The 57,539-nt window shown below is 42.1% G+C and carries 58 protein-coding genes and 1 other RNA gene (2 of these 59 only partly in view); 38 read left to right on the forward strand and 21 right to left on the reverse strand.

Going from position 1 to position 57,539, the window contains the following annotated elements; all coding sequences use genetic code 11:
* Both WG905_RS14290 and WG905_RS14295 read left to right on the forward strand, forming a co-directional pair.
* Positions 1-598 carry the 3' portion of a response regulator transcription factor gene (locus WG905_RS14290; RefSeq protein WP_339592411.1) on the forward strand. It extends 92 nt beyond the left edge of the window, so the window shows 598 of its 690 coding nt (coding positions 93-690); its start codon lies beyond the left edge, outside the window; its stop codon occupies positions 596-598.
* A gap of 28 nt (positions 599-626) precedes the next feature.
* Entirely contained in the window at positions 627-1,349 is a 723-nt protein-coding gene (locus tag WG905_RS14295; RefSeq protein WP_339592412.1) for an RluA family pseudouridine synthase, read from the forward strand.
* Between the two features lie 54 nt (positions 1,350-1,403).
* Here WG905_RS14295 and WG905_RS14300 read toward each other — a convergent pair whose 3' ends face one another.
* The 4 genes from WG905_RS14300 to WG905_RS14315 all read right to left on the reverse strand — a co-directional run bounded on the left by WG905_RS14300 (position 1,404) and on the right by WG905_RS14315 (position 4,336).
* On the reverse strand, positions 1,404-2,807 hold the full coding sequence (locus tag WG905_RS14300) for a sigma-54-dependent transcriptional regulator (RefSeq protein ID WP_339592413.1): 1,404 nt from the start codon (positions 2,805-2,807) through the stop codon (positions 1,404-1,406).
* Between the two features lie 67 nt (positions 2,808-2,874).
* An RNA gene (gene rnpB / locus WG905_RS14305) (RNase P RNA component class A) lies at positions 2,875-3,283 on the reverse strand.
* 25 nt (positions 3,284-3,308) lie between these two features.
* On the reverse strand, positions 3,309-3,731 hold the full coding sequence (locus WG905_RS14310) for a c-type cytochrome (protein ID WP_339592414.1): 423 nt from the start codon (positions 3,729-3,731) through the stop codon (positions 3,309-3,311).
* A gap of 5 nt (positions 3,732-3,736) precedes the next feature.
* Positions 3,737-4,336 (reverse strand): SCO family protein, encoded by a 600-nt coding sequence (locus WG905_RS14315; protein ID WP_339592415.1) that lies wholly within the window; start codon positions 4,334-4,336, stop codon positions 3,737-3,739.
* 148 nt (positions 4,337-4,484) lie between these two features.
* On the opposite strand from WG905_RS14315, the gene WG905_RS14320 reads away from it, so the two are divergent.
* The 4 genes from WG905_RS14320 to WG905_RS14335 all read left to right on the forward strand — a co-directional run bounded on the left by WG905_RS14320 (position 4,485) and on the right by WG905_RS14335 (position 7,003).
* Positions 4,485-5,492: a beta-ketoacyl-ACP synthase III gene (locus WG905_RS14320; RefSeq protein WP_339592416.1), complete on the forward strand. Its 1,008-nt coding sequence runs from the start codon at positions 4,485-4,487 to the stop codon at positions 5,490-5,492.
* 110 nt (positions 5,493-5,602) lie between these two features.
* Positions 5,603-6,166 carry a DUF4142 domain-containing protein gene (locus tag WG905_RS14325; RefSeq protein WP_339592417.1) on the forward strand — a complete coding sequence of 188 codons (564 nt, stop codon included), beginning with the start codon at positions 5,603-5,605 and terminating at the stop codon, positions 6,164-6,166.
* Between the two features lie 23 nt (positions 6,167-6,189).
* Positions 6,190-6,771 (forward strand): DUF4142 domain-containing protein, encoded by a 582-nt coding sequence (locus WG905_RS14330; RefSeq protein WP_339592418.1) that lies wholly within the window; start codon positions 6,190-6,192, stop codon positions 6,769-6,771.
* A 7-nt stretch (positions 6,772-6,778) separates the two neighbouring features.
* On the forward strand, positions 6,779-7,003 hold the full coding sequence (locus WG905_RS14335) for a hypothetical protein (RefSeq protein ID WP_339592419.1): 225 nt from the start codon (positions 6,779-6,781) through the stop codon (positions 7,001-7,003).
* On the opposite strand, the gene WG905_RS14340 is transcribed toward WG905_RS14335, so the two are convergent.
* A complete protein-coding gene (locus tag WG905_RS14340) occupies positions 6,996-7,457 on the reverse strand; it encodes a DUF4268 domain-containing protein (protein WP_339592420.1) in 462 nt (153 codons plus the stop codon). The two genes, WG905_RS14335 and WG905_RS14340, sit on opposite strands and share 8 nt — an antisense overlap.
* A gap of 118 nt (positions 7,458-7,575) precedes the next feature.
* Here WG905_RS14340 and WG905_RS14345 point away from each other — a divergent pair, with 118 nt between their 5' ends.
* The 9 genes from WG905_RS14345 to WG905_RS14380 all read left to right on the forward strand — a co-directional run bounded on the left by WG905_RS14345 (position 7,576) and on the right by WG905_RS14380 (position 15,599).
* The gene (locus WG905_RS14345) at positions 7,576-7,941 is read left to right on the forward strand and encodes a hypothetical protein (RefSeq protein ID WP_339592421.1); all 366 of its coding nucleotides are present in this window, start codon (positions 7,576-7,578) and stop codon (positions 7,939-7,941) included.
* Positions 7,942-8,039: 98 nt separating this feature from the next.
* Positions 8,040-8,570 carry a ferritin gene (locus WG905_RS14350; protein WP_339592422.1) on the forward strand — a complete coding sequence of 177 codons (531 nt, stop codon included), beginning with the start codon at positions 8,040-8,042 and terminating at the stop codon, positions 8,568-8,570.
* Between the two features lie 474 nt (positions 8,571-9,044).
* The gene (locus tag WG905_RS19545; RefSeq protein WP_431844523.1) at positions 9,045-9,107 is read left to right on the forward strand and encodes a lipoprotein; all 63 of its coding nucleotides are present in this window, start codon (positions 9,045-9,047) and stop codon (positions 9,105-9,107) included.
* An 86-nt stretch (positions 9,108-9,193) separates the two neighbouring features.
* Positions 9,194-9,475 (forward strand): hypothetical protein, encoded by a 282-nt coding sequence (locus tag WG905_RS14355; protein WP_339592423.1) that lies wholly within the window; start codon positions 9,194-9,196, stop codon positions 9,473-9,475.
* A 10-nt stretch (positions 9,476-9,485) separates the two neighbouring features.
* Complete coding sequence (locus WG905_RS14360) at positions 9,486-10,478, forward strand: glycosyltransferase (protein WP_339592424.1); 993 nt, start codon at positions 9,486-9,488, stop codon at positions 10,476-10,478.
* 24 nt (positions 10,479-10,502) lie between these two features.
* Entirely contained in the window at positions 10,503-12,437 is a 1,935-nt protein-coding gene (locus tag WG905_RS14365) for a glycosyltransferase (RefSeq protein WP_339592425.1), read from the forward strand.
* A complete protein-coding gene (locus WG905_RS14370) occupies positions 12,427-13,035 on the forward strand; it encodes a D-glycero-alpha-D-manno-heptose-1,7-bisphosphate 7-phosphatase (protein WP_339592426.1) in 609 nt (202 codons plus the stop codon). The genes WG905_RS14365 and WG905_RS14370 overlap by 11 nt, the downstream gene beginning before the upstream one ends.
* Positions 13,004-14,494, forward strand: a complete 1,491-nt coding sequence (gene rfaE2 / locus WG905_RS14375; protein ID WP_339592427.1) for a D-glycero-beta-D-manno-heptose 1-phosphate adenylyltransferase — start codon at positions 13,004-13,006, stop codon at positions 14,492-14,494. Before WG905_RS14370 ends, rfaE2 begins: the two co-directional genes overlap by 32 nt.
* A 34-nt stretch (positions 14,495-14,528) precedes the next feature.
* Complete coding sequence (locus tag WG905_RS14380) at positions 14,529-15,599, forward strand: glycosyltransferase family 9 protein (protein WP_339592428.1); 1,071 nt, start codon at positions 14,529-14,531, stop codon at positions 15,597-15,599.
* Here the strand turns inward: WG905_RS14380 and WG905_RS14385 are convergent.
* From WG905_RS14385 to WG905_RS14395, 3 genes are read right to left on the reverse strand one after another with little or no spacing between them, the layout of a single operon-like run.
* On the reverse strand, positions 15,589-16,572 hold the full coding sequence (locus WG905_RS14385) for a glycosyltransferase family 9 protein (protein WP_339592429.1): 984 nt from the start codon (positions 16,570-16,572) through the stop codon (positions 15,589-15,591). The genes WG905_RS14380 and WG905_RS14385 overlap by 11 nt on opposite strands.
* Before the next feature lies 1 nt (position 16,573).
* On the reverse strand, positions 16,574-17,542 hold the full coding sequence (locus tag WG905_RS14390) for a glycosyltransferase family 2 protein (RefSeq protein WP_339592430.1): 969 nt from the start codon (positions 17,540-17,542) through the stop codon (positions 16,574-16,576).
* The gene (locus WG905_RS14395) at positions 17,484-19,256 is read right to left on the reverse strand and encodes a carbamoyltransferase family protein (RefSeq protein ID WP_339592431.1); all 1,773 of its coding nucleotides are present in this window, start codon (positions 19,254-19,256) and stop codon (positions 17,484-17,486) included. The genes WG905_RS14390 and WG905_RS14395 overlap by 59 nt, the downstream gene beginning before the upstream one ends.
* A gap of 239 nt (positions 19,257-19,495) precedes the next feature.
* Here WG905_RS14395 and WG905_RS14400 point away from each other — a divergent pair, with 239 nt between their 5' ends.
* The 8 genes from WG905_RS14400 (at position 19,496) to WG905_RS14435 (ending at position 28,124) form a co-directional block, all read left to right on the forward strand.
* Positions 19,496-20,644, forward strand: a complete 1,149-nt coding sequence (locus WG905_RS14400; RefSeq protein WP_339592432.1) for a glycosyltransferase family 1 protein — start codon at positions 19,496-19,498, stop codon at positions 20,642-20,644.
* An 11-nt stretch (positions 20,645-20,655) separates the two neighbouring features.
* Positions 20,656-21,762, forward strand: a complete 1,107-nt coding sequence (glf, locus tag WG905_RS14405) for a UDP-galactopyranose mutase (protein WP_339592433.1) — start codon at positions 20,656-20,658, stop codon at positions 21,760-21,762.
* 27 nt (positions 21,763-21,789) lie between these two features.
* Positions 21,790-23,940 carry a family 1 glycosylhydrolase gene (locus WG905_RS14410; protein WP_339592434.1) on the forward strand — a complete coding sequence of 717 codons (2,151 nt, stop codon included), beginning with the start codon at positions 21,790-21,792 and terminating at the stop codon, positions 23,938-23,940.
* A 175-nt stretch (positions 23,941-24,115) separates the two neighbouring features.
* Positions 24,116-24,364, forward strand: coding sequence for a hypothetical protein (locus WG905_RS14415; RefSeq protein WP_339592435.1), 249 nt, complete (start codon positions 24,116-24,118; stop codon positions 24,362-24,364).
* A 262-nt stretch (positions 24,365-24,626) separates the two neighbouring features.
* Positions 24,627-26,210: a PAS domain-containing sensor histidine kinase gene (locus tag WG905_RS14420; protein WP_339592436.1), complete on the forward strand. Its 1,584-nt coding sequence runs from the start codon at positions 24,627-24,629 to the stop codon at positions 26,208-26,210.
* 17 nt (positions 26,211-26,227) lie between these two features.
* Positions 26,228-26,878 carry a response regulator gene (locus WG905_RS14425; protein WP_339592437.1) on the forward strand — a complete coding sequence of 217 codons (651 nt, stop codon included), beginning with the start codon at positions 26,228-26,230 and terminating at the stop codon, positions 26,876-26,878.
* Positions 26,879-27,037: 159 nt separating this feature from the next.
* The gene (locus WG905_RS14430) at positions 27,038-27,454 is read left to right on the forward strand and encodes a response regulator (protein WP_339592438.1); all 417 of its coding nucleotides are present in this window, start codon (positions 27,038-27,040) and stop codon (positions 27,452-27,454) included.
* A 214-nt stretch (positions 27,455-27,668) separates the two neighbouring features.
* Positions 27,669-28,124: a low affinity iron permease family protein gene (locus WG905_RS14435; RefSeq protein ID WP_339592439.1), complete on the forward strand. Its 456-nt coding sequence runs from the start codon at positions 27,669-27,671 to the stop codon at positions 28,122-28,124.
* 15 nt (positions 28,125-28,139) lie between these two features.
* Here the strand turns inward: WG905_RS14435 and WG905_RS14440 are convergent, their stop codons facing one another.
* Positions 28,140-28,748 (reverse strand): hypothetical protein, encoded by a 609-nt coding sequence (locus tag WG905_RS14440; RefSeq protein ID WP_339592440.1) that lies wholly within the window; start codon positions 28,746-28,748, stop codon positions 28,140-28,142.
* Positions 28,749-28,883: 135 nt separating this feature from the next.
* Here WG905_RS14440 and tal point away from each other — a divergent pair, with 135 nt between their 5' ends.
* Positions 28,884-29,981 (forward strand): transaldolase, encoded by a 1,098-nt coding sequence (gene tal, locus WG905_RS14445; protein WP_339592441.1) that lies wholly within the window; start codon positions 28,884-28,886, stop codon positions 29,979-29,981.
* Between the two features lie 11 nt (positions 29,982-29,992).
* Complete coding sequence (locus tag WG905_RS14450; protein WP_339592442.1) at positions 29,993-30,880, forward strand: SDR family oxidoreductase; 888 nt, start codon at positions 29,993-29,995, stop codon at positions 30,878-30,880.
* On the opposite strand, the gene WG905_RS14455 is transcribed toward WG905_RS14450, so the two are convergent.
* The 3 genes from WG905_RS14455 to WG905_RS14465 all read right to left on the reverse strand — a co-directional run bounded on the left by WG905_RS14455 (position 30,870) and on the right by WG905_RS14465 (position 34,152).
* A complete protein-coding gene (locus WG905_RS14455; protein ID WP_339592443.1) occupies positions 30,870-31,784 on the reverse strand; it encodes a DnaJ C-terminal domain-containing protein in 915 nt (304 codons plus the stop codon). The genes WG905_RS14450 and WG905_RS14455 overlap by 11 nt on opposite strands.
* Before the next feature lie 76 nt (positions 31,785-31,860).
* The gene (locus tag WG905_RS14460) at positions 31,861-32,349 is read right to left on the reverse strand and encodes a hypothetical protein (protein WP_339592444.1); all 489 of its coding nucleotides are present in this window, start codon (positions 32,347-32,349) and stop codon (positions 31,861-31,863) included.
* Between the two features lie 69 nt (positions 32,350-32,418).
* On the reverse strand, positions 32,419-34,152 hold the full coding sequence (locus WG905_RS14465; RefSeq protein ID WP_339592445.1) for a phospho-sugar mutase: 1,734 nt from the start codon (positions 34,150-34,152) through the stop codon (positions 32,419-32,421).
* Between the two features lie 302 nt (positions 34,153-34,454).
* Here WG905_RS14465 and WG905_RS14470 point away from each other — a divergent pair, with 302 nt between their 5' ends.
* Positions 34,455-35,768 (forward strand): aspartate kinase, encoded by a 1,314-nt coding sequence (locus tag WG905_RS14470; RefSeq protein ID WP_339592446.1) that lies wholly within the window; start codon positions 34,455-34,457, stop codon positions 35,766-35,768.
* Between the two features lie 48 nt (positions 35,769-35,816).
* Here the strand turns inward: WG905_RS14470 and WG905_RS14475 are convergent, their stop codons facing one another.
* Complete coding sequence (locus WG905_RS14475) at positions 35,817-35,993, reverse strand: hypothetical protein (protein WP_339592447.1); 177 nt, start codon at positions 35,991-35,993, stop codon at positions 35,817-35,819.
* Position 35,994: 1 nt separating this feature from the next.
* On the opposite strand from WG905_RS14475, the gene lysA reads away from it, so the two are divergent.
* Positions 35,995-37,146, forward strand: coding sequence for a diaminopimelate decarboxylase (gene lysA / locus WG905_RS14480; RefSeq protein WP_339592480.1), 1,152 nt, complete (start codon positions 35,995-35,997; stop codon positions 37,144-37,146).
* Between the two features lie 824 nt (positions 37,147-37,970).
* Here lysA and WG905_RS14485 read toward each other — a convergent pair.
* The 5 genes from WG905_RS14485 to WG905_RS14505 all read right to left on the reverse strand — a co-directional run bounded on the left by WG905_RS14485 (position 37,971) and on the right by WG905_RS14505 (position 41,585).
* Positions 37,971-38,654: a hypothetical protein gene (locus tag WG905_RS14485; protein WP_339592448.1), complete on the reverse strand. Its 684-nt coding sequence runs from the start codon at positions 38,652-38,654 to the stop codon at positions 37,971-37,973.
* Between the two features lie 525 nt (positions 38,655-39,179).
* Positions 39,180-39,440: a hypothetical protein gene (locus tag WG905_RS14490; protein WP_339592449.1), complete on the reverse strand. Its 261-nt coding sequence runs from the start codon at positions 39,438-39,440 to the stop codon at positions 39,180-39,182.
* A gap of 161 nt (positions 39,441-39,601) precedes the next feature.
* Positions 39,602-39,817: a hypothetical protein gene (locus tag WG905_RS14495; protein ID WP_339592450.1), complete on the reverse strand. Its 216-nt coding sequence runs from the start codon at positions 39,815-39,817 to the stop codon at positions 39,602-39,604.
* 118 nt (positions 39,818-39,935) lie between these two features.
* A complete protein-coding gene (locus WG905_RS14500) occupies positions 39,936-40,319 on the reverse strand; it encodes an SRPBCC domain-containing protein (protein ID WP_339592451.1) in 384 nt (127 codons plus the stop codon).
* Positions 40,320-40,394: 75 nt separating this feature from the next.
* Complete coding sequence (locus tag WG905_RS14505; RefSeq protein WP_339592452.1) at positions 40,395-41,585, reverse strand: acyl-CoA dehydrogenase family protein; 1,191 nt, start codon at positions 41,583-41,585, stop codon at positions 40,395-40,397.
* Between the two features lie 252 nt (positions 41,586-41,837).
* Between WG905_RS14505 and WG905_RS14510 the strand changes: the two genes are divergently transcribed.
* Both WG905_RS14510 and WG905_RS14515 read left to right on the forward strand, forming a co-directional pair.
* Positions 41,838-42,227 (forward strand): dihydroneopterin aldolase, encoded by a 390-nt coding sequence (locus WG905_RS14510; protein WP_339592453.1) that lies wholly within the window; start codon positions 41,838-41,840, stop codon positions 42,225-42,227.
* A 51-nt stretch (positions 42,228-42,278) separates the two neighbouring features.
* A complete protein-coding gene (locus WG905_RS14515; RefSeq protein ID WP_339592454.1) occupies positions 42,279-43,676 on the forward strand; it encodes an FAD-binding oxidoreductase in 1,398 nt (465 codons plus the stop codon).
* Positions 43,677-43,895: 219 nt separating this feature from the next.
* On the opposite strand, the gene WG905_RS14520 is transcribed toward WG905_RS14515, so the two are convergent.
* Complete coding sequence (locus WG905_RS14520; protein ID WP_339592455.1) at positions 43,896-44,390, reverse strand: acyl-CoA thioesterase; 495 nt, start codon at positions 44,388-44,390, stop codon at positions 43,896-43,898.
* 86 nt (positions 44,391-44,476) lie between these two features.
* On the opposite strand from WG905_RS14520, the gene WG905_RS14525 reads away from it, so the two are divergent.
* Together WG905_RS14525 and WG905_RS14530 are read left to right on the forward strand one after the other, a co-directional pair.
* Positions 44,477-44,908, forward strand: a complete 432-nt coding sequence (locus WG905_RS14525) for an Hsp20/alpha crystallin family protein (RefSeq protein WP_339592456.1) — start codon at positions 44,477-44,479, stop codon at positions 44,906-44,908.
* Positions 44,909-45,371: 463 nt separating this feature from the next.
* A complete protein-coding gene (locus tag WG905_RS14530; protein ID WP_339592457.1) occupies positions 45,372-46,304 on the forward strand; it encodes a hypothetical protein in 933 nt (310 codons plus the stop codon).
* Positions 46,305-46,410: 106 nt separating this feature from the next.
* Here WG905_RS14530 and WG905_RS14535 read toward each other — a convergent pair whose 3' ends face one another.
* A complete protein-coding gene (locus tag WG905_RS14535) occupies positions 46,411-47,799 on the reverse strand; it encodes an arginine decarboxylase (protein ID WP_339592458.1) in 1,389 nt (462 codons plus the stop codon).
* Positions 47,800-47,900: 101 nt separating this feature from the next.
* On the opposite strand from WG905_RS14535, the gene WG905_RS14540 reads away from it, so the two are divergent.
* The 5 genes from WG905_RS14540 to WG905_RS14560 are packed head-to-tail and all read left to right on the forward strand — an operon-like array spanning position 47,901 to position 54,620.
* Positions 47,901-48,851: an arginase gene (locus WG905_RS14540; protein WP_339592459.1), complete on the forward strand. Its 951-nt coding sequence runs from the start codon at positions 47,901-47,903 to the stop codon at positions 48,849-48,851.
* Between the two features lie 3 nt (positions 48,852-48,854).
* A complete protein-coding gene (gene argS / locus WG905_RS14545) occupies positions 48,855-50,636 on the forward strand; it encodes an arginine--tRNA ligase (RefSeq protein ID WP_339592460.1) in 1,782 nt (593 codons plus the stop codon).
* A gap of 8 nt (positions 50,637-50,644) precedes the next feature.
* Positions 50,645-51,919: a sensor histidine kinase gene (locus WG905_RS14550; protein WP_339592461.1), complete on the forward strand. Its 1,275-nt coding sequence runs from the start codon at positions 50,645-50,647 to the stop codon at positions 51,917-51,919.
* Positions 51,920-51,959: 40 nt separating this feature from the next.
* Entirely contained in the window at positions 51,960-53,267 is a 1,308-nt protein-coding gene (locus tag WG905_RS14555; protein ID WP_339592462.1) for a sensor histidine kinase, read from the forward strand.
* A gap of 21 nt (positions 53,268-53,288) precedes the next feature.
* Positions 53,289-54,620 (forward strand): sensor histidine kinase, encoded by a 1,332-nt coding sequence (locus WG905_RS14560; RefSeq protein WP_339592463.1) that lies wholly within the window; start codon positions 53,289-53,291, stop codon positions 54,618-54,620.
* Between the two features lie 66 nt (positions 54,621-54,686).
* Here the strand turns inward: WG905_RS14560 and WG905_RS14565 are convergent, their stop codons facing one another.
* On the reverse strand, positions 54,687-55,805 hold the full coding sequence (locus tag WG905_RS14565) for an AI-2E family transporter (protein ID WP_339592464.1): 1,119 nt from the start codon (positions 55,803-55,805) through the stop codon (positions 54,687-54,689).
* An 89-nt stretch (positions 55,806-55,894) separates the two neighbouring features.
* On the opposite strand from WG905_RS14565, the gene mnmE reads away from it, so the two are divergent.
* Entirely contained in the window at positions 55,895-57,265 is a 1,371-nt protein-coding gene (mnmE, locus tag WG905_RS14570) for a tRNA uridine-5-carboxymethylaminomethyl(34) synthesis GTPase MnmE (protein WP_339592465.1), read from the forward strand.
* Positions 57,255-57,539, forward strand: the 5' portion of a protein-coding gene (locus WG905_RS14575) for a low molecular weight protein tyrosine phosphatase family protein (RefSeq protein WP_339592466.1). 54 nt of this gene lie beyond the right edge of the window; only the first 285 of its 339 coding nucleotides appear in the window; its start codon is at positions 57,255-57,257; the stop codon falls past the right edge of the window. The genes mnmE and WG905_RS14575 overlap by 11 nt, the downstream gene beginning before the upstream one ends.

A 57,539-nucleotide genomic window follows, 5' to 3' on the forward strand; every position in this document is an offset into this window, starting at 1 on the left:
GGTTTATGTAGCCAGTAATGGACAAGATGGAATTTCAGTTGCCCGTAAGGTACACCCGGATTTGATCATCCTCGATATTATGATGCCTAAAATGGACGGAATAGAAGCTTGTCGTTTAATGCGTTCTATACCTGAGTTTAAAAACACCTTCATGGTGTTCCTGACAGCAAGGAGTGAAGAGTATAGTGAAATCGCTGGTTTCAATGTTGGAGCCGATGATTATATCGCTAAACCGATTAAACCCAGAGCGTTGGTGAGCCGGATCAATGCGATCCTGAGAAGAAATGTGAGCAGTGATGATATTTCTGAGAACAAGGTAGAAATAGGAGATCTTGTGATTGACCGGGAAGCTTATCTTGTTTTTCAAAACGGAAATAAAGTGGTATTGGCAAAGAAGGAGTTCGAATTGCTATATCTTCTGGCTTCGAAACCAGGAAAAGTTTATACCAGGGAATCCATACTTAAAAATATTTGGGAAGATTCCGTTGTGGTCACCAACCGTACCATTGATGTGCATATTCGCAAGTTAAGGGAGAAGTTGGGAGAGAATTATGTATCTACGGTAAAGGGTGTGGGCTATAAATTCGAACTTTCTTAGTACTTTTGTATTTTAGAAATCTACATCATTGAAATATCCAATATTTAAAGACCTTATTATTTTCGAAAACGATGATTACATCGTTGTAAATAAACCTCCGTTCGTGGCTTCACTTGATGAGCGTGGCGGTTCCGGAGAAGTGAATATCCTTCGAATGGCCCGGCAGTATAGCGACGATGCCCAGGTATGTCACCGCTTAGACAAGGAAACCAGTGGCGCCATCGTTATTGCCAAACATCCCGAAGCTTACCGGTCTGTATCCATGCAATTCGAAAGACGCAAGGTGACAAAAATTTACCACGCCGTGGTTGACGGTCAGTTTACCTTTAATGACCTGTTTGTTGATCTTCCGATTTTGAATGACGGCAATAAAAATGTAACCATTGACAGGGTGGAGGGGAAGCGTGCAGAAACGTATTTTAACTCCATTAAATACTACAAACATTATACCCTGGTAGAGTGTAAACCTGTAACCGGTAGAATGCATCAGATCAGGATACATTTAGCTACACAACGTGCATCTATTTGTGGAGACATTATGTATCGTGGCAAACCGGTGTTCTTGTCTAACCTTAAAAAAGGTTACCGCATAGCTAAAGATGAAGAGGAGCAGCCTATTATGAAACGTTTTGCTTTACATGCAAGGCATTTGATATTCAAAGGCATGGATGACCAGGATATCGTCATTGATGCACCTTATCCAAAAGACTTTGCCACCCTGATTAAATTGCTGGATAAGTTTGACAGCTAAGTTATAAATTAGTTCTTGCATGAACTATTAAGCCATGCAAGAACTGATCTTCTATTACTCGACGGTTCTCTTTAAACCGAATTTCTCTATTTTACTGTACAGGTGACTGCGCTGAATGTCGATATCATCTGCAGTTTTGGACACATTCCAATTGTGTTTCTCCAATTTAAATTTGATGAACTCCCGCTCTGCATAATCTTTGTAATCCTGGAAGTTGTTGAACTTTTCATAATCCAGACCTGCTGTCGCATTTGGAATTGCAATATGGGCTGAATTAGCTGCACCGATATTAGTGCCGCCTCCCGGATTAGCAAAAGCAGCAACATCATGCTCATTGATCACCTTATCGCTTAAAATAATTAAGCGCTCAATCATGTTATGCAGTTCACGTACGTTCCCTGTCCATGGTAAACGTTGTAGGGCCACAATTCCTGCTTCACTGATCTTCTTCACCGGCATTCCGTAATCTTTGCAAATCTCTTCTAAAAAGCTTTGCGCAATCACAGGGATATCTTCGATACGTTCATTTAACTGCGGCACATGAATATTGATCACATTCAACCTGTGGTATAAATCCATTCTGAAATTTCCATCTTCAATTTCCTTTAACAGGTCCTTATTGGTTGCGGCAATGACACGAACATTTACTTCAAATTCTTTTTCGCCACCTACGCGGGTAATTTTATGTTCCTGCAGTGCACGAAGTACTTTCGCCTGAGCAGAAAGACTCATGTCGCCGATTTCATCCAAAAATAAAGTACCGCCATTTGCCAGTTCAAATTTCCCTATCCGTTGCTTAACAGCAGAAGTAAAGGATCCTTTCTCGTGGCCAAATAATTCACTTTCAATAAGTTCTGATGGTATGGCTGCACAGTTCACTTCAATAAGAGGGCTGTCTGCACGGTGAGATTTTTCATGCAACCAACGGGCAACCAGTTCTTTACCACTACCATTGGCACCAGTAACCAACACACGGGCTTCCGTAGGGGCAACGCGTTCAATGGTTTCCTTAATTTTATTAATTACCTCCGAATCACCAAGGATATGCCTGGTTTTGCTGGCCTTTCTTTTTAAAACCTTAGTTTCTGTAACTAAGTTACCGCGGTCTAACGCGTTCCTTACTGTAATTAATAAGCGGTTTAAATCTGGCGGTTTAGAGATGAAATCAAATGCACCTTTCTTGCTTGCTTCAATGGCAGTTTCTACAGTGCCATGACCAGAGATCATGATAAAAGGAAGATCAGGGCTAAAAGCAAGGGCTTGCTCCAACACTTCCATGCCGTCCATTCTATTCATCTTGATATCGCAAAGTACGAGATCAAATTTCTTTTTTTTAATAAGTTCTAAACCTTCAACGCCATTATCAATATCATCAACCTCATAATTTTCATATTCTAAGATCTCACGCAAGGTGCTTCTTATCGCCCGCTCATCATCAATTATTAATAATTTTGCCATAGGTTATGCTAAATGTTTGTTTTTGGACACTAATATATTATTATTTACCAATATTTGGATTAATTATAAAAAATGTAAGCCTATAAGCCGGGTTCTGTATTCCATTGCTGAAACTTCTATCATTAATCTAGGATAAACGTTGCCGTTTACCTCCAACGACCCACCCACTAACATCGGACGGGCAGCCCTACGTGCGTTAGCCTATTTGGTCTTTCAACTCCCGGGGTTTGCCAATGTGCCGGTCGCCCGGCACAGTCGTGAGCTCTTACCTCACAATTTCAACCTTACCTGTACTTAAAAGCCATCGGCGGTGTATTTTCTGTGGCACTTTCCATAATTTGGGTATTCATTCCCAAACCTCTTCCCGTTAGGAAGCGAGATGCCCTGTGTTGCCCGGACTTTCCTCTTGAATCTGTATTTGACCGTTGAGCTAATCATCAGTCAGTCAGGGATCAAGCGATAGAACGGCTTACATTTTTTTCAAAGATAAGAAAAACGATCCTATTTGTAGTTTTTAAGGTCTGTATCCACCTGTTCAGTGGTGTACATGCCCTGCTGGTTGCCAAAAGAATTGGTGATGTAAACAATAAGTTGTGTGATGTCAATATTGGCCATGTGTTTTTCATCAGGCATTTTTTCATCATACACTTTTCCCCCTACAGTAATAGGTCCTTCCAATCCGTATTTGATGATGCCCGCTAAACGATCCTTATTTTCTTTCAAATATACGGTGTCTGTTAAAGGTGGCGCCAATTCTCCCAGTCCCTCGCCATTTTTACCATGGCAATTCTGACAATGGGTAATATAAAGATCCCGGCCGTTGACATAATACATATCCTGTTGCAGTCGATCTGCGGATTGGCAGGAATAAATAATGCAGGAAATGGTAATGGTTAAAATTGCCGAAATAATGGTTCTGCGCATCTCCGTTACTTATCTTCAGCTAAAAGAACCGGGATGTCTTTGATTAATTTTGCTACCGCTTCGTCATCAGTACCATCATAAGCTCCCCTCATCCTTTTATCTTTATCAATTAAAATAAACCAGCCCTGGTGAACATAACCCTCCCTGTTGGTGGAATCTTCCATGACTGCCGTCAGGTAACTTTTTTCTGCCAGTGAATAAATATCTTCTTTAGGACCATAAACAAATTGCCATTTGTCGCCATAAACACCCAGTTTCTTAGCATATTTCTGAAGTACGGAAGGCTTGTCATATTTAAAATCTATAGTATGAGATAAAAACATAACATCTTGATTATCTTTGTATTTGTCAAAGATGGTTTTCATATTTCTATGCATCACCGGACAGATGCTGGTACAGGAAGTAAAGAAGAAATCAGCAACGTATATTTTGTTTTTAAATTTGTCGTTAGTGATGTAAATACTGTCCTGATTTAATAAGCTGAATGCGGGAATAGTTTGATAAACCGAATCAATTCTGGTGGTACCGTCTTCATTCTGGACGGTTACAGCCTCACGATGACCATAAATTGGCAATTTATCTTCATTTTTACAAGATGAAAACAACGCTAAAGTTGTGAAAAAGAGAACAGAAAATGTTTTTAAATGTTTTATCGGATTAAGCATCATGTCACAAAGGTACATTACATAAAAAATAAAGTGTAATGTAGCTGTAAATATTTATTAGTTTTGGGCCGAGAATAGAATATAATTAATGAGAACTAGATATAATGCAGGGATTACTGCTTTAGGGGGGTATGTACCTGACCATATATTAACTAACCATGCGCTTGAAGAGATGGTTGACACCAATAGCGAATGGATTGTAAGCCGTACAGGAATAAAAGAAAGACGTATTGCAAACGATGCAACAATAGCTACTTCTGACTTTGCTGTGAAAGCTGTAGAGCGTTTGCTCAGCAGTGGGAAAATAAGCGCAGCAGAAATTGAATGTGTGATTGTAGCGACATCAACTCCGGATTACATCATGGTTTCCACTGCCAGTGTGGTTTGTGAAAAAGCTGGCTTAGTTAACGCATGGGGAGTAGATTCAAATGCGGCCTGTAGTGGATTCCTTTATGCGCTGACCTTAGGATCAAGCTTAATCGAGAGTGGCCGTTATAAAAACGTGATTGTTATAGGCGCAGATAAAAATAGCGCCATCATTAATTATGAAGACCGCAATACTTGTATTCTTTTTGGTGATGGGGCAGGAGCTGTATTGTTGGAGAGGACATCGGCGGAGGAAGGTTTAATTGATAACGTTTTCCGTACCGACGGAAGCGGCAAAGAACAACTGATTGTTCAGGCCGGAGGTTCTTTAAATCCATCCTCAATGGAAACAGTGACCAAGAAGCTTAATTACATTAGTCAAAACGGAAGGGTGGTTTTCAAAGCTGCAATAGAAGGGATGACCCAAACTTGTAATGAAGTTTTCAAAAGAAACGAACTGGAATCGAGCGATATCGATTGGCTGGTGCCACACCAGGCTAACCTGAGAATTATTCAGTCGGTGGGTGATAACCTCAAAATTCCTATTGAAAAAGTAAAAATAAATATCGACCGTTACGGTAACACGACAGCTGCCACAATTCCTTTGTGCCTGTGGGATTATAAAGAGGATTTTAAAGAAGGCGACAAAGTCTTGCTAACAGCCTTTGGTGCTGGTTTTTCATGGGGTGCCTCTTACCTGGTATGGGGCAAACTCAGAGAGAACGCTTAGGCCATACGCAGCCGGTCTATTAGCTAATTGTTTCAATACAAGTGTTTTGAAAAGAAAAACTAAACAAAGTTTTAAGGGCTTTGTTTAGTTTTTAACCAAAACCTTGTAAAATGAAATCACCATCAATATTTCTTTTCTTAGCCATTTTCTTGGCTGCATGTGTTTTTTGGACTTGCCAGAATACCGATAAAACGGCGAATTCGGGGGATGCGCCTATTCAAAGAATGGATAGATCAACCGATCTTGATACATCGGATTTTATGTATAAAGCTGCTGTAGCCGGAAAAATGGAAGTTGAACTGGGGCAGATAGCCGTGCAATTAACTAAAAATCCTCAGGTCAAAGATTTTGCGGCTATGATGGTTAAAGACCATACCCAGTTAAACATGGAACTGGAAAGCCTTGCCTATGATAAAAAATTAATATTACCTACAGTTTATCCCAAAAGATTCAAGCGTCGTTTGAGTGACATGAAGAAACTAAATGGTAGAGCTTTCGAAAAAAGATACATGTCTATGATGGTCCAGGACCAGCTTAAATTTCACGAGCTTTTTAAAACGGCTACAAAAAATAAGGATCCAGAGATCAGTAATTTAGCCACTAAAACATTACCCGTTTTAGAAAAACACCGTCAAAAGGCTAATGCCGTCCATGCTTCCTTACAGAAAGATTAGTTTGTAATTAAAACCCCTATGCTATGAAACACAAAATTCTTTTTCCAACCCTGATCGTGGCCGCTTTTGCTTTTCAAGCTTGCCAGAATTCAAAAAATAGTAATGATGGAGCTGATACGCTTTCCCAGGACATGGTCGATTCGACGAACATGGTTACTGATACCAGCGGCATCAACGACAATGACACCTCCAGCTTTATGCATAAAGCAGCCATTGGGGGCATGATGGAAGTGGAACTGGGTAATTTAGCACAAAAACAGGCCAGCAATGCCGAGGGTAAAGAATTTGGAGCCTTAATGGTTAAAGACCACAGGAAAGCTAATGCTGAATTGAAAAGGATTGCGGATGCTAAAGAGGTGATGTTACCAACCGCTTACCCTGAAAAAGTACAAATGCATTTGGATGAAATGAAAAAGTTAAAAGGGATTGATTTTGACAAGCATTACATGTCGATGATGGTGGATGACCACAAAAAGGATATTGCCCTTTTTAAAGAGGCAACCAATAACAGTGATACCAGCATCAGCAAATTTGCGGCTAAAACATTGCCTGTTTTGGAGACACATCACAAAAGAGCAACAACTATCCATTCAACTATTAAATAATACTGTTATGGAAAACGATCAATTACTGGAAGGTCAGGATCCCGATCCAAAAGATCTTTCCAAAAAGCCAATTACCAACCAGGAGGCTGCTGAATTTGAAAATCCTTCAACAGATCCTGGCTTTGAACCTTCTTTTCTCGAGGAAGAACCTGCAGCCGATGAGGAACAGCAGAACGATGATGAGCTGCCGGATGATGAGGATGATGATGATGTGAGAAATAAAATTATTTGAAAACATCAAAACTGTATTGTGCATCTGTCCAGAATTCATCAAGTGCAATCATGCGTGATTTGAAAAAGGAGATTAGGGCAGGCCAGTCTTCCTGTTTAAAGATGCTCACCTGTGGAAGGCTGGTGTAAATTCTGCTCACTGTTTTATAGTGTTCGTTTAGGCCATTCAGTTCCCATTCCCACTCTTCGTCCAAATAGCCTTTTAAAAGGTTCCGGTATTCTTTAAATTGTTCAAACATCAGTTCCTGGATCCCAGCATCCGGATGCGACATTTCAATAGCCATTATTGCGGCACGATTATCCACCTGCATTTTAAAATGCAGGTGTTTGATCCCGGTCTTATAATTGATCCAGTTTATTTTTTGACCTTCAGCAGAAAGATGCAATGCCATATATTGGCCATAAGCAGTCCAGAATGCTTGTTTAATGGCGGATGCCTGATCTTTTGTATACAAGTGTAGGGATATTTAAACGTTTATTTTACAAAAATAAGCAATTGCATATATAATCAATCGCGTCTTTAATTTGGAATAATTCCAAATAATACCAATCTTTGCATCAAACGAATACTTAATGCAAAATTCAACGATCGAAATTTCCACTCCTTGGGCCGAAGTGTTTAGTACAAAAAATGGCAGTGTTCATCAGTCTGACAGTGAGAACTGTTGGTATATTGATTTCGGTGGTAAAGTAGCCCGATTTGATTATCGCTGCCTGTTGAAACTTAAAAAAGCCATATATGGCATGAATGTGGAAGCTTTATTATTAAACAGCCATAAAGCTGCAGATTTAGAAATTGTTTTTATTTGTGCTTGCGACCATTTCTACATCTTGAATATAATGGAAATCATTGCTTTTAAAGAGTTGCTGGAAGGGACTTTTGTGATGCTTAGCCTCAACCATATTTTGCATGATTGTTTATACAGGATACCAGCTTAATTGATATTAGACTCTTTCCATATTGTGATCTGAACTGGAAAATCTTAATTAATAGCACTATTTTTGATTATAGAAATGTATTACTAAATCAATTAGCTATGAAAGACATCATCCGTATAAAGAGCTTAATTTCTGCAGATGTAGAGATGCTTTTAAATCAACAAATAAAAAAAGAAGCCCAATCATCCTCACTATACTTGTCAATGGCATCATGGTGCGACCGAAATGGTTTTGACAATTCTGCAGATTACTTTTTCAAACAAGCTGAAGAAGAAAGGCTTCACCAACTTAAATTTTTTAAATATGTATTGGACATGGGCGGAACTGCTATTTCCCCGGATGTTACTAATATAAAAAATGAATACAATAGCTTTCGGGAGGTTTTCGAAGAAGCCCTGGAAATGGAAGTGAATATTACCCAATCCATTAAGAACATTGCAGCCCGTTGCCATAAGGAACAGGATTATGTGACACTTGAATACCTTAACTGGTTCTTCCAGGAACAAAGGGAGGAAGAATATAAAGCCAGAAGAGCATTGGAATTATTTGATGTGATCGGTGAAGAAGGAACCGGAAGATGGGAAATTGACAAACATGTTGGAAAAATACATTATTCCAGCGAAGCTTAAGCCAGCAAATAATGCTGGTTAACGAGGCTATAAGATCATAAATTAGGTTATAGCTTCAATTTTAGAATTGAGGACCAGTGCTGTGGGAAAAAAGACCGAATCAGAAAAAAAGAAACATAAAAAAGGCGACAAGGAAAAAAAGAAAAAGATTTGTTGCGAAAAATACAAAAAGGGCAAAAGATGTAAAAATTGTCCGCTTGCTTAACCTGTTGCCACTTGTTTTCATATAATAGACAAGTCTGGCCACCGGCATACTTATAAGATTATTGATTAAAACCGTATATAGTTCACTATATACGGTTTTTTATTTTAGGTATACTTGATAGCCCGTGTCAAATACTGTAAAAACGCTCAGTATATACCCTTGATTTTTAAAAAACCAATCGTTTCTTTAAACCTTTTCGGTTACTAACTCCTTATTAGTAAAGTTGTTTAACAATTAAGGAGCACTAATCGTTGCTTAAATTTAAGGGGATGAAACGAATTGGATTTGGAATATTATTACTGGCCATTCTAGCCGGATGCGGTGGAAACTGATACGCTGGTACGGGTGACACCGCTCAAACTGCTTTTCCTTCTTCCAGGAAATCAAATACACAATAGATAGCATAAACAGAAATATTATGGAAACGGTATTTTTTAGAACGCATGACCTCAATGAAACTTCAGGATATTCATTAATGGGTTATCAGCATATTTTTAATAGCAGTGTTACAGATCCTGACCCGAGAGAAGATGACGACGACGATGATAACCTATATCCTGATGATCCCGATCGGGATAATGACGACGATGCAATTAGTCCGGGGATGGGTGAAGATGAAGATGAACGCTATGAAGATGACGATGATGATGAAGCTACCGATTTAGATACAGATGAAAGTACGGAATATCCGCCACTTTAACTTGAAACACATGCTCAGTACTTTAACCCGTCCAAAACTCCGTGTTTTTACCTGGCACATTCATGGAAGTTACCTGTATTATTTGTCTCAGGGCAATTATGACCTTTATATCCCGGTAAATGCAGAAAAATCTGAAGGGTATTATGGTAGGGGTGAAACCTTCCCTTTTGGAGATAACGTTTATGAAGTTCAGGCTGAACAGGTAAGGGACATGGAATTTGATCTTATACTTTATCAAACGGATGACAATTTCTTCCGTGACCAGTATGATATACTTTCAGAAAGCCAGCGCAGGCTTCCCAGGGTTTACCTGGAGCACGATCCGCCATGGGGCCATCCAACGGATACCAGGCATCCGGTAAATGACCCTGAAGTAGTATTGGTTCATGTAACGCATTTTAACCATTTAATGTGGGACAATCATAACCTTTCAGCCCGTGTTATTGCTCATGGTGTTACGGAACCTTCCGCAAGCTACTCAGGTAAGCTGAACCGCGGGATTGTGGTCATTAATAACCTCCCTAAACGCGGGCGGTTACTTGGCTTTGACATATTTAATGAAGTAAGGAAGGAAATACCCCTTGACTTAATAGGCATGGGTGCTGAGGACTATGGAATCGGCGAAATACGCCATCCGGATCTTCCAGCTTTTATCAGCGAATACAGGTTCTTTTTTAATCCGATCAGGTATACGAGTCTTGGTCTTGCTGTTTGTGAAGCCATGGCATTGGGAATGCCTGTGGTAGGCCTGGCTACTGCCGAAATGTCGGTTACTATAAATAATGGTTATTCAGGTTTTATACATACAGACATCAATTACCTCATTGACAAAATGAAGTTCTTGCTGAATGACCATGCTGCTGCAGTGGAGATGAGTAACCAAGCTAAAAAAACTTCGCAAGAACTATTTAGCATCGTTCGTTTTGTTCAGGAATGGGAAGCCTTATTTCATCACGTAATTGATGGGGACTACGCTTCTGAATATACCAAATTACAGCCTTAGCCTGCAGCATTAAATTGAAAGAAGATGAAAACGAAAATTGCATTTATCAGCGAACATGCTTCCCCACTTGCTTCTCTTGGAGGAACTGATTCAGGGGGTCAGAATGTATATGTCGGCGAGCTGGCCATTCAACTGGCGCTAAGAGGTTATGAAATTGATGTTTTTACCAGGTGGGAAAATGCACAGCTGCCTAAAGTTGTACCCTATATGCCCGGTGTCAGGGTGATTCATGTAAAAGCAGGCCCTGTTGAACAGGTAGCCAAAGAAGATATCCTTTGTTTTATGGAGGACTTCAAGCAGGATATGCTGCAATTTATTGCGGCAGAAAAGCTGGACTATAAATTGGTGCATGCTAATTTCTGGATGTCGGGCCTGGTGGCCATGCAGCTGAAAGAAAAACTGGGACTTCCTTTTGTGATCACTTTTCATGCCCTGGGCCATGTAAGGAAGATCCATCAAAAAGAGCAGGACAAATTTCCGCCGGAAAGAACTGCCATTGAAGAAGAAATTGTTCGGCAGGCAGACCGTATTATCGCAGAATGCCCACAGGACTTCGATGACCTTGTGACCTATTACCATGCCGATCCCAATAAATTAGCCATTATTCCTTGTGGATTTAATCCTAAGGAATTTTTCCCCATCAATAAGTTATGGTCTAAACGGCGGTTGAACATTAAAGAAGATGAATTTGTGCTCCTGCAACTGGGCCGCATGGTACCACGTAAGGGGATTGACAATGTGATCCGGGCATTGCCATTGTTACAGGCTGCAGGGAAATCCGTTAGGCTGATCATTGTTGGCGGAGAATTTGGGGGACAGGCGGCAAATAGCGAGGTGAACAGGTTAAAAGGCATCGTCGATGAATTGAACCTGCAGCACAAAGTTGTTTTTGCCGGCCGCAAAGACCGTGATGAATTGCGTTATTATTATGATGCGGCAGATCTCTTTGTGACGACCCCATGGTATGAGCCTTTCGGCATTACACCGTTGGAAGCGATGGCATGTGCAACCCCGGTAATCGGCGCAGCGGTTGGTGGGATCAAACATACTGTAGTAGATGGTAAAACTGGTTTCCTGGTGGCTCCCCATGAGCCTCAACTATTAGCAGACAAGGTGTCATTGCTGATAAATCATCCAGGCTTATTGAAACGCATGGGTAAGCAGGCACTGGAACATGTGCATCAATCTTTTACCTGGAAAAAAGTAGCAGAAAAGATGATAGGTTTATATGCCGCGGTATTTGCTACGGCAGCAGATACCCGTCAGCAGGAACTTCAGCTGATCGCTAATGCCTTTGAAGATGCCGCCCAAACCTTTCAGCATTCGGCGGCACTGCTGAGCCAGCAAATTGCTGAAGCAGCAGGCTGTATGAGCAAGGCGCTTAAAAACGGCGGAAAGATATTGGTGTGCGGTAATGGAGGCAGTGCTGCTGAAAGTCAGCATTTCGCCGCTGAACTGACAGGCAGGTTTGAAATCCCGTACCGCAAGGGACTGCCGGTGATATCTCTCACTGCCGACTCAGCAATTCTTACCGCCTGGTCTAATGATTTTGGCTTTGATGAGGTCTTTGCGAGACAAGTGCAGGCATTTGGCCAGGCGGGAGATGTTTTACTCTGTTTAAGTACCAGCGGAGCTTCGATGAATATCATCAATGCCATCAAAACGGCAGAGGAACAGCAAATGCACTGTATCAATATGTTAGGCAAGGACGGTGGTGAGGTGGCGCAGCTTGGCCATTTAAACTTAATCGTGCCTTCCTTCAGCACCCCGCGTATCCAGGAGGTTCATTTGCACCTGGTACATTTGCTTTGTGGACTCATAGAAAATCACTTGTTTGGTAAACAATATATGAAAGAAGTGGAGAAGCATGCGTTTACGCCTTTTAAAATTATCAATGGCAACATAGCCATCGCATTTAGCAATGTTAATGGTAAAACACATCAAAATTATGGCAGCTAAAAAAGCAATATTTATAGACAAGGACGGAACATTGATTCCTGACTTGCCCTATAATGTGGATCCTGCAAAGATCACGCTTGCAGTAAATTCCGTTAAAGGACTTCGGCAACTGCATCGGGCCGGCTATAAGTTGATTGTAGTTTCTAATCAATCGGGAATTGCAATGGGCATGTTTGAACCCAGTGCATTATGGCGTGTAGAGTTTAAACTCCGTGGTTTAATGGCCAGGGAAGGGTTGTACCTTGGTGGGTTTTACTATTGTCCGCACCACCCTGAGGGAGCTTTAGCAGACTATCGTGTGGATTGCAGTTGTCGTAAACCTGCCCCTGGACTCATTCTAAAAGCGGCTGCGGATTACGACCTGGAACTTTCAAAATCCTGGATGATAGGCGATATTTTAAACGATGTGGAAGCAGGACATAATGCGGGGTGCCGGTCTGTTATGATTGACAATGGGAATGAAACGGAGTGGGATTTGAACAGAAAGCGGATTCCGGATGCGATGGTAAAAAACATCAATCAGGCGGCTGAATATATATTACACCATACTTTAAGACTGGAGAAACATGAAAGCGGAACTCATTCAATTGACAGATAAGTTTAAGAAATTCAAGATCCTGGTCGTTGGTGATTTTATTGTGGATGCTTATTTTAAAGGAAACTGTAACCGTCTTGCGCCGGAAGCGCCTGTTCCGGTGATAGATATCCTGAATAAAAATTATTGTCTGGGGGGCGCAGCCAATGTTGCGGCGAACCTTAAAGCCCTGGGGGCGGAAGTGTTGTTCTGTTCCGTCACTGGCCGGGATGAGCATGCAAAAAAAGGGCAGGAGCTGCTTTCCAGCGCAGAAATAAGTTCGAAATGGCTGGTTAAGGATTCGGCACGTGCTACCCTGATTAAAACAAGGATCATCACACCGGTGCAGGCCATGCTTCGTTTTGATGAGGGGACAACCGAAGCCTTGTCGGCAGAAACTGAAAGCCAGCTGATCTCCAATATCCGAAAGGCCTATTCATTATGTGATGCTGTGCTCATTGCGGATTACAGTAAAGGGGTGATCGGTCCTCAAGTGATTGCCTGTTTAACTACACTGAAGAAGGAGCACCCTAAACCTATTGCTGTTGATTCAAAAAGGTTAAGTGAGTTTGCAGCATTGGAGCCCTCGTTGGTGAAACCTAATTATGAAGAAACCCTTCGGCTGCTTTCCCTGCCTTTTCAACATGCTGATCGCATTGAACAGATAAAAGATGCCGGTCAAATGCTTCATTTGCATACCAGGGCTGCTATTACAGCAGTAACGCTGGATGAAGCAGGATCTCTTTTGTTTAAAGGAACTGAATTTATCTGCCATGTTACCGCACCAGCTGCACCAAACCACCAGGTAAGCGGCGCTGGAGATACCTATATTAGTGCCGCTTTGTTGGCCATGATCAGCGGGGCAAGTCTGCAGCGTATGGCCGATTTGAGTACGGCGGCAGCAGCAATTGCTGTTCAGAAAGAACTTACGGCATTGTGTTTCAATGAAGAGCTGCGCGCTGCTCAGGGGCCTATTGAAAAATTCATTTCAGGACAGTCGTTTTTAAAAAGCAGGTGTTCCTGGTATAAAAGCCAGGGCAAAAGGATTGTTTTTACCAATGGTTGTTTTGATATCTTACACAGCGGCCATGTGAGTTACCTTAATCAGGCAAAAGCCATGGGCGATATCCTGATTGTGGGCCTGAATACTGATGAAAGCATCAAACGCCTTAAAGGCAAAAGCCGGCCGGTAAATTCTCTGGCCAACAGGGTGGAGGTGCTTGCTGCTTTAAGTTGCGTGGATCATATTGTTCCATTTGGTGCAAAAAACGATGATACCCCAATTAACCTGATCAGAACGGTCATGCCGGATATTTTTGTTAAAGGTGGTGATTATGAAGATGCGCAGCTTCCGGAGGCCGAGATCCTGAAAAAGATAGGCTGTGAGATCTCGTTTTTACCCTATATCACCAATCAAAGCACCACATCAATTATTAACCGCATGGATCAAACAACCAGGTTGAAAATTTCCCTGCTCAATTGATAGCTTCATTGCCGTTAAAAAACCATGTCACAAAATGAAAACCTGGGCCGACTGTAAAAACCTGCTTGTTATCCGGGCAGATAACATGGGTGATCTACTGCTCTCTTCACCTGCAATTGAGGCCATTAAAGAACAGCTTGCCTGTAAGATCACTGTGCTGACTTCAACAAAAGCCCAGGGAATAGTCAGCATGCTGCCGTTTATTGATGACTTGCTGGTATTTGACGTGCCATGGGTTAAACTGGAAGGTAATAACGACCCCAGCGCGTTTTTTAGTCTTTTAACACAAATTAAAGCCAAAGCATTTGATGCTTGTGTGGTATTTACTGTCTATAGTCAGAATCCCATGCCTGCTATACTTTTAGCTTATCTGGCTGAAATTCCCCTAAGACTGGCTTATTGCCGTGAAAATCCTTATCATCTGCTTAGCCATTGGGTTCCCGATCCGGAGCCTTATCAAATGATCAAACATCAGGTGCAGCGGGACTTAGACCTAGTGGCTGCAATAGGTATTAAATCGGCCATAAAAGCCCTTCAATTAAATGTTCCTGAAACAGCTGCAAACAACGCCCGCTATAAAATTAAGACGACAGGTCTGGATATACAGCAGTATCCCTTTTATATTTTACATCCGGGGGTCAGCGAAGCGAAGCGGCGCTACCCTAAAGAACTTTGGATTGCCCTAGCGCAAAAATTATTACAGCAACAACACTTGCCATTAATCCTGAGCGGCTCTGCAGCTGAAAAAAATATAACTGATGAAATCGCAGGAATGGTAGGCGATGGCTGTTTTTCGGTTGCAGGGTTGTTGGAGCTGGATGAATTTGCAGCGCTGATTGACAGGGCAAAAGCCGTGATCACCGTCAACACGGGTACTGTGCACCTGGCTGCTGCGCTTCAATGCCCTGTTGTGGTGTTGCATGCACAGACAAACCCACAGCATAGTCCCTGGATGGTGCCCCATCAGGTACTGGAATACAGTGTGCCCGAACTTTTAAGAAGCAATAATGAGGTGATCAGGTGGGTTGATCAATTGCTTTATAGCCGTTACAGGCCATATCCTGAAGCTGATGAAATAATTGCTGCTTTAAACGCTATAACCTGAAAAACAGTGCAGTAACTTCTTTTAGCACTAAATGATAATCTGCTGTTTTAGTCCAGTCGATGCTGACATGCAATTCCTTATTTAAAGGTGCCCAGCGTTCCGGTTCACCATCCATACTGATGATAATGCTTTGCGTTTTTAAAGCAGCTGCCAGATGGGCAACACCGGTACAGTTTGAAATGAGGGCATAAGCCTCATCGATCAACACGGCAACCGCCCCCAGGGAGGTCTTTCCTGCGGCAACGATGGGTGCCGATTTCATTAAATTCACAACTTCGGTCACAATAGGGAGTTCTTCTTTTGTACCGGTAATCACCACCTGATAACCATTTTTCACACAGTAATCTCCTAATGCGGCAAAATATAAAGCGGGCCATTGTCGCCAGTTGCCTCTTGACCCGGGATGGATACAGATGTATTTTCCAGCTTTTACAGGCAGCTTCAGTTTATTCATTTCTTCCACGTCAGTTTTTAAAATTGGGAATTCTAAGTCGGTTCCGTCTGATGCAATGCCCAGGAAAGCCATTAATTCCAGGTGTCGCATAATTTCCGGCCCGTGATTAGGGTAGAGCAATAAAAATTCGTTCGGTACGGGGTTTTGTGGACCCGGACAAAATCCGGCGATATAGCGGGCACCGAAAGACCTGATCAATTGATTGACAATGGTGCCGTTACCCTGCATCTGGATAATGAGGTCAAATTTCAAGGATTGTACTTTAGGAAGAAAAGCATCAAACAAAGCCTGGTCAAAATTCTGTTCCGGTAAACCCGGGTATCCCGGAAAGGAGATGAAATCATCAAAATATTTCGGAAACCTTTTTTGAAAAGCAGTGGCCCAGGGCAGACCAATGAGGGTAATGCGTGCCTGAGGGTAAGCCTTTCTCAAAGCTCTGATGGCAGGAATAGCACATAACATGTCCCCAAGTTGTAGTGCCCTGAAAATAGCGATATTGCTGATGTTTGAATTTATCATTTTATAGGAAAAATACGCGATATTTTATAGATCCATAAAGCCGCCAGAAAACTGAAATAAACGGGATAACCAGGGAAGTGCTGATGATTTCAATCACATGATTAAAGGATTTATGCCGTTGATGTAAGCGCTGCGCAATGAATCCAGCAAAAAGCAAAATCAAGGCGGATGCTGCAAAAAAGGACAGGTAAAACACATTTAAAATCAGTCCTGCCACCAGCAATATCGCTGCTATAATAATGCCATAGTAGTTCCATATCGCTGAGCCTATTTTTTTTCTGTACAGGGCAGGGAATTTTTTAAAGAGCAAAGCATCATAGATACCCTTTTTCTGTTCTTTAATGCTGATCCCCCAGGGAACCTCCCTTACCGGGTGTACCACCATTGCTCCAGGAACCTGGACGATTTCAATAGGATTGGTGATTAATTTAAATTCAAGGTCGCTGTCTTCGCGCCAGGCCATCTTAAATCTTTCATCAAAACCGTGTACCTTATTTAAGGCTGCCTTTGTACAGGCACAATTAGCCGTAATAAAATCTGCCTGTTCCAGTTGGGCGATGTTAATGGCGAAATCAGTTTTCTTTTCAGGCAGAGGTACCTGTGTCTTTCCTGTAAAAGCAATATACGGCTGGCCAAAATACTGCATTAAAAAGGCATCGAGCCATAACCGATCAGGAATACAATCATCATCCGTAAAAGCAATAAGCGGAGCATGAGCCATTTTCCAGCCGTAATTTCTGGCTGCGGCAGGACCACCTTTGAAAGGTGTCTGCACATAATTTAAGCTCAATAAGTTGTTCATTCGCCAGGTTTCCAAAGCTTTTTGTGTCTGCAGGTCCGGCCCATCGCTCACTACAATCACCTGGAAGTCCTCTTTTGGGATGCTTTGTGAAACAAGCGCCTCCAGGCATCTAATCAACAGCTTCGTTCTTTTGTAGGTAGGAATGATTACTGTAATCTTTACGCTCATAGTCTTTTTCAATTAAAAACGAACCCATCACTAAGGCATCAAATGGGGAAGTCCAAAAACATTCTATGGCATCCCGCGGACTGCAAACTATGGGTTTTCCTAAGGTATTAAAGGAGGTATTGACCAATACGGGAACGCCGGTTTTTTCTTTGAAAGCTTTCAGTAGCTGGTAATAGATCGGGTGCTGCTCTTCATTGATGGTCTGTATACGCGCGGTACCATCAATATGTTTAACGGCAGGGATCTGCGCGGCTTTATCTTCTGAAACATCAAAAATAAAAAGCATGAAGGGCGATTTATTTGCTTCATTGAACCATTCGGCAGCATCTTCTTCGAGCACAACGGGGGCCACCGGACGGAAATCTTCACGTGCCTTTACTTCGTTTAACCGGCTTTGCATATTCATATCTATCGGAGAGGCGAGAATGGAACGGCTGCCTAATGCACGGGGCCCGAATTCCATTCTTCCCTGAAACCAGCCAATAATTTTGTTATCACATAAGATCTGTGCTGTTTCTTCCGCTACATCCAGCATTTTTTTATAGGGTACCTTGGCCCAGTTTAAGAACTTTTCTATCTCCTGATCGGTATACTCCGGACCCCAGTAAGCATGGTTCATCACAAAGCTTTTCCCGCTTTTTGGTTTCTCCCGCTGGTCGATGTACAAAGCTGCACCTAAAGCAGTGCCAGAATCACCTGATGCAGGTTGCACCCAAACCTTTTTAAAGCGGCCACGGTCCCTGATCCTGCCGTTGAGTACACAGTTAAGCGCTACACCACCTGCCAGGCAAAGGTTATCCTGTTTTGTGCTTTCCTGCAACCAGTTCGTTATTTCGAGCACACTTTCTTCGAGCACCAGCTGCAGGGAATGAGCAAGGTTGAAGTGGTGACCTGAAAAAGGTGTATCACTTCGCCTGGCCAGTCCAAACCTTTCCTCCAGATTCTCATTTTCAATAGTGTACTGGCCATTACTGCCAATTTTAACCATCTCCCTAAAATCCTTCACGAACGTAGGCTTTCCATAAGAAGCCAGGGCCATCACTTTATATTCATCAGAAGAATGAAGGAAGCCCAGGTGGGTGGTGAGCCGCTCATACAACAAACCAAAAGAATGGGGGAGATTAACTTGTCCGGTTCTTTGCAGTTCATTTTGCTGGCCCACATTGTAAGTTGTAGTTGCCAGTTCGCCACGGCCATCTATCGTCATTACTGCCGCATCCATATAAGGTGAAGCCAGGTACGCACTTGCTGCATGTGCAGTGTGGTGTTCTACATAGTGCCAGGTCCAGTCATTTTCAGTACAGTCCCTGAATCTTTTTTGTAAATGATGTGGATAGCCATCTACCAGTTGAGCTGGCGCATTCAGTATGGAAGACAGGAATAAATTATTCCATGGATCTTTTTCCGCTTTATTTTGAAGTGATGGATAAAAGGGTATATAGGTGAGCGGTTGGTTCACCTCATCCTCCGGAACCAATAAATGAGGATTAAAGGAGTAAGCAATATGGTCAACATCCTTTAACGTAATGTCTGCCACCTTCAAACAATAATCAATAGCATGAAAAGGAAGTTCATAAGTAGAAAAAGGAATCGGCCTTTTGCCATGTTTGATATGTGTAAAGCGTTCATCTTCAGCAGCTGCGATTAACAGCCCATCTTTGATCAGACAAGCGGACGAGTCATGAAAAACTGCATTTATTCCAAGTGTATACATAAATGGGTGTTTCTAAGGTGTTAGATTATTAAACGAACGCAGGTGTTAATTGATTTGACTAATTGAATTTCACGTATTTAAAGAAGTTGTCTCGTATTACTCGTAAAAAATTAAGTGGTTTTACGCACTTAAATCGAGTAGTTACTGCAGGAACAATTTCTTTTCTAACTCGTTGATATGTATACAATTAAACGCTAAATAAATAACTAATACGGCAAATTTTAGCCTAACCAAATTATATGAAAAATTCATCCAACACACCACCTCGCCACCTTCTTTGTTTTTCCCACCTCCGTTGGGATTTTGTTTTCCAAAGACCACAACATTTAATTAGTCGCTTTTCTCAGGAGCTCAATGTTTACTTTCTCGAAGAACCGATTTTTGACACCGATGGGGATTCTTTCCTCGCGGTCTGCAAAAAGTCTGCTCAACTGAGTATCGTTGTCCCCCATCTGCCCGCCAACTTGACAGCCGAGGAAGTTAATGCTTCCATGACCGGGTTGCTTGATCAGTTTTTCCATCATTCCAATCTCAACGACTGGACTTTCTGGTATTATACGCCAATGGCTTTAACTTACTCAGAAAAATTTAAGCCCCGGCTGACCATTTATGATTGTATGGATGAACTTACTGCGTTTAAATTCGCACCTAAGGAATTAGCGGGACTAGAAAAAAAGCTAATGGCCAAAGCAGACCTTGTCTTTACAGGCGGTCATTCCTTATATGAAGCCAAAAAACAACAGCATCTCAATATTTTTCCCTTTCCAAGCAGTATAGACAAAGCGCATTTTGCCCAGGCGCGCAGGTTAACCCTGGAGCCTGTAGACCAGGCGCAAATCGGGGGTGTCAAGATTGGCTTTTATGGCGTCATCGATGAGCGGTTTGATATGGAGGTGATCCGACATATTGCTGCGCATCGCCCATCCTGGCAAATCATCTTAATAGGGCCTGTTGTTAAAATTGATCCCCAAAGTTTACCACAAAATCCAAATATCCATTACCTGGGACAGAAATCCTATACAGAGCTTCCCCGTTACCTTTGCGGTTGGGATGTTGCCTTAATTCCTTTCCAGCTTAATGAATCTACACGATTTATCAGTCCGACTAAAACTCCGGAATATCTTGCTGCGGGCGTTCCGGTAGTGTCTACGCCCATCAGAGATGTGATTAAACCTTATGGAATCAAGAAACTGGTTCATATTGGTGAAAAAGGTGCTGACTTTGTCAGGTGCATAGAATTGGAGTTGAACAGATCTGATAAAAAACAATGGATCGTTAAAGTAGATCAGTTTTTAAGTTCCGTTTCCTGGGATGATACTTTTGCACAAATGAATAAACTTATTCAAAATCAATTAAATGATACCAATGCAATATCAATTGCAAGTTAAACTTAATCATCATGTATGACTATTTAATTGTTGGCGCTGGATTCGCCGGTAGCGTATTAGCTGAAAGATTAGCCAACATAGCCTTTAAGAAGGTGCTTATCATTGATAAAAGAAATCATATTGGCGGTAACGCCTATGACTACTATGACCAGGCCGGAATTTTGATCCATAAATATGGGCCGCATATTTTTCATACGAACAGCAAGGAAGTATTTAATTATTTATCTGAATTTACGGAGTGGAGAAATTACCAGCACCGTGTTTTGGCTAATGTAGACGGGCAATTACTTCCCATTCCTATTAATTTAAATACCATCAATTCCATGTATGGCCTGAACCTGAACAGTGATCAGCTCAGTGATTTTTTCGCCTCCCGGGCAGAGAAAAAAAAGGAAGTGGTGACGTCAGAAGATGTAGTGGTCAGCACTGTAGGGCGTGAACTTTATGAAAAATTTTTTAAAGGCTACACGAAAAAGCAATGGGATCTTGATCCTTCAGAACTCAGTGCCTCTGTAACGGCCAGGGTACCTACACGGACCAATAAAGATGACCGTTATTTCACGGATACCTACCAGGCGATGCCATTGCATGGCTATACAAAGTTGTTTGAAAAAATGCTGGATCATCCCAACATCCATGTGATGCTGAATACCGATTACAAAGATATCCTTGGTGAGATAGGTTATAAGGAGCTCATTTTTACCGGTCCGATTGATGAGTTTTTTGATTACAGGTTCGGCAAATTGCCTTACCGTTCCATCAATTTCAAATTTGAAAGTCACGATGTGGAGCAATTCCAGCAAACCGGAACCATTAATTATCCGAATGACTATGCCTTTACAAGGATTACGGAGTTTAAACATTTAACGGGGCAAAAGCACCACCGGACATCTGTTGTGTATGAGTATCCAACTGCAGAGGGGGATCCTTATTATCCAATTCCAAAGCCTGACAATGCCGTGCTTTACTTAAAATACCATGACCTGGCTATGCAAATGCAGTCTACGCATTTCGTTGGCAGGCTCGCTACTTACAAATATTATAATATGGACCAGGTTGTTGCCCAGGCACTGACCGTGTTTAAAAAGATCAGGAATAAGGAAATCCTGGTCAACTAAAACTAGTGTTGGACAAAAACGGCCGTTATGGAAATATGGGGAGGTATTGAATGTACCATTAACCGGGTTAGAAATCAATATTTTAACCAACTTGATTGTCAGGGGCATTACCAGAGAAAAGAAGATCTGACCCTGCTCAGCAACCTCGGAATTCAAAAAATAAGGTATCCTGTTTTGTGGGAAAGGCACCAGCCACAAAAGGATGTAGCGCCAGATTGGGGCGTCATAGAAGAAAACCTTCAGTACCTGCAGGAAAATGGAATAACCGTTATCGCCGGACTGGTGCATCATGGCAGCGGACCAGCGTATGTTAGCCTGATGGACGACTCTTTTGCTGATGGCCTGGCATCTTATGCTTCAGCGGTCGCCAAAAAGTTTCCCTGGATTGAATACTACACGCCTGTAAATGAACCACTCACCACTGCAAGGTTTTGTGGCCTCTATGGTTTATGGTATCCACATGGCCGTGACGACTATTCCTTTCTCCGGATATTGATCAACGAATGCAAAGCTACCCTATTAGCCATGCAAGCCATCCGGAAAATAAACCCTGATGCTAAACTGGTTCATACAGAAGACCTGGGAAGGATTCACAGTACCCCACATTTGCAATACCAGGCAGACTTTGAGAATGAACGACGCTGGTTAGGGCTTGATTTACTCTGCGGAAGAGTTAACCCCAGCCATTTCATGTGGAAATATTTAGGTGACCATGGCATTACGGCTGAAGAACTCCGGTTTTTTACAGCAAATGCGATGCCGCCAGCTATCCTTGGGTTCAACCATTACATTACGTCAGAGCGCTATTTGGATGAGCATATTTCGTACTATCCCCCGCATACCCATGGAGGGAACGGCAAAGTGAAATATGCAGACGTAGAGGCTGTGCGAAGTGGAAAAGTGGATCTCCATGGCCCGAAAAAGTTGTTGAGAGAAGCCTGGGAACGGTATAAAATGCCGCTTGCACTTACAGAAGTACATCTTTATTGCTGGCGGGAAGAACAACTCCGCTGGCTTCGGGAAGTCTGGGAAGCCGCTGATGAGTTGGAGAAGGAGGGTGTGACGATTTTTGGCTTAACGGTTTGGTCGTTATTTGGGGCCTATGGATGGGATAAATTACTTACCGAAGGAAAAGGCAATTATGAAAGTGGTGTTTTCGATTTGCGTTCAGGTTTTCCAAGGGCCACTGCAATGGCGAAACAGGTGAGAAGCCTGGCCCTGGGGCAGCCCTATCAGCATCCCTTACTCCAGGGTAAAGGCTGGTGGAAACGGCCTGACAGGATCCTTTATCCAGAGCGATTAAATATTTTGTCTCCTGATCTTTGTTCGCCAATTTTAATCATTGGTGCGAATGGAACCCTTGGAAAAGCATTTGCTAAACTTTGCCGGGCGCGCAATATCCATTACCTGGCCATTACCCGCCAGGAGCTTAATTTGATTTCACCGGTTCAAATAGAAGAGACCATCCAGAAATATAATCCCTGGGCCATCGTTAATGCCGCAGGGTTTGTGAGGGTAGATGCCGCAGAAATTGAACAGGAAGACTGTTTCTTAAGCAATACAGAAGGGCCTGCGAATCTTGCCGCTGCCTGCAAAAGATATGGGATTAAATTTTTAACCTTTTCCTCAGACCTCGTCTTCGATGGGGAGAAGAAAGCTGCATACATTGAAAGTGACAAGGTTAACCCCCTGAATGTATATGGTGCCAGCAAGGCACAAGCAGAAGAAGAGGTTCTAAAAAATGATCCCAATGCGCTGATCATCCGCACAAGTGCTTTTTTTAGTCCCTGGGACAATTACAATTTTGTTTACCACATCATTTCCTCTTTAGATCGAAGGGAGCATGTGAAAGTAGCTGCCGATGTGGTGATTTCACCAACTTATGTTCCAGACCTGGTCCATGTAAGTTTGGATCTGTTGATAGATGATGAAAGGGGAATCTGGCACCTCGCTAACCATGGTAACCTCAGTTGGTCTGATCTTGCGATTGAAGTGGCCAGGCGGGGCAATTTTAGTACTTCCTATCTGGTGCCTTTACCTGTTTTGGAAATGGCTTACCCTGCAGTGCGGCCAAATTTTAGCGCACTGACAAGTATGCATGGCCTGATTTTACCGTCACTAGACCATGCGCTGGATCGCTTCTTTGAAGAAAGAAATAGGAATTCATTTGCTTCATGAATTTTATAGCGGCCATCGGCTATGGTAGAAACAACCTTCGATTCAATTCGTATTTATACGTCCAGGCACCTGATCCTTTTCGGAAAATACCCTTTATTCGATATAAATAAACAATAATTGCATTTAAGCTGTCTTAAATATAATCAATTAATTTATCATTTTAAATAGAGAAACCATGGACTTACAAGACAATCCACAGCACCAGGAAGGGCCGATTGCCAGAACCATTGAAGAGCAAACCGCAAAAATACCTTCTGATGTATTCCTCTGGGCCGCTTTAGGTTCAATGGCTGTTTCCCTTACTTTCAAATGCATCGGAAAAGACCATTTAGCTTTATTTGTTGGCCAATGGGCACCTTCATTTTTATTATTAGGTTTATACAACAAGATCGTAAAAGTTGAAGGTCACGATAAAACATCATGAACTTGTTACAATTCTAAATAATATCCTTATCGTTTTATTTTATGGACAGGCAGTATGATTACTGCCTGTTTTTTTTTAAGAGAAACAATATCTTTTCATTATATTAAAATTACCTTACATTAGGGAGAGTTTATTTGACAGCCTCTAAAATGGGTTTTTCCAGAAAATTTGGAATAAACAAATTCGACCTATTTCTGTTAACTAAATAATAGGTAAATAATAGGCTTAAGCAGACAAAATTATCATCATTAAGATTAAGGAATTGAAGGAGCCATATCACTTTTCTAAACAGGTTACAGGGAATAGGACAGAAAAGATATTATCGAATTTCGACGCTGGCATTTACGGAAACATCTCTAAAGAGGATGTGAGGTTATTACTGACCGAACTTGAGGAGTCCTATCAATCTCTGGATGAAGAGCGTGCAAAATTTGTGAGCCTCTATGACCTTGCGCCTGTAGGTTATTTTATTCTCAATTACCTTGGAATCATTACTGACGTCAATGAGCGTGGTGTTGGCTTGTTGAAAACAACCAAGGATGAAGTCATGTATAAAAGGTTTCAATCCTTTATCACCCCGGAATCCTGGGAAGATTTTTACAGTTTTTTACACCAGACCGAAAATTTTGCCGACCGTCAATCAACAGAAATTAAACTATTATTAGGCAACAATGAAATTGCTTACACCCGGGTGGAAGGGATTGCCGTTCAAAACAAACTGGCTAAACAAATTAAGTATTATATCGCTGTTATCGACATCACGGAGAGCAGGAAATCCCAGTTAAAGTTACAGGAAACAAAAGACCGACTGGAAATGACGCTTAGCGCATCTTCTACAGGTATCTGGACGATAGATTCTTCCGATCAAAAGGTCTATTTAGATGAATACAGTTATGCAATTATCGGTTTAAAACATGAAGAGTTTGATGGCAGTATCAAACATATTCTCCAGTATATCCATCCTGAAGATCAGGAGAAAATGCGCAAAAGCCTGGGACAGGGAATCAGCTCCAGTGAAGCTATTGATTTGGAATTCAGGGTGGTTACCAATAATGGCCCCTTTAAGTACATTTCTTTTAAAGGACACAGCGTTCCCCATCCAAATAAAAACGGGAGATGTTTTGCGGGAATTATGATGGATGTTACGGCACGTAAGCGGCTGGAAAGAGAAGCGGAGAATTTGCGAAAAAATCAGGAAAGACTGATTTTATCTGCAACGTTGATGGCGCAGGAGAAAGAAAGGTCTATCATTAGCAGTGCCCTTCATGATAGCATCTGCCAGGTTCTTTATGGAATCAGGCTCCATCTGCAAAACTTTCAGATCACCAATAGTTTAAAAGAAGAATTTATTAATGTGAACCAGCTGCTTGATCAGGCCATCCGCGAAACACGTCATATCTCCTACGAACTTACGCCCTCTGTACTTAAAGACTTTGGCTTTACGGCTGCGATTAAGGAGATGTCACAGCGGTTAAGTACGTCCAGTTTCAAGGTTAAGTGCAGTATCAATAGTGCAGCAGATCTTTTGCACCCACAAATTCAGTTATATCTTTTCCGGATCATCCAGGAATTAGTCAACAATTCTATCAAACATTCCGAGGCCCGTCAGGCTGATATAAAGGTTAAAATTGAAAATAATCAGATATCCATCATCGTTTCTGATAATGGGAAGGGCTTTAATGTGTCCGAAAAAGACGCATTGAGAAAAGGCTCTGGATTGAGAGGTATAAAAAACAGGGTATTTCTTTTAAATGGAGAAATTACCTTTAACAGCGGTCCTAAAGGCACCGCCACTACCATAGAGTTTAAAAATGATATCAACCTGGCAGATATTGAACGCATATAATTAAAACGGTTTCAACCATGATGAACGTAATTTTAGCGGAGGATCATAATATCGTCCGCAATGGCATTAAGATGCTATTAGAGACAGACAAGAGTATTAATGTTATAGGTGAAGCTACGAACGGGCGTGAAGCACTGAGTATGGTGGAAAATGGCGATAAGGTAGATCTGATTCTGGCCGACATCAATATGCCGGAACTTGATGGAATCTCTCTGATCAAAAAAGTAAAAGCGATCAATCCGGATATCAAAGTTGCCATTCTTTCTATGTTGGACAATGAGAAATACGTGATACAGGCATTTTCTGAAGGTGCCAGCTGTTATTTATTGAAGAACATTTCTGCTGATGAGCTTATTTTTTCTGTGAAGCATGTGAAACTTGGTGGAAAATACCTTTGTTCAGAACTGGCAAATAAGCTGTTAGACCGGTTAATTCAGCGTTCTAATGCTGAATATGGTGGTGTGGACATCAGTAAAAACTTCTCCATGCGTGAAATAGATGTCTTGCACCTCATCGCAGAAGGATTGACCAACAGCGAAATGTCTGAAAGGTTATTCATTAGTAAAAGAACCATTGAAGGGCACCGGCAGAACCTCATTGAAAAAACAGGTTCACGAAATACGGCTTCCTTAATCAGATACGCAGTTTTAAACGGTATTGTGCAATAAAAGCCATGATAAAACAAGTGTTTAGCGCTTATTCTTTTACGTACATTTACGCATTTATATCTTCAATATAATTTCTATATTTATTCATCTGATATGATTATTCCAATAGGTGAATAATTATTATTCATACGGATATTTTATTAAACTAAATCCTGTATAATGAATAAAATATTATTAATTGACGACGATGTTGACATGCTTGAAGTAATGGAAGCTACCCTGGCTTTTTACGGTTACAATGTCAGCACAAGCAGTTACACAGATGACATTTTTGAATTGGTTAATATACATCAACCTGATCTGGTGGTCATCGATTATTTAATGACCGGGATAAATGGGGGGGAGATGTGTGCGGCCCTGAAAAGAAATCCGTCCACGCGGACTTTACCAGTGATCATTGTTTCGGCTTATGAACGCATCATCCAGTCGCTTGGCAATTATGGTTGTGATGCATTTGTTTCGAAACCTTTCGACATGACGCATTTATTGAATGTGATTAAAAAAACTATTTTGAAGTCGCCAGTCAACTATTACCTTCCGAACGAGTCAGCTTCCAATCATCATTTGCAAAAATAAGCCGATAAACATTCAGTTGAGCTAATACGTATAACATATTGAATATGTGATGTTTAATATTTTATTCCATAAAAAACTTAGGAATGTATTGATGGTGTAGGTTAATGAAGCTATTCCTTTGTAGTTCAATAAAGTATGTGTGTGTGGTTAACTTTAAAGAAAATGCCTCAGTTGCCGGTAATAGGCCCGGCATTTATGCAATATTAAGATGTTAATGAAACCGACAAAGGAGAGTTTATTTGAAAAGGCTTCCACTAAAATAACTTCATGGGCTGGCAGTTCCATTGCATTTGGAATTGCCTTTCTTATTATCATTATTTGGGGGCTGACTGGTCCAATATTTGGGTTTTCGGATACCTGGCAATTGGTAGTGAACACTGGAACAACTGTGATCACGTTTCTGATGGTATTTTTGATACAGAAAACCCAAAACAAAGATTCCAAGGCCATCCAGTTAAAGTTAAATGAATTGATTGCTGCCAATAGTGAGGCCAGTAACCGTATGGTTGATATTGAAGATCTTTCTGAAGAAGAACTTGATATCTTACACAGATTCTACAAAGAACTTTCTGAGAAGACAAAAGAAGAAAGGGATATTCATGAGTCTCATTCTATTGATAAGGCCCAGCACCTTGCCCGCAAGAAACAAACGCGTAACCAACAAGATTGATTAGCGCTTGTTACGTTAGTTTCCGTCTTGTTTTTTTACTAAACCGGTAACCAGGCTCTTCCATTGTGGTGCGGAAAGGCCCAGTTTAGCCGACCAGCCCACCAATGTATTCCTGATATTATCAGTCATTTGATCAGTGTCGGTGTTGGCAAGTTCATTTCTGCCGTGGACTTCCGCATACACCTCGTTTCCGATCCTTTTTACCTGGAAAGTAGAAGTTGCCGTGTCTTTGAAGAAATGCGCTGTATCCTCTTTCTCATTTAAAGGATTTGCAGCCGGCCTCACGGTCATACTGATGGTGTCTGCCTGGTTCAGGCTTTCTTCCTCGATACTTTCTACCCTTACCCAGTCAAAGCCATCACCAGTAGAGGTTCCGGGGCCTGGAATATCTATTTTGAAGTAGTCGCCTTCTTGTACAGGTCGTTTTATTTCCCTTCCATGTGGGTCCGTAAGCATAAAAGTAGAAACCGGGACTGCACAGATCTCATACCAGTTATAAACCGCTAAGAGTCTTTGTTTGGCAGTCTGGTAAAATGCCCGGGCATCTTCAGTAGTGGCCAGGGCTATATTTGCAGTGATATCCATTTTACCACCTTCATTTTGTTCAGGAACAGCTGTACTCATCTTGTTTAAATTATATTCAGGTCAATAGTTAGTTCAATATATCACTACCCGTCTGTTTTGCAGGCTGTTGTCATATTTCAGTTTAGAAAAAACTGTTTAGAAGGGATATTGTTTTTCTTTTTTAACCTCATTCTCATGGAAAAGAATAAAGTAAAACAGATCCACGATTTTGGTCAGAGCATTTGGCTTGATTTTATCGATCGGCAAATTATCAAATCGGGGGAATTACAAAGTTTGATTGATGAAGATGGTGTGCGGGGGGTGACATCCAACCCGGCCATATTTGAAAAAGCGATCACTGGGAGCGATGATTATAAAGACGAAATCCGGGAACTTCTGAACCATACGGATGATATGGAAGTCTTGTTTTACCAGTTAGCAATTTCGGATATCCGCGATGCAGCAGATCTGTTTAAGCCCGTATTTAATGAAGAAGTGAAGGGTGCTGATGGTTTCGTTAGCCTGGAGGTAAGTCCCCGTTTAGCACTGGATACGCAGGGCACCATTGACCAGGCGTTAAAATTATGGAAGGAAGTGGACCGCGAAAATGTGATGATTAAAATCCCAAGTACAAGGGAGGGATTGGAAGCTATCCGTTACTGTATCCAGGAAGGGGTTAATATCAATGTCACCCTTTTATTTAGTTTAGAACGGTATAGAGCTGTAGCAGAAGCATATATTAGTGGTATAGAAGCCAGGGTGGAGAAAGGGCTGCCTGTAAATCACATCTCCTCTGTAGCCAGTTTTTTCCTGAGCCGTATAGATGTGATGATCGATCCGATGCTGGAAGAAAAGGGACTGGCAGCGTTGCAGGGCGAAGTAGCCATCGCCTCCGCCAAAATTGCGTATCAAATGTACAAAGAGATTTTCAGCGGCGCACGCTGGGAAAAACTGCGTACCGCAGGGGCAAAACCACAGAGATTACTGTGGGCGAGTACCAGTAGTAAAAATCCCGCGTTTAAGGCTACCAAATATGTTGACGCACTCATCGGGCCTAACACCGTTGATACGGTCCCATTGGAGACGATAGTGGTATACAGGACTGAAGGAAATCCTTCTAACTCGTTGGAACAGGGTATGGATAAGGCTAAACAGGTTCTTGACCAATTAAAAGCAGCAGGTATAGACCTGAGCGAGGTAACTCACCGGCTCGAAGAAGAGGGTATTCAGAAATTTATAAATCCATACAACAAGTTAATAAAAGCTATAGAAGAACAGGTTAAAACAGTGTAAACCAAAAAACTATGGAAAACAATCATCAAAATCCGCATACCAAATATCCGGTACCACCATTTCCAAAACAAGAACAGGAAACACCTGGAGTAGAAGCTGAGCTGATGCCAAAGGCCGATCATGGCGAAGAATCCTATAAAGGTTCAGGTAAACTGGCAGGCAAGAAAGCCATCATCACCGGGGGAGATTCCGGTATCGGCAGGGCTGTAGCCATTGCTTTTGCCAGGGAAGGTGCAGACGTGCTCATTTCCTACCTGGAAGATGTTGAAGATAAAGATGCCCAGGATACGGCCAGTTATGTGGAGAAAGCGGGGCGGAAGGCGGTGTTGCTCAAAGGCGACATCCGATCGGAGGAACATTGTAAAGCCATCATCAACAAAGCTGTAGAAGAATTCGGACAGCTTGATATCCTTGTAAATAATGCTGCCTTTCAAATGGCACATAAAGAATTGCAGGAAATCCCTTCAGAAGAGTGGCGTTATACTTTCGAAACCAATATTGATTCCATGTTTTACCTTTGTAAGGCTGCAGAACCCCATTTGAAGCCAGGAAGCAGCATCATCAATACCACCTCTGTTAACGCATACTCACCAACACCAGTATTGCTTCCTTATGCGGCAACCAAAGGCGCCATTCAAAATTTCACTTCCAATTTAAGTCAGATTTTGCTTTCGGCGGGAAAAGGCATCAGGGTCAATGCAGTGGCACCAGGACCGATTTGGACACCCTTGATTCCTTCTACCATGCCGGATCCTGAAAACTTCGGCAAGGACACGCCGATCGGTCGTCCGGGGCAACCTGTAGAGTGTTCACCTGCCTATGTGTTTTTAGCTTCAGATGAAGCCAGTTATATTTCAGGAGCAACGCTACCCATCACGGGGGGCAGGGTTACAATTTAGCCAGTTCCTGGAACAATGCCCTTTGTTGATCGGTCAGTTTTTCGGGGATGAGTACATTAAAAGTAAGGTACAAGTCGCCGAACTGATCTTCTTTTTTATAAAGCGGAAATCCTTTACCTTTCAACCTCACTTTTTTGCCGTTCTGGGTTCCTGGCAACACCTTTAGTTTTACTTTACCTGTCATGGTGTCAACCATTACTTCTCCGCCCAATACGGCAGTATATAAGTCGAGGTCAACCGTTTCATAAAGGTCATCGTTGATTCGTTTAAAAACAGGATCATCGGCAACAATAATGGTGAGGAACAGGTCGCCATTCGGGCCACCATTGGCACCCTGACCTCCCTGGCCTTTCACTTTGATCACTTGTCCGTTGGCAATGCCGGCAGGGATAGTGATCCTGATTTGCCTGCCATTAACGGTTAAAGTTTGTTTATGGGTGGTATACGCCTGTTCAAGGGATAATTGCAATTCAGCCTGGAAATCCTGTCCTTTAAACCTCGTGGCGCTTCTCTGGGACCGTCCGGCGCCTGAAGGCCTGCCAAACAAAGATTCGAAGAAATCAGAGAAGGAACCACCGCCAAAATCATCACTGGTATAGGTTGCACCCTCAAAAGGATTGGAGCCGCCGGCATATTGCCTTTGCGTCCTTGATCTTTTCGCTTGTTCAAATTCTTCGGCATGTTTCCAGTTTTCGCCGTATTCATCGTACTTCTTGCGCTTTTCGGGGTCGCTGAGTGCCTCATTAGCTTCATTGATCTCCTTAAACCGCTTTTCGGCTTCTTTGTTATTGGCATTTACATCCGGATGGTATTTTCGGGCCAGCTTGCGGTAAGCCTTTTTAATATCATCCTGGGAAGCTGATTTATCAACCCCAAGTACTTTGTAATAATCTATATAGGCCATAACTGATGAATCTTAACCAAATTTAACTAATTGTGTTTGCAAACAATAAAATATCTCGGTAAACCTGATCTGCTGGTTAGCGGGTATGATCTGCATAATATCTCTTGCCAATCACAACAACGGTGAAGTTTCCATTGGATACTATAGTCTGGTAAGCAAAATCCTTGCCGACATAAGCCGTCATCGTTTGCCCCTCGATCGTTTGAGGGCTATTTTTGACTATTTTTCTGACTTCAATTTCCTGCTGGAAACGATTAAAAGTTTCTTCATCCGGCGCCTGGTAGTATACCCGGTTCACGGCTGTTCTTTCGGTATGGATCCTTAACCAAGCCATTGCTTTCTTAGGGTCTGTCTCCAGGTTGCCAAAAGAGAAAGTCCGGTAATAATCACTTTCGTAATTCCCGGTGAGGGCAGGATCAAGCTTCCAGCCGGCGTTTACCAGCGAGTCGCTTACATGGGTCGTCGTTTTACTGATACAGATCTCGAGATCTGTCAGCTGTTCTACCTGTGCTTTACACACGATCATCCCCAGGCACATCACAACAGTAATGAAGTATTTAAGCATAGCCAAAGGTAAATAAAAAAACGCATGACCAAGGTGATCATGCGTTTTGAAATAACGGTATGAACAGGCTTAAGCCTGTAAATCTTCCATTACATTGTGAATTTTAGCACCCAGTTGCTCATTCACCTCTTCAAATTGAGCTCTGTCGCTTAAAGGCGCATTCACGCTGCAATAAAACTTAATTTTAGGCTCTGTACCAGAAGGACGGGCAGATACAATGCTGCCATCGGCTGTGATGAATTGTAAAACATCAGATTTTGGAAGTGTCAAAGGACTGGTACTACCTGTGTTTAAGTCCGTTTCGATACCCAACTCATAATCTTTCAGTGTGATGACTTTAGAGCCACCCAATTCAGCAGGAGGGTTGTTTCTGAATTTTTCCATCATGGCTTTGATTTCTTCGGCACCTGTTTTTCCTTTTCTGGTTAAGGAAACAAGCTCTTCTCTATACAAGCCATACTCCACAAACATGTCCAGCAAGGCATTGTACAGGCTAGTGCCTTTATCTTTATAATAAGCTGTCATTTCTGCAATAAAAGCGCAGGAAATAACGGCATCTTTATCTCTTACCAGCTCACCCACAGAATAACCATAACTTTCTTCGCCACCCACAATGAAGGTTTTTTTACCCTGCAATTCTGTCATCAGCTTGCCAATCCATTTAAAACCAGTCAGCGTATTGTGACAGGTTACGTTTTTCGCATTAGCGACGGCCTCTATCAGGTTAGTAGTTACTATTGTTTTTACAATATATTGATTACCATCCAGTTTGCCTTTTTCCTGCCATGCAGTTAACAAGTAATTGATCAGCAGGCTGCCGGTTTGGTTTCCATTTAAAAGCACAAACTGGCCATCGTTATTTTTTACTGCAATTCCCACACGATCGGCATCCGGATCTGTTGCCATCACCAGATCAGCATCAATTTCATTTGCTTTTTTTAGCGCTAAGGTCATTGCTTCTTTTTCCTCCGGGTTCGGGTAAACAACGGTTGGGAAATTACCATCCGGCGTACTTTGTTCCTCCACCAGGGTCAGATTTGTAAAGCCGAATTGTGCCAGTGCTTTTGGTACAAGTGTAATTCCCGTTCCGTGGATCGGTGAGAAAACAATTTTCAGGTCTTTCTGACGGGCAATCGCTTCAGGTGATACAGAAAGCGCGGCAATACTGTCGAGGTACAACTGATCAATATCTTCCCCAATCAACTGGATGTTCTTCTCCACACGATCAAACTTCACCTCATCGATACTGCGGATGTTAGCCACTTCTTTCATCACTTCCACGTCATCGGGCGCCGTAAACTGACCGCCATCCCATCCGTAAGCTTTGTAACCGTTATATTCTTTAGGATTATGAGATGCGGTAAGCATCACGCCACTACGGCATCCCAGGTGCCTGATGGCAAAGGAAAGTTCCGGCGTAGGCCTTAACTCCTTAAAGAAATAAACTTTGATGCCATTGGCGGTAAAAACATCTGCAGTAACCTGAGCAAAATAATCAGAATTATTACGGCTGTCGTGCGCAATAGCAACCTTGATGACCTTGCCTGGGTATTTTTTCAGCAAATAGTTACTCAAACCCTGTGTTGCAGTTCCGATGGTATATTTGTTGATCCGGTTAGAACCAGCACCCATAATTCCTCTTAAACCTCCAGTCCCAAATTCAAGGTCTCTGTAAAAAGCATCCGTAAGCTCCGTGTATGCTTCACCGTCAACCAGTTGTTGGATTTCATTTTTGGTCTCCTGATCGTAATTACCATTAAGCCATTGGTTGATGGTTTCTAATGTGGAAGGTTCTAGCTGCATATAAGTTTTATGTCGGTTTTTAAAAATGGATTTTACTAATTCTTCGGTATCCTATTTTGTTCAGCAGGCTAATACAAGGTCATATTCCAAATATTATTTTGCTTATGTCTCTCTTTTTCATATCGTTTTATTATTTTCACGGCCTGAAGGTTAAAGAGCTATACAAAAATATAAATATTACCATTATTATGGTTATAAATCCCTAAATAGCATTAATTAAACCATAAAAGCAATAAAATAACAATGAAACGATCATAAAACCTATGATAGCTTCATTACCACTTAAAAACAAATATATAGAAATGAAAATATTAAAGTTTGGAGGAACTTCTGTCGGAAGCCCAGAGCGGATGGCAAAGTTGCTGGATATCATCAATCCCGCAGAAGAACAAATTGTGGTTTTATCGGCAGTGTCCGGCACCACCAATAGTTTAGTGGAAATCTCTAACAAACTTTTAAAGGAGGACAAGGAAACGGCGTTAACTTTAATTAACGCCCTACATCAGCACTACAACACCTTTATCACTGAACTTTTGCCTGAAGGCGATTTCAGGGAGCAAGGTCAGGAAGTTGTAGATTACCATTTAAACTTTATCGCTTCCCTGGCTAACGATCTGTTTACGCCCATCGAAGAAAGAGTGGTACTGGCACAGGGAGAACTGTTGTCGACCACCTTATACCATATCTATTTAAAATCCATCAATGTGCCTTCAGTATTGTTAGCGGCATTGGATTTTATGAAAACCGATGAAGACAATGAGCCTGATGTTCCTTTTATCACTAAACACCTAAAGCCGATTCTGGAACAACATAAAGGAAATACATTATTTATTACGCAAGGATTTATCTGCCGCAATAGTTTTGGTGAAGTAGATAACCTGAGAAGGGGCGGAAGTGATTATACGGCTTCCTTAATTGGTGCGGCCATCACTGCTGAAGAAGTTCAAATCTGGACTGATATCGACGGAATGCATAACAATGATCCGCGGATCGTTAAAGGAACTAAGCCAATTTCTCATTTATCTTTTGATGAAGCGGCAGAGCTTGCTTATTTCGGCGCGAAGATTTTACACCCGCAATCAGTTTTCCCGGCACAGAAATACAAGATTCCGGTGAGGTTGTTAAATACCATGGAGCCAAAGGCGATGGGTACTTTAATCTCTAATGAAAGTGAGAAAGGTAAAATCAAATCTATTGCTGCAAAAGACGGTATCACGGCTATTAAAATTCATTCCAGCAGAATGCTTCTTGCCTATGGCTTTTTAAGAAGGGTATTTGAGATTTTTGAAAGGTATAAAACGCCTATCGACATGATCACCACTTCAGAGGTTGCGGTGTCGCTAACGGTAGATTTTACCGATAATCTCCATAAAATTGTGGAAGAGTTACATGCATTTGGGTCTGTGGACATCGATAAAGACCAAACGATTGTTTGTGTTGTTGGTGATTTCAGTGCCGATAAACATGGATTTGCTTCCAGAGTGCTGGATGCCGTGAAACACATTCCACTCCGTATGATTTCTTATGGTGGCAGCAATTATAACATTTCCCTGCTGATCAATACGAAGGATAAAACAGAAGCCTTAAGAAGTCTGCACAACCGTTTATTTGAATAAGTTTATTTCAAACCTACGCTTAGCAGCATCATGAAAGCCATTAACCGATTATTTCTTTTTGAGATAGACAAAAATGGCAATCGCAATAAAGATGAGTACGATAAAGAGCCTTGTTCTCCTGTCGTACTCTTTTTTGTCGATCTTTTGTCGCCGAAAATCCAGGTAATTGCCGATGAAGATCAACAACAATCCAATCAACACGAATATAATAAGAATTTTAAACATGATATTTTCTCATAAAGATATAAGTCACCTCAATAATCTGGATACGCCTTTCTATTATTACGATCTTGCCTTATTGCAAAAAACGTTGAATGCTTGCGCCGATGCTGCAAAGGTGTATAATTTTCATGTCCATTACGCCATGAAGGCCAATTTTAATCCGGAAGTTTTGAAAAAAATCAAGGCTACAGGTTTTGGTGCCGACTGTGTGAGTGGTGGTGAAGTAAAGAAGGCCATCGAAGTTGGCTTTGATAAAAATCAGGTGGTTTTTGCTGGTGTGGGGAAATCCGATAAGGAGATTAACCTTGCCCTTGACCAGGATATCTTTTGCTTCAACGTAGAATCTGTACAGGAGCTGGAAGTGATCAATGAACTGGCCGCTAAAAAGGGTAAAACTGCTAAAGTGGCCATCCGGATCAACCCCAATGTGGATGCCCATACGCATCATAACATCACGACGGGCCTGGATGAGAATAAGTTTGGTGTCAACTCCTGGGACCTGAATGATTGTGTGGAGATGTTGAAGAAATGTCCTCAGCTGGAGTTTGTGGGTATACATTTCCATATCGGTTCACAAATTACCAACCTGGACGTGTATAAAAACCTCTGCGTTCGTGTGAATGAGTTTGCTGCCTGGTTTGAAGATCATGGCTTCCTGGTGAAGGTACTTAATGTGGGCGGTGGCCTGGGTATCGATTACCACCATCCTGATCAGCAGATCCCTGACTTCGTTGCTTACTTCAATATCTTCAATGAATTCCTGCAGGTTCGTCCGAGCCAGGAGGTACATTTTGAATTGGGTAGGGCGCTGGTGGGCCAGTCGTCATCGCTGATCAGCAAAGTGCTGTACGTGAAGAACGGTAAAAAGAAGAATTTTATCATCCTGGATGCAGGCATGACTGAATTAATGCGCCCGGCTTTATACCAGGCTTACCATAAGATTGAAAATATCAGCAGAACCGAAGAGGCCGCTACAGTTAAGTATGATGTGGTGGGGCCTATCTGTGAGAGCACGGATTGCTTTGGCAAGGAAGTGGAGCTGCCGGAAACGAAGCGGGGAGATTTGATTGCGATCAGGAGTACGGGGGCTTATGGTGAGGTCATGACATCGCATTATAATTTGCGCGATGCGGTTAATTTTGGGTATAACAAATAGAAAAAAGCTATTGCTGTTTTCGTCCTCGTTCTCAGAAGGAGAGAACGGATGTCCTTAAACAGCAATAGCTTTTTTTCAAATTAAGTATCTTGTTAGGCTGCAAAATTAAAAGGCAAATTTGCAAATAGGGTTGCGTTCCAGGGATTTTCTTGGTTGTTTGCTTGGCTGTTTAGCTGGCTATTTTTTTGGTTGGTTGCTTGGTAAGGTTTTGGTTGTTTAGCTGGTTGTTTGCCTGGTAGGTTTTGGTTGTTTGCTTGGCAGTTTTGCTGGTTGTTAGCTTGGTTGTTTTTGGATTGGTTGCTTTAGTTTTTTGTTGGTTGCTTGGTTGTTTTTTTGGTTGGTTTTCTGGTTGCTTGGTTGTTTTGCTGGCTACTTTTTTGGTTGATTGCCTGGCTGTTTAGCTGGTTGCCTGGTTGTTTTGCTGGTTGTTAGCTTGGTTGTTTTTGGGTTGGTTGCTTTAGTTTGTTTAGCTGGTTGTTAGCTTGGTTGTTTTTGGATTGGTTGCTTTAGTTTTTTTGTTGATTGTCTGGCTGTTTAGCTGGTTGTTAGCTTGGTTGTTTTTTGGTAAGCTATTAGTTGTTTTGCTGGCTACTTTTTTGGTTGCCTGGTAGCTTTTTTGTTAGTTTGCTGGTCGCTTGCTCAGTTTTTTCTTGGTTGTGTTCTGCAGCCAGTTGCATAATTAATCATAGTTTTTTAGAGGCATCGTTTCGTTAAGGCTATGCTATTGCAGGAGTTCGAAAGGGTATAACACTTGGGCATTCAGATCAATTAACCAAGGCAAAGGAAAAGCCAATTGATTTGGTGCTGTGGTAAGGTGCGGGTGATCAATAAGAGATTTTTCCCTCGATGTTGTACCCGGCTTCATTAAAATTCTCGGGGTTGAAAAAGCCTGTGTGGGTGTAGGTTCCGGTAGCGTTTGCAAATTTTCCACGTCCACCTACAAACTTGCCTTCGGCACTAAAATTTACACGGGTGGGGGAAGCGGGCGTAAGTTTAGAATCGGTTGTCAATGAGGTGAATATTGCGTCACCTTTATCATTATAAATTACAGAGTTTACGATATCGCCATCGACAGCTACAGGGATATCAATCCAGGTATTGGCTTCGCGCAGTTCATCAAAGTCATTTTCCTGGATTAAAGGTAGAGGGGCACCCAAAACCGGATAATTGAGCGCTTCCACAATTGGGGCCAAAGCTGATCCGGTGGGCGGATTTGCGCCTGTAGGACTGTAAACCAACTGGTTAAACCAGTTTTTGATTTCTCCCATCTCGGTTGCAGTGCCCGTTCCGCTACCCGCTGCATTGGCATATGCAATCATCGTTGGTTGTCCTTCTAAAGGTTTGGGGGCAATAGGACTGATTCGTGGGTGCGTTGCGGATGTCATCGTAAATGGTTGATCTACTACACGTACGGGATCGTCATTTTCTTCTTTATCGCATGCGCTGAACAATACAGCTGCAAACAAGGGTACGAAGATGACCCACTTGTTTAAGAATGTCGTTTTCATAATACATTTTTTGAGTTACAGAAATTGTGCGAAAATGTAAAAGAGAGGGGGGCAGCTTTATCCTTTGCGAAGTAAAATAAAGATAGTTATTATTTTAATTAATAATTTAATGAAAACCTTATTGTTTAAGTAATAATTTAAAATTACTAGTAAATTAGAAATAACCCGTAAAACGGGAATAACCTTAAAACGTAAAAACCCCGTAAAATGTAAATACTTGTTAAAAAGAAATGACCAGTAAAATCGAAATTACTAGTAAAACGCGAATAACCATTATGTAAAACCCTTAAAACGTAAATACTCGTAAGATAGAAATAACGAATAGAATGGAAATAACCATTAAAACGCAAATAACCCGTAAAACGGATAATTAGAATAATGGAAAGTTCAGGATATTAAAGTATTTGCGGCGGGGGTCTCAAAATAAATGCATCACCTATGCTCTCAAATCAATTGACTGCGTGCTGGAAAGGTTTTTTCGCAGCGGGCTAATTAAACGGATAAAGGACGGTGAGACAGTTTTTATTAGATATCTTCTTCCAGGTAAACCCGGTGTACCAGGAATTTGATTTTTGGTTCAGGCTCCAGCAGTTCTTCTATTTCTTCCGAATCAATTGGGTATATGGTGTCCTCATCATCGGGGATTTCAGAATCTGGAATAAGCTCGAAAAACTTCACAGCTAAATTGGTTTCCAACTCCACCAGTTTAATATATTTAACACCATTATTTTTCCAATCTTCTAAAATCTGTGCATTAAAAAGTTGGTAGGGATTCTCGGTTTCCATCTGTAACTAATTGTTTTTATTTAAAGTAATGAAGCGCTCGGGGGCATCATGACTATTTTTCAAAGATACGGAAGCAAAAACGATTAATGAAGCGCAGCGGAGTCAATAAGGAGAAACGGAATGGCATTGCCCAATTTAAACATTGAGCAATGCCATTTTCCTTAAGCTTTGTTTTTTGAGGTCACTAAAATAACGATACCTGCCACTAAAATGAGTCCGCCGGCATAAGGCGACCAGTTGACGGTTTTTTCGCGGTCTGCAGAGATCTGAATGGGTCCGGCATCAACGAGTTTTTCTTTCGAGGTGTAAGTAAAACCTGTCCAGATCAGAAGAATAGCGCCAATGACGATAAAAATGAGTCCGATGTTTTTGTTCATAGTAGCGATTAATTAAATGATAAGCATTAAATTCTCTGAAGGAACAAACGGAGCAGCTTTTCTGTTTCGATTATAAAATTAATCAAGCTATCCACCCTGATCCCTTGATGCTTAATTGCTATTCCTCTTCAAAGAAATCCTGCAGGCCACCAAAAAAGTGTTCATTTAGACCAGAAGTGAAGTCGTCATAATCTTCTTCAGGGATATTCGTTTGGACAAACTCAAGGGAAGTTCCTTTTTTATCCGGGTGGAGTTTAATGGTCACAATAGAAGGTTCATTGTCGTCACCGAAGTACCATTGTTGAACAATTTTTTTACCATAGTCCAGCTCCAGGTTTTTACCCACAATGTCGCCTTCCCAGAAAGAAAATTCAGTGCCAACTTCCTCCGTAAATTCAGCTTCGGCACCCGTCCACAACTGTATACTTTGTGCTTTCGTCATCGCCAGATAAACCTCTTCAGGAGGCGCAGGGAAGGTGTAATATTTTTTAAAGGTCTTCATTTGTTTATTTTCGTTATTCAAAGGCAAAAAAGCGATCAGGAGCAAAATTATGTTACCGCTTTAATTTATGATTTGTTATTTAAAAGCGTTTAGTCCGGTCACATCCATTCCGGTGATTAGTAAATGTATATCATGTGTGCCCTCATAGGTGACAACAGATTCGAGGTTCATCATGTGGCGCATAATGGAGTATTCGCCGGTGATGCCCATGCCGCCAAGCATCTGTCTGGCGTTTCTGGCGATATCAAGGGCGATTTCCACGCTATTTCTTTTCGCCATGGAGATTTGTTCAGCTGAAGCGCGGTTTTCGCTTTTCAGCACCCCCAGTCGCCATACCAGTAACTGTGCTTTGGTGATTTCCGTCACCATCTCGGCCAGTTTCTTTTGCTGCAGCTGGAAACCACCGATAGGCCTGCCAAACTGAACTCTTTCTTTCGCATAACGCAAAGCCGTATCATAACAATCCATGGCAGCCCCTAAAGCACCCCAGGCAATGCCGTAACGTGCCTGGTTTAAGCATCCCAATGGACCTTTTAGGCCGCGGATATCCGGGAAAATATTTCCTTTAGGAACCTTCACATTGTCGAATACCAACTCACCCGTGGCAGAAGCTCTTAAGCTCCATTTGTTATGCGTTTCCGGTGTAGTAAAACCTTCCATGCCGCGTTCCACCACAAGTCCCCTTATTTTACCCATCTCATCCTTAGCCCATACCACTGCAATATCTGCGAAAGGGGCGTTGGAGATCCACATTTTGGCGCCGTTCAGGATATAGTGATCGCCGTTATCTTTGATATTGGTGACCATTCCACCCGGATTAGAACCATGGTCAGGCTCAGTAAGGCCAAAGCAGCCCATCAATTCACCGGATGCCAGTTTAGGGAGGTATTTCAGTCGCTGTTCTTCTGTACCATAGGCGAAAATGGGGTACATCACCAAAGAGCCCTGTACCGAAGCGGTAGAGCGTATTCCGGAATCCCCACGTTCAATTTCCTGCATTAAGATTCCGTAAGAAATGTAATCCAGCCCTGCGCCACCATATTCAACAGGGATTGTAGGGCCAAAAGCACCTATATCTGCCAGTCCTTTAATCAGCTGTTTAGGAAATTCTGCTCTTTGTGCATAATCCTCTATGATCGGACTTACTTCCTTTTTCACCCAGTCGCGCGCCGAAGCCCTTATCAGGCGGTGTTCTTCCGTTAATAATTCATCTAACTGGTAATAATCAGGCGATTCGTAGAGGTCTTTCTTTGCGGATTTGTTCATTTTCGGGTTAATTTGAGGTCGGGTATTTATATTTCAGGAGCTTGTTGTTAACGTATGCAGCATTCCTTATCATCGTATAATTCGGTTCGCTATTCTGACAAAAATATATTAAATTAATAAAGGTCTACGGGATATTTTTCGCACGATTAAATACGGTCAAAATCCCGCTCCTTAACAATCAAAGTTAATAAATTAGCGTAATGGGAGGCAAGATGCCATTAAAAAATTAAATTTGCGTAAAGATACAGGCACATGTTCATACAAACCGTCGCATTAAAGGATGTTAAATTCTTCTCTTTTCATGGTTATTACCCTGAAGAACAGCTTATTGGTAGCCATTTTATGGTGAGTGCCACGGTCACCTTTTTACCATCAGAAGATTCTGAGGCCCTGCATCATACGGTCAATTATGAAGTGCTGAATGCTATTATGGGCGAGGAGATGGTAAAGACCCAGCAGCTGCTGGAAACCGTCGTAAAAAACATCCTTTACCGCATTCTTGGTGCTTTCCCATTTTTGCTGACCATTGAGGTCGGTATCAAAAAATTAAACCCATGCATGCCCGGGGCGGTTCACCATTCTTTTGTGCAATTACATTACACGGCATCGGAGCAAAGTGATACCTATTACAAATCATTTTGACGCATAAAATATTAATATCTATACCACAATTTACACCCAATTAAACCACTAATGCAATACACTAAGATCACTGTTGATTTACTTGATGAAATAAAGAGCGCTGTAGGTGCGGCCAATGTATTCACCGATGAAGAATCATTGAGCAATTATGCCCACGACGAAACGGAAGATTTAAAATACTATCCGGAAGTAGTGGTTAAACCGATGGATACCGCGGCAGTTGCTGCATTGCTGAAATTATGTTCAGAAAAACATGTCCCTGTTACCCCACGAGGTGGAGGGACCGGTTTAAGTGGTGCCGCTTTACCCATATTCGGCGGAGTGTTGTTGTCGATGGAAAAATTCAAAGCCATTATCGATATTGACACAGCGAACCTGCAGGCGACGGTAGAGCCCGGCGTAATTACCGAAGAGTTCATCAATGCAGTAGCTGAAGTCGGCTTGTTGTACCCTGTGGACCCTTCCAGTAAAGGTTCCTGCTTCATTGGCGGTAATGTAGCCCATTGTTCCGGCGGACCAAGGGTAGTCAAATATGGCACGATCAGGGAGTATATCCTGAACCTGGAAGTTGTTCTTCCTTCAGGGGAGGTGATCTGGACGGGTGCCAATACCTTAAAATATTCTTCCGGCTATAACCTGACGCAGCTGCTGATAGGTTCGGAAGGGACATTAGGTGTGGTCACAAAAATTGTCACCAAACTGATCCCCAGGCCTACACAAACTGTGCTGATGCTCGGATCCTTTTCAGAAAACGAATCTGCCTGTGCAGCAGTTTCGGCGATTTTCAGGGCAGGTATTACGCCATCTGCTTTAGAGTTTATGGAAAGAAAAGGAGTAGAGTGGGTGATCAAATACGATGATATCAAATTTGACTTGAAGGATGGCGTCAATGCCTTTTTGATGATCGAATTTGATGGAGATGATATGGACACTATCTTTAGGGATTGCGAAAAAACGAATGTGGTGTTAGAGCAGTTCAATTGCAGTGACGTGCTTTTCGCAGATACTGCACAGCAGAAAGAAGATTTATGGCGGATGCGCCGGACGATGGCCGAATCCGTTAAATCGAATTCAGTTTATAAGGAAGAAGATACAGTGGTACCGAGGGCGGCTTTGCCAAAGCTGATTAACGGCATCAAGGAAATAGGTTACAACTACGGTTTCGAAAGTGTTTGTTATGGCCATGCCGGTGATGGCAATTTGCATATCAATATCATCAAGGCAGGAATGAGCGATGAAGACTGGAAAAACAAGTTGAAAGATGGCATCGTGGAAATTTTTGAGCTGACTACAGCCTTAGGCGGTACCATTTCAGGAGAACATGGCATCGGACTGGTGCAAAAAGAATTCATGCCCATCAAATACAGCGAGATCCACCTCAACCTGATGCGCAGCATCAAACAAGTTTTTGACCCCAAAAACATTTTGAATCCCGGAAAGATATTCTAGTCCCTTAATTACTAATAAAAAGAGGTTGTATCATTGATCAAATGCGCCATCAGCATGACGTGCCCATCTCATGATACAACCTCTTTATTGATGACGTCCAGACTGTCCTTAGCTTCATTTGAATCTAGGGTGGATCTAGGGTGGATCTACGGTGTATCTACCTTTTCCCGGCAAAACCTAGATATGCTGTAGAGCTGGGGTGCATCCAAAGTGGTGCCGTTATATAGTCTCGGTAAGCTGTTCGAAGGCCATCATTTTCTCCCTTTCCCTGATGGGGATATCGGCAGCAGCTTTAGCGGCATAATCAAAGGCTACACAAACTGTTTTGCCTTTGCTGCAGATGACTTCTTTGCCTCCAGCCAGTTTCACGATTAAGTATTCGAGGTCAAAACTGGTTTTGCCTATTCTGGAGGTGCGGACATAAATAATGAGTTTGTCTTCAAGGAATATAGGTGTAATGTAGTCCAAAGATGCATTGGCGATCACGACACCTGTTTTCTTCCAGTCCCAGTTGATGGCATGGTGCCAGTATTTGGTGCGGGCAATTTCAAGGTAGGTGAAGTAGACGGAATTGTTAGCGTGGCCCATCATATCGAAATCCGCAAAACGGGTGTCGATAGTCGTTTTATACTTATAATTGTCGAAATGATTGATTACTTCTGCCGTTTTGTCTGGTCGTTTTTCTTTTTTACGCCAAAATGTCTTAAATATCATAGAAAATAGGGTTGGTACAAGAGTTGAATAGGAGGTATTAGCTATATAAAATTAAAAAACTTAAAATAAAAAAAGGAGAATTAATTATGACACTAGTAAATTTTCAAAACAGAACCCGCAACACAGCGCCTTACTTTAACAACGTATTCGACTCATTGTTTAGCGACGCTTTAAATAAGAACCTTGTGATCAGCAAAATTCCAGGGGTAAATATTATAGAAAGCGCTGAGGATTATAAAATTGAAGTCGCTGCACCGGGCTTAACTAAAGAAGATTTTCAAATCAATTTGAAAAAAGACACCTTGTCTGTATGGGCAGAAAAAAAGGCAGTAGAAGGGGAGCAAAAAGATTATACCCGTAAAGAGTTTGATTATAATTCTTTCGCCAGGTCATTCGTTTTACCAGAAACAGTTGACGCAGAAAAAATAGCTGCTGAATATGTAAACGGTATTTTAAACATTACCATTGGCAAAAAAGACGAAAGCAAAGTTAAAGACATCGAGATTAAAGTATCTTAATTGGATACCTTTTTAAAAGAAAGACCGCTTGCCTGCCAGGCAAGCGGTTAGCAGTTTAACGATACTATTTTCTAAGCGATAAGAAGCCCTTAAAATCACATTTAAGGGCTTTTTTTATGTATTGGGTATTTGGGCAATGAAGTTTGAAACAATCAGTTTAAATATCTTTTTCATCAGTGTATAGTTTGTTTTTTAACCGTGATGAAGCTATCATCATCTTATGATGGTTTCTTTTGCGAAAACGATAATTAGAATTAACTTAAATGAATTTATATTTCGAATGCAATAGCCGTAGGTTTATAGGTCTTTCAGTTTTAACTAACTGCAGTCCGTTATTCAAACAGGGGTATTTCAAGATGAAGTGAACCACTGTCGAAGCTTTGCTTTAGCGACTTTCGGGAGTAATTCGATAGTCACAGATGAGGAATAAAACTAAAAAGTCATATCAACAACTTAAATCAACATGATGAGGTCATTTAAATACTCAAAAGTATATTCCATTTCTTTTTTTCTGACTGTCCTGCTACTTTCCTGTGGTAAAAAGGACCAGCCTTCCCCTGATCAAATGAGAATAGCCACTTTAGAAGAAATAGTGCATTCCACCATTTCATCGATCCCATCACGTACATTAAAATATACATTTGAGTATGATCAACAGCACCGTATTTCCCGGATAAACGACCGGCAATTTAAGTATAGCGAGCAAGACAAAGTCAGCTCCTCGCGCATATACCGCATTACAACAGATCAATTCGGGCTCACTCAGGAGTATATTGAAAGTTTGAAATACCAATGGGATGATCAAGGTCGACTTGCGGCCATTGTTGCAGACAGTATCTATCACCATCACCATACAAAATCAGCTGGGACAGTTAATACACAGTTGAAAAGTCTTTATCAGGGTTCTGTGATCGCAAAACACGAGTACAACGGCGTTGCAAAACTGCCTGCTTCGATCACTTATCTGGTTGATTATGAGCTTCCTTTGAAAGCCGGAGTCATGGAGACGATGACCTTTCAGTACCAGGAGAATGACATTTTACGTAGCAGGCAACTGGATCTGTCGATTGCTCCTGGTTCAGGATTTTTAGTAAGGCCTGCGTTTGCCGTGTATTCGCATTATCGCTATGACACCAACCCACATCATCTTTATGGGGCCTATTTGCAACTGGGGTTTCACCCCTATAATTTTGGTTCGATAGTTTCGCAGCATCATCCTGTAAGTGTTTACAGTGAACATCAACTGGGAGATGTTGCCCCTACAGTAAATCCAGACTGGAACAAAGCGGAAAAATTTGTATCTGAGTACAACGCTCAGGGCTATGCTACGTCCATCAAATCGATACCAGGCATTGGAGGCGCTTCATGGCGAACTATAAAAGTTACTTACCGTTGATGATGCTTAAAAATACATCAACACAAAAAATCCCCCGGTGAGGGGGGATTTGAGATTTTCATTAGATCCCGGAACGGCGTCCGGGATGACGATAATTTTATATTTCCTAGTAACCCAGAATTTTCAACACCTGTTTACTATTCTGTTCCTCACCGAATACCTCAAAGTTAAAGGTCTCGTCACGGTTTCTGCGGATGATCACATGTTTAGGGCTAGGCAATAAGCAGTGGTGGATGCCACCGTAACCGCTTAACACTTCCTGGTAAGCACCTGTGTTAAAGAAACCAAGGTACTGCACTTTACGCGTTTTCGGCATAAACACACTGTTCATGTGGGCTTCCTGGTTGTAGTAATCCTGACCATCGCAGGTAATCCCACCCAAGTTTACTCTTTCATATTCCGCATCCCAGTTGTTAATCGGCAATAGCACATATTTCTGGTTCAGTGCCCAAACATCAGGCAGGTTGGTGATGAAAGAACCATCCAGCATCAGCCATTTTTCCCTGTCGTTTTGTTGTTTACGGCCGAGTACTTTATAAAGGATACCAGAAGCTTCCGCTACGGTGTATTTACCAAATTCAGTGATGATATCCGGTTCAATGACATCGTGCTCCGCACAAATTTCCTTGATCCGTTTCACGATCTCATTCACCATGTATTCATAATCAAAATCAAATACCAGTGAATCTTTGAATGGCATTCCGCCACCAATATCCAACGTATCTAATTCCGGATTGATCTTTTTAAACTTACAGTATAAAGTTACATATTTCTCCAGCTCGTTCCAGTAGTAAGGTGTATCCGAGATACCCGAGTTAATGAAGAAATGCAATAACTTCACCCTGAAATTAGGGTTCACTGCAATCTTATTATTGTATAAATCAATCACATCTTCCATTCTCACCCCTAAACGGGAAGTATAGAACTGTGAATCCGGTTGTTCCTCCGCGGCAATCCTGATACCCAAATTACATGGTGTATCTAATTCCACCTCATCGTCATACAAGTTAAATTCTTCCTTGTTGTCCAATACAGGAATGATGTTGGTATAACCATCATGGAGCATATCAATGATATACTGTTTATACTGATAGGTTTTAAAACCATTACAGATCACGGTGATGCTCTTGTCGACAGCACCCTTTTTCTCCAACGCATCGATCATGGGCATATCGAAAGCCGAAGAAGTTTCCAGGTGGATCCCGTTTTTCAGGGCTTCTTCCACGATATGGCGGAAATGGGAGCTTTTTGTACAATAACAGTACTTGTAATCACCTCTGTAATTGTTCTTGAGGATAGCGGTCTGGAATAAGATCTTCGCTTGCTGGATTTTTTTACTGACCATCGGCAGGTAGGTGAAACGCAATGGCGTACCATAAGTTTCAATCATCTCCATTAAGTTCAGGTCCTGGAAGTATAATTCATCGTCTATAATGTCGTAGCCTTCCTGTGGAAAACCAACACTTAGATCAAGAAATTCGGAGTAACTCTGCATTTTTTATATTTTTGAACAATTTTTAAAGGTTTAGCAAATTAATTTCACCTAATTTTGGCACAAAGATAAGCCTTTTATAAAACACAGCCGTAATTTTTTTTATGACCAAAACATTGAAGATTATTGAAGTGAAATCAGAGATTGGCGCCGGTACCCGGGGTGCCAGTTTAGGCGTTGATGCAATCAAAATTGCGGCCCTTGATTATGGAAGCAGATTCTTCAAAAAGCATAAATCTGTGGAAGTTCCCAATGAGAACCATTTACTGCTGGAAAGCACCGGAAGCCCCTATGCAAAGCGCATATCGGGTATTTTAACGATGGTGGAGCGGGTAAGTGATGTGGTGCAGGAAACCTTAACCCAGAACGAATTTCCGATTGTATTAGCGGGCGACCACAGTACGGCGGCCGGCACCATTGCGGGAATTAAGGCAGCTCACCCCAAGGCGCGACTGGGGGTAATCTGGATCGATGCCCATGCAGATTTGCATTCCCCTTATACCACACCGTCGGGAAATATGCACGGCATGCCGCTGGCGATGGTGCTCGATGAAGATAATTTGGACGCGAAAGTGAACAAACTTGATCAGGAAACCATTAACTATTGGTTTCAGCTGAAAAACGTCGATAATATAGCCCCAAAGATCACTTACCAGGACCTGGTCCTGATTTCCGCCAGGGATATGGAGGCAGCAGAAGAGAGCCTGATTAAAAAGCATAATGTTAAAATCATCACTACAGCAGATTTAAGAAAAAGAAGTGTGGAGCGGGTGGCCATTGAAGCGATGTTGCACCTGGACCATTGCGATTTAGTTTATGTTTCCTTTGATGTAGATTCTTTAGATCCAACCTCCTCCAGGGGAACCGGAACGCCCGTAGCCCAGGGCTTAACCGAACGTGAAGCCGGCAGCCTGATGTCGAAACTGCTGGTCCATAAAAAGGTCTGCTGTTTTGAGATCACCGAAGTAAACCCCACTTTAGACCGTGAAAATCAGATGGCAGAAAATGCCTTTGAAATATTAATTAAAGCGACTAACGCTTTTAGAAACGAATAGTTTATGAAGATTGAAAGAAATATCATTACCAAAACAGTAGCAGGCGTAAAACAAATATATAACCTTGATATCCCTGAAGAGCAGGTAAACGTTCAAGACACCCGTACAGAATTTGAAGGACAAGTTACGGTGGTGGTTTTCCCGATCACCCGTTACTCCAAAAAATCACCTGAAGCCACAGCGAATGACCTGGGCGAATACCTGGTCGAAAATGTGGAAGAAGTGATCTCTTACAATGTCATCAAAGGCTTTTTAAACTTAGTGATTGCCGAATACTACTTTGTAAACCTGTTGAATACCGAATTACTGGATCCCGCTTTTGGTGTTTTAAAACCCAATGGCAATAAGGTGATGGTTGAATATTCATCGCCAAACACCAATAAACCTTTGCATTTAGGCCATGTGCGCAATAACTTATTGGGTTATTCGGTAGCCGAATTACTGAAAGCGAATGGCGATGAGGTATATAAAGTGAACCTGGTTAACGACAGGGGCATTCACATCTGTAAATCCATGCTCGCCTGGCAAAAATTCGGGAACGAGGAAACACCTGAAAGTACCGGTTTAAAAGGCGATCACCTGGTGGGAAAATACTATGTGATCTTCGATAAAGAATATAAAAAAGAAATCGAGCAATTAAAAGCCGCCGGACAAACAGAAGAAGAAGCCAAGAAAAATGCGCCGCTGATTAAAGAAGCGCAGGAAATGTTGCTGGCCTGGGAAAAAGGAGAGCCAGCCGTGATCGATCTCTGGAAAACCATGAATACCTGGGTATATGCCGGTTTCGATGTAACCTATAAAAACCTGGGTGTAGATTTCGATAAATATTATTATGAAAGCGATACTTATCTTCTGGGTAAGGATGTGGTGGATGAAGGACTGTCAAAGGGTGTCTTTTACAAAAAAGAAGATGGATCCGTTTGGATCGACCTTACTGCAGATGGCCTGGATGAGAAATTAGTGATGCGTGCAGATGGCACCTCGGTGTACATCACCCAGGATCTGGGCACGGCACAAATGAAATACGATGATTTCAAAATGGATGAATCCATTTATGTGGTGGGCAATGAACAGGATTACCATTTCAAGGTGCTGTTCCTGATCCTGAAGAAGCTGGAGAAAACATGGGCCACAGGACTGCACCATTTATCTTACGGGATGGTGGATCTGCCAAGCGGAAAGATGAAATCAAGGGAAGGAACGGTTGTGGATGCCGATGACCTGATTGCAGAGATGATCGACACGGCAAGACAAAAAACGGAAGAGCTGGGCAAAGTCAATGAATTCTCTGCAGAAGAGAAAGAGCAGCTGTACTATAACATTGGGATGGGTGCTTTAAAATATTTCCTTTTAAAAGTAGAACCTAAGAAAAGGCTGTTGTTTGATCCTTCAGAGTCCATTGATTTCCAGGGTAATACCGGGCCATTTATCCAATATACCCATGCCCGTATTAAATCCTTATTAAAAAAGGCAGGTTTTGCAGCAGGTCATCAAAGTGATCCCGATTTAGCCATTACTGAAGTAGAGTTGGAGATGGTGATTTTATTGTCTAAATATGAAGTTGAAATTGCAGCAGCAGCAAAAGGATACAGTCCGGCGACACTGGCCAATTACTTATACGAAGTAGCCAAGCTGTTCAATAAATTTTACCATGAAATTCCGCCGATTGTAAAAGAGGAAGACGAAAAGATCAAACATCACCGTTTAAACCTATGCTTCGTGACGGCAAATATTTTAAAATCGGGAATGAAGTTACTAGGCATTACGGTGCCTGAACGAATGTAAAACAACAGATGATAAAAAGGTCTTTCCAATATTTAGTAGGTGATCCGGAGGAATTTCTACTGCAAAGCAGGATATTTCATACGTTTAGCTTGATAGCGATCATCAGCATTTTTGGACAGGCCCTATTTTATCAGTTCACCAGGCTACAGGAAGCTTCCTTGCTGTCCGCCATGGTAGGACTGGCCATGACCGGCCTGTTTTATCTTAGCAGGTTTAAAAACAAGTTACATTTAGCCGTTTCCCTTACTGTCATCGCCCTGAGCATTACCCATGTATTTGGGTATATGTATAACGCAGGTATTGCTGGTAACGCGATGTTACTTTCTGTGGAGACCTTATTTTTAGTGTTGCTGGTGGTGCCCCAAAAACAAAGATTTTTCTGGTTTCTCCTTACTGTTGCCGTGTTATTGGTGATGGTGTACCTGGAATACCTTAACCCGGGGATTGTAAAGAAAGGATACCATGACCGGACCGAAAAATATGTAGACCTGGTGGTTACCTACCTGCTTGCTGCCGTCATGATTTATATCGGCGCGGTGATGCTCAGGAACAATTACAACAAGCAAAAGGATGCGGCAGAAAATAAAGCGCTTAAACTGACCCATTCCAACCAGGAGAAGGACAAGTTGTTTTCCATCATTTCGCATGATTTAACTGCGCCAATGGCGACGGTAAAGCAATACCTCGACCTGTTGCAGGCTGTGGAGCTGGATACCGAAGAACGCAAGACTATTGAGCAAAGTCTTGCGCGCTCGCTGAATGAAGCCAATACCTTGTTGAATAATCTGCTGCTCTGGGCAAAAAACCAGATGCACCTCAATTATGTGCAGTTGGAAACGATCCATATCAAAGCGCTGCTGACCGAAACGGTGGATCTTTACCGGGTACAGGCCGATCATAAAAAGATCAGCATTAAAATGTGCGTTGAAGACGATTTACATGTAAAGGCAGATCAGAACATGTTGAATGTTGTTTTCCGGAATTTATTGAACAATGCCATTAAGTTTTCACACCTGGGCGGGGAGATTGAATTCCGCGCTTTCAGCGAAAACAACCAGTGTGTGATCAGTTTGAAGGATCATGGAATAGGCATTACGGGAGACAAACAAGATAAGATCTTTACCCTGAACATCTCCTCCAGCTATGGCACTGCCAACGAAAAAGGTACTGGCCTGGGGTTGATATTAAGCAAGGATTTTATGGTGCAGCTGGGGGGAGACCTCTGGTTCAACAGTACACCCTGGGAAGGAACTACTTTTTATGTTTCCCTGCCGAATGCGTAAAAAATAATATATATTGTTGAGGTCAATTTTTTTAAATTATATGCTCCAAAAACGCTTCAAATTTCTTATTGGCCATCCCGCTGAATTTTCGCTGGAAAGCAGGATATTTCATTCTATTTCTTTGATTAGTATGGTGCCGATTTTGGTTGGTGCGGTGCTGTATGCATTTGGTCCATTTCAATATGCAGTTTATCTATCGATCTGTACAGGGCTGGTACAGTTTGGCTTATACTATTTAAGTCGTTTCAAAAACCAACTGAGCCTGGCTATCAGTTTATCAGTTATTAATATCAGCATCACCCGTATCGGTGGCTATATTTTTAATGCCGGGGTGAGTGGGAACAGCCTGCTTCTTTCTGCGGTAACCTTGTTTATTGTACTCTTGATCGTACCGAAAAAGCATCGCCTGATTTGGTTTTTATTCAATGCGCTGCTCGTGCTTACGCTGCTATACCTGGAATTTCAACATCCCGTGATGATACAGCAACATTATGATAGTCGCCCGGAGTTGTTTTTTAATATGGGCGTTACTTACTTCATTGTGATTGCCTTAATTTATGTGGGTACGGTACAGCTTCGAAAAAGTTATGATGAGCAAAAAGAACTGGTCGAAGAAAAAGCATTAAGTATGTTGAAATTAAACGAGGAAAAGGATAAACTGTTTTCCATTATTTCGCATGATTTAAATGCACCGATGTCTTCGGTAAAACAATATTTGGACCTTTTACAGACGGTAGAGCTGGAAGTTGAAGAGCGCAGGACGATTGAGAAAAGCCTGGCACGCTCGCTGGATGATGCCAGTACCTTGCTGAATAATTTGCTGCTCTGGGCAAAAAACCAGATGCAACTCAATTATGTGCAAGTGGAAAACATTGGTCTCCAAGCATTGCTTACCGGCCTTGTTCAACTTTTCCAAACCCAGGCCGAACTTAAAAAGATTAATGTCCAATTATATGCCGAAGACGATCTATATGTGAAGGCTGATCAGAACATGTTGAATGTGGTGTTGCGGAATTTACTTAACAATGCAATTAAATTTTCGCACATTGGGGGAAATATCGAAATTCATGCTTTTAGAGAAAATGGTAATTGCATCATCAGGCTGAAAGATAATGGGATAGGTATTAAGGATGATAAACAAGATAAAATATTTACCTTGAACGTTTCTTCCAGCTATGGCACGGCAAATGAAAAAGGTACTGGTCTGGGCCTGATCCTCAGTAAGGATTTTATGGTTCAGCAAGGTGGCGATTTATGGTTTGAAAGTGCAGCATCGGAAGGAACCACCTTTTATGTTTCCCTTCCAATGGGGGAAATGAATAAAAAACAACTCGCTGAACTGAGTTAAAAGAAAATGTAAAACAGAAAAATGATTAAAAAGTCATTTCAATACATCGTAGGCGATGCAGACCAGTTTTCGCTGCAAAGCAGGATTTTCCATGGGATCTCCATCGTGATCAGTCTTACGCTTCTCGCAAAATCAATATTTTACAGCTATACCTCCCTGCAACTGGCCGCGATAGTCTGTGCGCTGGCACTGATCGCTGAATTGGGCTTCTACTACCTGAGCCGCTTTAAAGGGCATGTTACCCTGGCCATTACGCTTTGTGTGGCCAAGCTCATCCTGATGCAAATCGGGATTTTCCAGTATAATGCAGGTGTAGATGGTAATATTCTTTTGTTATCCTCGATCTCTATCTTTCTGATCATACTCATAACACCCATCAGGCAAGGTGTGTTGTGGATCATGGGCAATGTAAGCCTGGTGCTGGTGATGCTTGTGATGGAATATCGGAACCCCAGCTTTGTAAAACAATACTACGCCAGTGAGCTGGAAAAGTTTATTGACCTGGGGATCACCTATACGAACGTTGCGGCGATACTTTGTGCCGGTATCATTATTCTTCGCAACAGTTATGAGCAGCAGCGAATGCTTGTCATTCGGCAGTCTCAGAAACTTAAGTTGATGAATGATGAAAAAGACAAGTTGTTCTCCATTATTTCTCACGACTTAAATGCGCCCTTGTCGTCGGTCAAACAATACCTCGAGTTGTTAAGGGCAACAGAGCTGGATGCTGCAGAACGCCAGGATATTGAAAAAGATTTGGCCTGCTCGTTGCGGGACGCAAAAATCCTGTTGAATAATTTACTGCTTTGGGCGAAAAACCAAATGCAACTTAATTACGTCCAACTGGAAGCGGTGGACTTCGGGAAACTTTTGATACAAACGGTCAACCTTTTTAAACAAAGGGCTGAGGAGAAAAAGATCAAGATCAATATCGCTATTGCAGCGGACATATATGTAAAAGCCGACCAGAATATGCTCAAGGTCGTCTTGCGGAATTTATTGAACAATGCCCTTAAGTTTTCGCACCTGGGTGGGGAAATAGAGATCAAAGCCTTCATCGAAAACGAACGCTGTATCGTTGTGCTAAAAGACTATGGCATAGGGATTACGGAAGAAAAACAAGAGAAGATCTTCTCCCTGAATATATCATCCAGCTATGGCACGGCAAACGAAAAGGGCAGCGGACTGGGCCTGATCTTATGCAGGGATTTCATGGCTCAGCAAGGTGGTGAGATTTGGTTCGACAGCACCCCATGGGAGGGAACGACGTTTTATTTGTCGTTGCCCGTTGAAGGGGACGTAGTGAGCATCATCCCGGGCCCCGTGCCGGGATCTAATTCAGTAAATCAATAGACCCCGGAACAGGTCCGGGGTGACGCGATTTAGGTCCGGGGTGACGACATTTACTGATGACGGCGATTATTTTTGGACGCCTTCTTTTGCTGGAACCGGTGTTTTCTTTCGGAAAATAGGGAAGGACATCGGACTTCTTGTAGGCCTTTCATCACCCAATAACACCCCCCATTGCTTGAACATATCTGTACGGTCGAAGATTACTTTCAATACGGCGATGAGTGGCATGGAGAGGAACATTCCTGGGATGCCGGCAATGCTGCCACCGACGACGACACCGAGGATGGAAAACAGGGCATTAATCTTGATTTTTGAACCTACGATTCTGGGCATCAGGATGTTGTTGTCCAGAAATTGAACAATCGCTATAATGATTAAAACGGTCAAGACCGGCCATAATTCGGTTGAAGAAGTTAAGGTCAGCAGCACGCCAATGATATTTCCCAATAAGGCACCCACATAAGGGATCAGGTTGAGGATGGCAAAGATCACCCCGATGAGCAGGGCATGTTTGATACCAAAGAGCATCAGGGTACCCCCTAAAAGGATGGTCATATAGGTCACCTGGATTAGTAGACCGATCAGGTAGTTTTTGATAATAGATTTGGTTTCATAGATCGCATCTTTTACTCTTGGGTGATGGTCTGTTTTAAACCACATGAAGACGAAACGAAGCAGGATATCCTTGTAAAATAAAATCAGGTATACGTAGATCGGCACCAGGCCAACGAATACAAATATTGAAGTGACGGTCACAGCGGCACCACTGGCCATGTTCCCTGCATAAGACAATAAGTCGTCACTTTTTTCCTTGATAAAATCGGTTTGTTCTTTGGTGGAATAATCACTCACACTGCTGATCCAATCGCTTAATGCCTTTAAATGGAGGCCCACGTTGTTTTTAATCTGCGGGAAGTCCTTGATGAGGATGGAGATCTGTGAAGAGAAAAACCAGGCAATACCGGCCACGAATACGGCTAGCATGAGGAGGGGCAGGAAAATAGCGAGCACCTCGGGTACTTTGAACCTGCGGAGGAAACTAAAGGTTGGATAGAGGAGTAAACTCACAAAAAAAGCCATCAGCAAGGGCATGATGATTCCCGCACCGAGCACAAAGATCACGCCTATCGCTACTATCCCTAATAATTCAATTGATCTTTTAACCGTAAGCGGCATTTCTGACATATATATGTTTTCTTAAATTTACAAATTTAACACCGGAAGGTAAGAAATGTTTGGCTAGTTTTGTGCTTTACCCTAGAATAACTCGCCCAATGATTAGGAACGACACTATTATTGCTTTATCTACCCCGCCTGGAATCGGCGCGATCGGCGTGATCCGTCTTTCGGGAAAAGATGCCATTAGCCTGACCAATACCGTGTTTAAAGGAAAGGACCTGACCTTACAGGATTCACATACGCTACACTTTGGTTTAATCGTCGATGGGGAAAGGGTGATCGATGAAGTGGTTGTCGCCTTATTTGTGGCACCTAAATCCTATACCAAGGAAAACGTGGTGGAGATCTCTTGTCATGGCTCCAATTATATCATCCAGCAAATTATATCGCTGCTGATCAGGAAAGGCGCTTCGGCCGCTAAACCAGGTGAATTTACCCTAAGGGCATTCTTAAACGGTGGGATGGATTTGTCGCAAGCGGAGGCTGTATCTGATTTAATTTCTTCAGATTCTGCTGCTGCACACAACGTGGCCATGAACCAATTGCGGGGCGGCTTCAGCACAGAACTGCAAGGTTTACGCGAACAGTTGATTCATTTCGCATCCATGATTGAGCTGGAACTGGATTTCGCTGAAGAGGATGTAGAATTTGCTAACCGTGACCAGCTGCAGGAACTGATCAACAAAATTACCCTGGTATTGAACAAACTGATCCGTTCTTTTGAACTGGGGAATGTGATTAAACAGGGCATCAATACGGTGATCGCCGGCCGGCCAAATGCTGGTAAATCTACTTTGTTAAATGCTTTACTGAACGAGGAAAGGGCCATAGTAAGTGAAATTGCAGGTACGACCCGTGATACCATTGAAGAGGTTTTAAATATCAACGGCATTAACTTCCGATTGATTGATACGGCAGGGATCAGGGAAGCTACCGATACCATTGAGGCGATCGGGGTGGAGAAGACCATGCAGAAGATCGACCAAAGTGCGGTGCTGGTGTATCTATTTGATGTTTCTGCTTTAAGTGCTGCGGAAATTAAGTCGGATATTTTAAAGTTGTACCGTGAAGGGGTTGCTTTTTTAGCCGTTGCGAATAAGATTGACTTGGTTGCTTCTTTTGATTTTGTTTCTTTGGATTTACCTCCGGCCATTCATTTTGTATCCATTTCTGCTAAAGAGAACCAATATGTGGAGGAATTGAAAGAACAGTTATATGCGCTTGCTGTGGGTGATCAATTGAGCGACAGTCATACAATGGTGACTAATATCAGGCATGTGGAGGCTTTGCAGAAAACCAGGGCTGCATTGGATAGTGTGGCTTATGGTTTGGAAAATCCGGTAACTTCGGAGTTTTTGTCGGTGGATATTAAACAGGCGCTTCATTATTTAGGGGAGATTACCGGGCAGGTGACGACGGATGATTTGCTTGAGAATATATTTAGTAAGTTTTGTATTGGGAAGTAAGGAAGGTGCCAATAATTTCCTTTTCATCTGTAGTCGAAATAAATGGCGGAGCAAAACAGCCGAAGATATTTTCAAGAATATTGAAGGTTTGAATGTTCGTTCTGCCGGTACTTCCAGTTCCGCGCGAATTAAGGTAAATGAAAAACTTTTGGAATGGGCAGATTTAATTTTTGTGATGGAAAAGCATCATAAACAATGGTTGAATCAGAAATTTCCTTCTTCGTTGAATGGTAAGCAGATTATTGTATTGGACATTCCAGATGAGTATCAGTAT

The organism is Pedobacter immunditicola, assembly GCF_037482985.1.
Lineage (GTDB): Bacteria > Bacteroidota > Bacteroidia > Sphingobacteriales > Sphingobacteriaceae > Pedobacter > Pedobacter immunditicola.

Excerpts from the sequence above, each read along its gene's own strand:
- WG905_RS14510 (WP_339592453.1), top strand. The coding sequence starts at position 41,838 with ATGTTCATACAAACCGTCGCATTAAAGGATGTTAAATTCTTCTCTTTT.
- WG905_RS14500 (WP_339592451.1), bottom strand. The coding sequence starts at position 40,319 with ATGAAGACCTTTAAAAAATATTACACCTTCCCTGCGCCTCCTGAAGAG.
- WG905_RS14460 (WP_339592444.1), bottom strand. The coding sequence starts at position 32,349 with ATGCTTAAATACTTCATTACTGTTGTGATGTGCCTGGGGATGATCGTG.
- WG905_RS14325 (WP_339592417.1), top strand. The coding sequence starts at position 5,603 with ATGAAATCACCATCAATATTTCTTTTCTTAGCCATTTTCTTGGCTGCA.
- WG905_RS14475 (WP_339592447.1), bottom strand. The coding sequence starts at position 35,993 with ATGTTTAAAATTCTTATTATATTCGTGTTGATTGGATTGTTGTTGATC.
- WG905_RS14415 (WP_339592435.1), top strand. The coding sequence starts at position 24,116 with ATGGACTTACAAGACAATCCACAGCACCAGGAAGGGCCGATTGCCAGA.
- WG905_RS14565 (WP_339592464.1), bottom strand. The coding sequence starts at position 55,805 with ATGTCAGAAATGCCGCTTACGGTTAAAAGATCAATTGAATTATTAGGG.
- WG905_RS14495 (WP_339592450.1), bottom strand. The coding sequence starts at position 39,817 with ATGAACAAAAACATCGGACTCATTTTTATCGTCATTGGCGCTATTCTT.
- WG905_RS14435 (WP_339592439.1), top strand. The coding sequence starts at position 27,669 with ATGAAACCGACAAAGGAGAGTTTATTTGAAAAGGCTTCCACTAAAATA.
- WG905_RS14390 (WP_339592430.1), bottom strand. The coding sequence starts at position 17,542 with ATGAGCGTAAAGATTACAGTAATCATTCCTACCTACAAAAGAACGAAG.
- WG905_RS14370 (WP_339592426.1), top strand. The coding sequence starts at position 12,427 with ATGGCAGCTAAAAAAGCAATATTTATAGACAAGGACGGAACATTGATT.
- WG905_RS14410 (WP_339592434.1), top strand. The coding sequence starts at position 21,790 with ATGGAAATATGGGGAGGTATTGAATGTACCATTAACCGGGTTAGAAAT.
- WG905_RS14535 (WP_339592458.1), bottom strand. The coding sequence starts at position 47,799 with ATGCAGAGTTACTCCGAATTTCTTGATCTAAGTGTTGGTTTTCCACAG.
- WG905_RS14520 (WP_339592455.1), bottom strand. The coding sequence starts at position 44,390 with ATGATATTTAAGACATTTTGGCGTAAAAAAGAAAAACGACCAGACAAA.
- WG905_RS14365 (WP_339592425.1), top strand. The coding sequence starts at position 10,503 with ATGAAAACGAAAATTGCATTTATCAGCGAACATGCTTCCCCACTTGCT.
- WG905_RS14310 (WP_339592414.1), bottom strand. The coding sequence starts at position 3,731 with ATGCGCAGAACCATTATTTCGGCAATTTTAACCATTACCATTTCCTGC.
- mnmE (WP_339592465.1), top strand. The coding sequence starts at position 55,895 with ATGATTAGGAACGACACTATTATTGCTTTATCTACCCCGCCTGGAATC.
- WG905_RS14380 (WP_339592428.1), top strand. The coding sequence starts at position 14,529 with ATGAAAACCTGGGCCGACTGTAAAAACCTGCTTGTTATCCGGGCAGAT.
- WG905_RS14300 (WP_339592413.1), bottom strand. The coding sequence starts at position 2,807 with ATGGCAAAATTATTAATAATTGATGATGAGCGGGCGATAAGAAGCACC.
- WG905_RS14515 (WP_339592454.1), top strand. The coding sequence starts at position 42,279 with ATGCAATACACTAAGATCACTGTTGATTTACTTGATGAAATAAAGAGC.
- WG905_RS14385 (WP_339592429.1), bottom strand. The coding sequence starts at position 16,572 with ATGATAAATTCAAACATCAGCAATATCGCTATTTTCAGGGCACTACAA.
- rfaE2 (WP_339592427.1), top strand. The coding sequence starts at position 13,004 with ATGAAAGCGGAACTCATTCAATTGACAGATAAGTTTAAGAAATTCAAG.
- WG905_RS14425 (WP_339592437.1), top strand. The coding sequence starts at position 26,228 with ATGATGAACGTAATTTTAGCGGAGGATCATAATATCGTCCGCAATGGC.
- WG905_RS14555 (WP_339592462.1), top strand. The coding sequence starts at position 51,960 with ATGCTCCAAAAACGCTTCAAATTTCTTATTGGCCATCCCGCTGAATTT.
- WG905_RS14560 (WP_339592463.1), top strand. The coding sequence starts at position 53,289 with ATGATTAAAAAGTCATTTCAATACATCGTAGGCGATGCAGACCAGTTT.
- WG905_RS14395 (WP_339592431.1), bottom strand. The coding sequence starts at position 19,256 with ATGTATACACTTGGAATAAATGCAGTTTTTCATGACTCGTCCGCTTGT.
- WG905_RS14485 (WP_339592448.1), bottom strand. The coding sequence starts at position 38,654 with ATGAAAACGACATTCTTAAACAAGTGGGTCATCTTCGTACCCTTGTTT.
- WG905_RS14330 (WP_339592418.1), top strand. The coding sequence starts at position 6,190 with ATGAAACACAAAATTCTTTTTCCAACCCTGATCGTGGCCGCTTTTGCT.
- WG905_RS14350 (WP_339592422.1), top strand. The coding sequence starts at position 8,040 with ATGAAAGACATCATCCGTATAAAGAGCTTAATTTCTGCAGATGTAGAG.
- WG905_RS14550 (WP_339592461.1), top strand. The coding sequence starts at position 50,645 with ATGATAAAAAGGTCTTTCCAATATTTAGTAGGTGATCCGGAGGAATTT.
- WG905_RS14505 (WP_339592452.1), bottom strand. The coding sequence starts at position 41,585 with ATGAACAAATCCGCAAAGAAAGACCTCTACGAATCGCCTGATTATTAC.
- WG905_RS14355 (WP_339592423.1), top strand. The coding sequence starts at position 9,194 with ATGGAAACGGTATTTTTTAGAACGCATGACCTCAATGAAACTTCAGGA.
- WG905_RS14400 (WP_339592432.1), top strand. The coding sequence starts at position 19,496 with ATGAAAAATTCATCCAACACACCACCTCGCCACCTTCTTTGTTTTTCC.
- WG905_RS14455 (WP_339592443.1), bottom strand. The coding sequence starts at position 31,784 with ATGGCCTATATAGATTATTACAAAGTACTTGGGGTTGATAAATCAGCT.
- WG905_RS14345 (WP_339592421.1), top strand. The coding sequence starts at position 7,576 with ATGCAAAATTCAACGATCGAAATTTCCACTCCTTGGGCCGAAGTGTTT.
- WG905_RS14450 (WP_339592442.1), top strand. The coding sequence starts at position 29,993 with ATGGAAAACAATCATCAAAATCCGCATACCAAATATCCGGTACCACCA.
- WG905_RS14525 (WP_339592456.1), top strand. The coding sequence starts at position 44,477 with ATGACACTAGTAAATTTTCAAAACAGAACCCGCAACACAGCGCCTTAC.
- WG905_RS14440 (WP_339592440.1), bottom strand. The coding sequence starts at position 28,748 with ATGAGTACAGCTGTTCCTGAACAAAATGAAGGTGGTAAAATGGATATC.
- WG905_RS14320 (WP_339592416.1), top strand. The coding sequence starts at position 4,485 with ATGAGAACTAGATATAATGCAGGGATTACTGCTTTAGGGGGGTATGTA.
- WG905_RS14360 (WP_339592424.1), top strand. The coding sequence starts at position 9,486 with ATGCTCAGTACTTTAACCCGTCCAAAACTCCGTGTTTTTACCTGGCAC.
- WG905_RS14490 (WP_339592449.1), bottom strand. The coding sequence starts at position 39,440 with ATGGAAACCGAGAATCCCTACCAACTTTTTAATGCACAGATTTTAGAA.
- argS (WP_339592460.1), top strand. The coding sequence starts at position 48,855 with ATGAAGATTGAAAGAAATATCATTACCAAAACAGTAGCAGGCGTAAAA.
- WG905_RS14430 (WP_339592438.1), top strand. The coding sequence starts at position 27,038 with ATGAATAAAATATTATTAATTGACGACGATGTTGACATGCTTGAAGTA.
- tal (WP_339592441.1), top strand. The coding sequence starts at position 28,884 with ATGGAAAAGAATAAAGTAAAACAGATCCACGATTTTGGTCAGAGCATT.
- WG905_RS14530 (WP_339592457.1), top strand. The coding sequence starts at position 45,372 with ATGATGAGGTCATTTAAATACTCAAAAGTATATTCCATTTCTTTTTTT.
- glf (WP_339592433.1), top strand. The coding sequence starts at position 20,656 with ATGTATGACTATTTAATTGTTGGCGCTGGATTCGCCGGTAGCGTATTA.
- WG905_RS14465 (WP_339592445.1), bottom strand. The coding sequence starts at position 34,152 with ATGCAGCTAGAACCTTCCACATTAGAAACCATCAACCAATGGCTTAAT.
- WG905_RS14335 (WP_339592419.1), top strand. The coding sequence starts at position 6,779 with ATGGAAAACGATCAATTACTGGAAGGTCAGGATCCCGATCCAAAAGAT.
- WG905_RS14540 (WP_339592459.1), top strand. The coding sequence starts at position 47,901 with ATGACCAAAACATTGAAGATTATTGAAGTGAAATCAGAGATTGGCGCC.
- WG905_RS14470 (WP_339592446.1), top strand. The coding sequence starts at position 34,455 with ATGAAAATATTAAAGTTTGGAGGAACTTCTGTCGGAAGCCCAGAGCGG.